This is a genomic window from uncultured Chloroflexus sp. (assembly GCF_937129525.1).
Lineage (GTDB): Bacteria > Chloroflexota > Chloroflexia > Chloroflexales > Chloroflexaceae > Chloroflexus.
Window position 1 is genome coordinate 1 of sequence record NZ_CAKZNK010000145.1, and the last position, 54,621, is coordinate 54,621.

The following is a 54,621-nucleotide window of genomic DNA, read 5'->3' on the forward strand; positions in this document are numbered from 1 at the left end:
GTTGCCGTGGCGCGGAAGACCCCTGCGCTCAGTATTGAGGCACGAGGCGGGGCAGGATCCTTCGGTTGGCCGCTCTCCTGTTGTTCTCCAATTGTTCAGCAAATGCCGCAGCGCGGTGGCCGATGGCGCGGGAGATGCGCAGTCGTCGCGCGCAGCGGGACGATTGATGTGGCGCGAAAATTGGTCTTTGCCCAACGTGCTGGGGCACTGTCCGGTTATGTGCGCAGCTCTGTCATCACTCGCTTCAGCAGATGTTCGACGAGTTACCTGCCAGAATCGCGCGCACATAATACCGGCAGCGAGAAGGTAACGGATACAGCGCCGATCGGCTCATCCACCAATCGCCTGCCCAACCCAATAGGTGTAGCGACCCACTGTTGACATCCCGCGCACAGTGATTCCTTCAAACGGCGCAACTTCAGCTTCGTTCACGAGGACGAGGGATGGTTGCACGCCGGGAAAGCGCGCTTTGTAAGCGGCAATGGCGGCAGCAATTTTTTGCTGTACCGGCGTTTTTGGATTATCGTCGTACCACATAAGGAAGGGAGGTTGGCGACGAGCGAAGCTTTCTCCTTGCTGATTTGGGACGCTGTTGGAAGTAGCGACGGTTGTGCTGGCAGTTGTCGTGGTTGCTGGATGTTGCGCTTTGCGAGCCATAGCCGGTCTCTCTTTCCCTATTCAAGGGCGCCGCGTGTCTGATATGGTAACAGTTCGTTGTCAATCGCGCGCGGCGCAACGTTGTCTGAAGTTTCTGTCGATGCGCTGATGTCTGACGGCGTTGTAACGAGACAGCCAGGCCCGACTATGCGACCCAGGGATTGACAGGCTGATGGTGGGATCCGCTCAGCGTTCGGTCGTGGTCGTCAACTGGCCGGATTGACAGATGCGCAACAGATTGCGCTTCCTGATGAGCTGCTGTCGATTGGACTGCTGTCTGCCCCAATTGTCCTCGCGTCCAGCTTCAGGCGCGTAGCCTCTCACGCTGCATATACCAGATATTGGCTTCCAGATCGTGGATCAGAGTACGTTCGTTACCGTCAGCACAAAGGACGCGATAGTGGCGCTGCGCGCCGTCGCGACGACAAAGATCGCGAATCCAGCGAATGCCGGTTACGCGATGCAGGCGATCACGGTGACGAAAGGTGGCCGGCAGAAAGCTGAAACGCAATTCAATCAATGTAATCCGGTCGCACCGTGGGAGATGACGTAATGTGACCGATGACGGACGACGCGGTAACGTCTGTAGCATTCTCCAGCTTAACATCGGCGTTTCTCCCAACTGGTGCAATGACCCTGGGGAAAGTATATCAGAACATATGTTCAATGTCAAGCCGGATCTTCGCGTTGCCAATCGCCGCTCCGTCCGCCTCGCTTGGCAATCAGGCGAATGGCGTCAATCTGCATCGTTTTGTCAACCGCTTTGCACATGTCATAGATGGTTAATGCAGCAATACTCACTGCGGTCAGCGCTTCCATCTCCACCCCGGTTTGTCCGGCGCAGCGCACCGTTGCTTCAATCTCAAGCGCATTGCCCGCAGGATCGGGTGAAAAGTTGACGCTGGCATGACTCAAGTTGAGCAGATGACAAAGCGGAATGAGTTCGGCAGTGCGCTTGGCGGCCATAATGCCGGCCACTCGCGCCACTGCCAGTACGTCACCCTTCGGCATTCCGCCGCTGAGAATGAGTTCAAGTGTTTTCGCCTGCATGATTACCCGGCCACGCGCAATTGCTTCGCGTTGGGTAACCGCCTTGTCGCCAACATCGACCATACGCGCCCGTCCATCGGCATCGAGATGATTTAATTCGCTCATTTGTTCTTCCTTTAGCGTGATTTGACTGACTTTATACGCTCAAATATTCTACTCGATCCATTTGTATTGCTGCAATTAATGGAATTGTTATGTTTTTAGATGCTGCACTGCCTTGAAACGGTGGTACAGGTCGGCTATAATGTGGCGAGAGGTGGGGAAAAGTGGGGGAAAGTGGGTCTTTCTCCCTAACTGTGCGGAGATTATCGTTGTGTTTCTGGGGACGCACGAACATGCCATCGACGAGAAAGGGCGTCTGGCTATTCCGGCGCGCTTTCGCGCCGAGCTTGCCGGTGGCATGGTGCTGACCCGCGGTTTCGATCGCTGCCTGCTCATCTTTCCGCTCCCCTTCTGGAGTGAATTGACGCGCCGGGTAAGTGCGCTTTCACTGGTCGATGAAGATGCGCGGATGCTGCGCCGATTGTTATTTGCCAGCGCTTCCGAGCAAGAGATGGATCGCCAGGGGCGGATCCTCTTGCCGCAGAGTCTGCGTGAGGTTGCCAGTCTGACCGAGCAGGCCGTGCTGGTCGGTCTGGATACCTATATCGAGGTATGGTCGCCTGAGCGCTGGCGCGAGGTGGAAGACCGCCTGGCCAGCCAGGGGCCGCGATTTGACGAACAGATGCGGAAGTTGGGGATTTGATGACGGTGACATTCCAGCATACGCCGGTATTGTTGGCTGAGGTGGTAGCGGCGCTGGCTCCGCGGCCTGGTGGTTGTTATCTCGACGCAACCGTGGGTGGCGGTGGTCACGCGCTGGCAGTGTTGCAGGCTGCTCAGCCCGGCGGGATGCTGTTGGGAATTGATGCCGATCCGGCGGCGCTGGCAGCCACTGCCGACCGTCTGGCTGAGGCCGGGTTGCGTGAGCAGGCGGTATTGCGTCACGGTTCATTCGCCGATCTGACCAGGCTGGCAACGGAGGCGGGTTTTACGGCTTTTGACGGTATTTTGTTCGATCTGGGCGTGTCATCATATCAGCTCGATACGCCCGAACGCGGCTTTTCCTTTGCGGCTGATGGGCCGCTCGATATGCGGCTCGATCCGACTCAGGGGTTCACTGCTGCCGATCTGGTGAACAGGTTGAGCGAGCGTGAGCTGGCCGACATCATTTTTCAATACGGTGAAGAACCGGCAGCTCGTCGCATTGCTCGCGCAATTGTTGAACGACGCCGCGCGCAGTCCTTCCAGCGCACTGCTGATCTGGCGGCGCTGATTGCCCGTGTTGTGGGTGGTCGTCATGGCCGGATTCATCCGGCTACGCGCACCTTTCAGGCGCTGCGGATCGCGGTCAATCGTGAGCTTGACCGGTTGGCTGCGGCGTTGCCGCAAGCGGTGGCGTTGCTCGCGCCGGCTGGTCGCCTGGCAGTGATCAGTTTTCATTCACTCGAGGATCGGATTGTCAAACAGTTTCTGCGTGCCGAAGCGTCTGGCGAAACGCCGCGCCTGATGATCATGACCAAAAAGCCGGTGGTGGCAACGGATGAAGAAGTCGCAGTTAATCCGCGCGCGCGCAGCGCCAAACTGCGAGTCGCGGCCCGGCTTGCTTGAGAGGCCTTTTTGCCAGCAGAAGGGAGTGCTATGGCAGTCAGAAGTGAACAGATACCAGCCCAGGTCGGTCGAGTGCAGTTGCGCCGGATTGATCTCTCGCGCTATCTCAAGCTCGATGGCGCGCGCTATATGCTGCTGTTAGCGCTCATTTTCTGTCTGCTTAGCCTGGTCACACTGGTACAGACTGGATTGGTGGCGCGCATGAATTATGAACTGGTGGAGTTGCGGCAGCAGCAGGTGCAGCTTAACCGGCACTATTCACATCTGCACGAGCAATTAGCGCGCGCGCAATCGTTTGAGATGCGGCTCAAGCGAGCCACTGAACTTGGGTTTCGCCAGCCTTCACCTGATCAGATTCGTTACGTGCGCATTCCAGATTTGCCGGATATTGAAGAGTAATCTTGTATGGGTGCTACGACACGCCGCGCAACTTCTACCCCGGCTCCGGCTGTTACGACGCCGCCAGTTGGGCGTCTGGCCCGCTGGCGGCTTCAGGCGTTGCTGATCGTGTGTTTCATTATCACCCTGATCGTCATTATGCGACTCGTCGATCTCCAGGTGGTGCGCAGTTTCGATCTGGCGCGCAAAGCGCGGTTGGAGATTGAAACCCCGGTCTTGCTGGCGCCACGTCGCGGCCAGATTACCGATGCGCGCGGGACAGTGCTGGCGATGGATGTTGAACGGCAGAGCCTTTTCGCCGTTCCGCCACAGGTGCCGGCTGCGCGGAAAGCAGAGATTGCCCTGATGATTGCCGGTATTACCGGTGCGCCTGCCGAACCGATTCTATCGGCGCTGCGTTCTGATCGCCAATGGGTGCGATTGGCGCGCTGGCTCGAACCAGAGCAGGCCGAACAGATTGCTCAACTCGACCTGCCCGGTCTCTGGCTGGTTTATGAGCCGATGCGGTTTTACCCACAAGCGACGACAGCGGGGCAAGTGGTGGGAGCGCTTAACCTCAATGGCGAAGGGATTAGCGGGATTGAGGCCTATTATGATGCGTTGCTGCGCGGCACTGAGGGGCGGGTTGAGGGCGAATTTGATCCGGATCGCAATCCGATTGCAACTTCATTGTCACGGACTTTGCCTCCGCAAGATGGCGCCGATTTGCAATTAACTATCGATCCTTTCATTCAGCAGTTGGCCGAACGCGAGCTGAAACAAGCGGTTGAAGAGCAAAACGCTGACGGTGGCACAATCATCGTTCTCGACCCGCGCACCGGCGCTATTCTGGCGATGGCAAGCTGGCCGTTTTTTGATCCAAACCGCTGGCAAGAGTATCCACCGGAGGTATACGGGCGCAATCCGGCAATCGGTACAGTCTACGAGCCGGGGAGTACGTTCAAGATGTTCACTGCTGCGGCTGCGCTCAGTTCGGGTGCCGTCACTACGGCCACGACGGTGGATGATCCGGGCTGGGTGGTGCGTTTCGGTCGCACTCTGCGCAATTTCGATGGCGCGCCGCATGGCCCACTGACGCTGGCCGGGATGATTTACTATTCGAGCAATGTGGCTGCGCTGCAATTTAACGAACTCACCGGCCCAGAAGCGTTCTACCGCGCGATAACCCGTTTTGGTTTTGGTCAACCGACAGGAGTTGATCTGTCCGGCGAAGAGAGCGGGATCGTCAATTTCTACGGCGGTGTTGGCTACAATCCGCTAACCTTTCTGGTCAATGCTTATGGTCAGGCTATTTCGGTGACCCCCTTGCAACTCGTGCAGGCAGCGGCAGCCATTGCCAACGACGGCGTCATGATGCAGCCTTACGTCGTGCAGCAGATCTGTCGCGCTCAAGAGTGTGAGCGCGTTCAGCCGCGCGAAGTGGGCAGGCCGATCACTCCAGACGTGGCGCGCGCTGTGCGGGAAATGCTGGTGGAGGCAGCCAATCACTATGCGCCTGTGGTTTGGGGGCCGCGCACCGGCAACTGGAGTGATCAATGGCTCGTTCCCGGTTATCGGGTTGGCGCGAAAACCGGCACTGCTTCAATCCCCTTGCCGGGTGGCGGCTACGATCCGGCCTATACGATTGGTTCGGTGTTAGGTATCGCGCCCGTTGATAATCCGCGCTTCGTGGTGCTGGTCAAGATTGATCGACCTAAAAAGGATACGCTCGGAGTGTTGACTGCGATCCCGGTCTATTACAACGTCGTTGATCAGTTGTTTCGCTATGCCCATCTACCGCCGGATCGCGCGCTGGTGAGTCCGGGACAGCCATAGGGAGGATGCATTGGCAGGCCAATTTGCGCTCTCAGCTTCATATCAGTTGTCGTGGCCGCAGTTGCGCCGAAGGCGACTGGGGGGAAATGCTATAATGGCCTTCGCGCAGCGCTGGATCCATGACAGGGCTCGGGGAGGGCGCATTGATCAGACTCGACAATCTCTTGTATGGGGTGCAACCGCGATCAACGCGACAGGCGGTTATCGTGCCGTCTCCGTGGGCCGATACAATGATTGGCCCGGTCGTGACCGACTCGCGCGAGGTAACGCCGGGATCGCTCTTTGTCGCGCTGGCCGGCGAACGCACCGATGGCCATCGCTTTTTACCCGATGTGGTGGCGCGTGGCGCCGCAGCGGCCTTGGTGTCGGCTGCGACACTGGAACGGTTGGCTCCCGATCTGAACGCTGTGGCGCGACCATGGCGGTTGATCGAGCCGACACAGGCCACAATGCTGGCAACCGTTGCTCCAGAAACGTGCCTCCTCATCGCTGTAGACGACCCACTCTGCGCCTTGCAGCGAGTGGCCGTCTACCATCGACAGATGTTCACGCCGACGGTGATCGGAATCACCGGTAGCGTGGGCAAGACCTCGACCAAAGAGGTCGTCGCGGCTGTCATAAGTCAGCGATTGAGAACCTTAAAAAGTCAACGCAGTTTTAACAGCGAGGTGTCTTTGCCGGCAACCTTGCTCGGGCTGACTGCCGACCATCAAGTGGCAGTGCTCGAGATGGGGATGTGGGCGGCGGGCGAGATTCGCTTTCTGGCAGCCCTTGCCCGCCCCCACATTGGGATTGTCACCAATGTCGGCCCTTCGCATCTGGAACGTTTGGGCAGTATTGAAGCCATTGCTAATGCCAAGGCAGAGTTGCCCGAATCGTTGCCGGCAGATGGATGGTGCATCCTCAATGCTGATGATCCACGGGTAGCGGCGATGGTGGATCGCACCCGGGCGCGGGTGATGACGTATGGTTATGCGTCACAGGCCGATGTGCGCGCGCTAGACGTGGTCAGTCATGGTCTGCGCGGGATCGAGCTGACGGTGCAGTATCAGGGTGGACAGTACCATTTGTCTACCCCCTTGATCGGGAAACACCATGCATATACGGCGCTGGCGGCGATTGCCGCCGGTCTGGTGCTCGGTCTTGATTGGGAAGCAATTGCCGCCGGTCTGCGCGAACCCGGTGAACAGTTACGGTTGCGAGTCGTTCGCGGTCAGAACGGTATCACCATCATTGATGATACCTACAACGCTGCGCCACTCTCAACCATCGCTGCGCTTCAGGTTTTGGCCGAAACCAGAGGACGACGGATTGCAGTGCTGGGCGAAATGCTCGAACTCGGCGCTGCAACGGAAGAGGGCCATCGCCAGGTCGGTGTAGCCGCTGCAACAACCGCCGATTGGCTAGTTGCGGTTGGACGACAGGCGAAGACGGTAGCCGCAGCGGCGCTGTCTGCCGGTATGTCTCCTGAGCGAGTGGTTGTGTGTGATGATAATGATGCGGCCATCGATCTGCTTCGACGCATGGTCGAACCTGGCGACTGCTTACTGATCAAAGGGTCGCGGGGTGTGCAGATGGAAACAATCGTTACTGCGCTCCAGATGTGAGCACTGTTCCATGACCACAGGAGAAGTTGCGTGAGTGTGCTTCGTGCAGTGCTGGTTCAGGATATGGCGCGCGCGCTGTTGCTCGCCGCAGCAGCGTTCGTGTTGACGTTAGTAGTTGGCGCATGGTGGATCCGATTCGCCCGTAAGCACAAGCTGGGCAAGCGTATCCGTCCGGATGGCCCGGAGAGTCATCTGGTGAAGATGGGAACGCCAACTATGGGTGGAATTATGATCGTGAGCACAGTAGTGGTGCTCACCGTTCTTTTCAATCTAGTTGATCGCTGGTCGATGCTGCTCCCGTTGGGGGTCATGGTGAGCTTCGCCGTATTGGGCGCCATTGACGATTGGCTTTCGCTGACCGGCTCGCGTTCGAAGACGTATGGTTTTACGGTGCGGTTTAAATTTTGGATTATGACGGCAGTGGCTCTGGTTGCCAGCCTGGCGCTCTATCTGCCGCAGCCGTATGGTCTGGAGCACGAAGGGTTAGCGCAGATACCCTTCGTGGGCGAAGTGAACATCGGCCTCTGGTTCATTCCCATTGCTGTCCTGATTATCGTCTTCATCTCGAACGCGGTTAACATCACCGACGGTCTCGATAGTCTGGCTGGCTGGAATCTGACCCTGGCCTTTGGAGCATATGGCGTTATCACCTTCCTGGCCGAGCCTCGTCTCACCAACCTGATGGCGTTCTGTTTTACCGTGGTTGGCGCATGCGCAGCTTTTCTCTGGTATAACGCCTATCCAGCTCAAGTCTTTATGGGGGATCTCGGCGCTCTGGCTCTGGGGGCAACCCTGGCGGTCGTCGCTTTACAGTCGCAGCAATGGCTGCTCTTGCCAGTGATTGGAATTGTGTTTGTGGTGGAAGCACTCTCGACAATGATCCAGACCGGCTATTTCAAGTGGACGAAATGGCGTTACGGCGCGGGGCGGCGCGTGTTCAAGATGGCGCCGCTTCATCACCATTTCGAATTGCTGGGATGGAGTCAGCCGCAAGTGACGCAGCGGTTTGTCTTGATCGGCACAGTCGCCGCAATGGTGGGAATTTCCCTGGCTCTGATCTTTGGGCCACCGCAGGTGGGAGGACAGGTTGAACAGCCGGTTATGATGCTGATCGAGCAGAGTAAGTAGCATTGTCTGCCGGGAAAGCAGGAATTCGCTCATCAAGCTGGCAAACAAGTGGTCGATAGACGCCGGTATTGACCGAGAGATGTGCAGCAGGAACTAATGATGACACCATTGGCTGGCAAGCGAGTCGTGGTCATGGGGCTGGGTGTACACGGTGGCGGGTTAGGAGTGGCTCGCTGGCTGTTGCGTCAGGGCGCCGAGGTGACTGTGACTGATCTGGCTTCGGCTGAGGTGTTGGCCGAGTCGATTGCCCGGCTTGATGCGTTCGCTGCCGAACTCGGCGCGCGTGTGCAGTACACATTGGGTGAACACCGTGCCGAAGATATTGCCATTGCCGATATGCTGGTGGTGAACCCGGCGGTGCGACCCGATTCGCCGTGGCTGGCGCTGGCTCGTTCGCATGGAGTGCCGATTGAGACAGAGATGACCCTCTTTTTCCGGGCCTGTCCGGGGCCGATCCTCGGTGTGACCGGCACGAAAGGCAAGACCACGACAACGCTCTTGCTGGCGGCTATGATCCGGCAACGCTATCCCGATACCGTTGCGGCGGGCAATCTGCGAGTTTCGGCATTAGAAGCGCTTGATCAGATCGGGCCGCAAACGCCAGTTGTGCTGGAATTGAGCAGTTTTCAGCTTGAGCGGCTCGGCGAGGTCGGGCTTAGCCCTGCATTCGCGCTGCTGACTAATCTGGGGATCGATCATCTCAACTGGCACGGTTCCCTGGCAGCGTATGCTAATGCCAAACGCCAGATCATGGCTCATCAGGGGCCAGACGGGATCGCGGTCTTGCCGCCAGAGCAGGCGCGAGACTGGGGAAATGGCCGGCAAGGGGTGATCTGTTTCAGTCTTTCCGATCCGAACGCCGATGCGACAGTCGCTACCGATGGCACATTTCGTTATCGTGATGTCATCCTGTTTCGCCGCTCAGATCTTCGGCTACCGGGTGAACACAATGCAGCAAATGCGCTGGCTGCGGCAACGCTGGCCTATCGGTTTGGGATTGATCCTGACGCGATTGCGACAGCGCTGCGCAGCATAACCGGTGTTGAGCATCGGTTGGAGCTGGTGGCAACGATTGATGGTGTTGCCTACATTAATGATACTACGGCCACCAATCCGGCGGCAACGGCAGCGGCGCTGGCAACTGTGCCGGGGCCAATCGTGTTGCTGACCGGCGGAGCTGACAAGGATCTCGATCTGCCAGCGCTGGCCGCTGCCATTGCGCGCGGCGCAGCGGCGGTTGTGCTCTTACAGGGTAGCGCAACACCCAGGTTGCAGTCGCTCTTACAGGTGCAGGCGCCCGCTTTGCCGGTGTTTGGGCCGTTTGATGATCTAAAGACGGCGGTGCAAACGGCCCGTTCTCTGGCTCAACCTGGCGGCGCAGTCTTGCTCTCGCCTGGCTGCGCAAGCTTCGGCATGTTTCGGAATGAATTTCATCGCGGTGAAGCTTTTCGCCGCGTCGTAAGCGAGCTGGCCGCCGTTCGCGTCGGGGAGCAAGATCATGACACGTCCGCCTGATGAGCCTGATGAGATTGAAGAGTTTCTACGCCGGGCCGAACGCGAATTCGGTCGCCGTCCTGATCTGCCCGAAGAGCCGCCGCGTTCGTCGCCACCTCCTGCGCCGCCGCGTCCGGTCGTGACCTACAGTATGCTCTGGGTTATTGGGATCATCTACCTGCTGAGCTGCGTGCTCAGCGGTTCGTTCTTCCAGCCGGACTTCCCGGTATTACTTGCATTAGGCGCAAAGGTCAATGAGCGGATTGCCAATGGTGAAGTCTGGCGGTTGGTGACGGCCATCTTTCTGCACGCGAACCTGATCCACATCTTCTTTAATGGTTACGCGCTCTCGGTGCTGGGGCCGGAAACCGAACGCTTCTACGGTCATGGCCGGTTTCTGACCCTTTATCTGCTGAGCGGTTTGGGCGGCAGCATTGCTTCGTATACCTTCTCGCCGGCGCCGGCAGTGGGTGCAAGTGGCGCTATCTTTGGTGTGATCGGGGGGCTGGGAATCTTCTACTACCTCAACCGGCAGGCGTTGGGTGATTTTGGACGCAATCAGGTGCGGGGAATTGTTGCCATTGCCTTTATCAACCTGCTGATCGGCTTTGCAGCCCAGGGAATAATCGATAACTGGGGACATTTGGGTGGTCTGGTGAGTGGTGTCTTGATCGGAACAGCGCTTTCGCCGCGACTGGTTGTCGATTGGCGCTTTTTTCCGCCAATGCTCATTCGCCGTTTTCTCCCCCAAGGCTGGTTATGGACAATGGCGATCGCGTTGATGATGATGGTGCTGTTCGGTCTGGTGGCGCCGGCATAAGATTGCGACGGCAACGGGTGTCTGTCTTCTGACGCGCTATCTGTTCTGGTTGGAAATAGGGAAACTATGGGTAATCGTGACCATTCAGGCGTTGCTGCAATTCCGATCTTTGACCGAACGTCACGTCCGCCGGATCGGGTGCTGCTGGCGACAGTGATCGGCCTGACCGCTTTCGGGTTGGTGATGGTCTACAGCGCCAGTTTCGTCGAAGCAACGGTGCTCTACGGCAACCCATTCTATTATCTGTTGCGTCAGGCAACTGGCGCGTTGATCGGGATCGGCGCGTTGCTGGTCATCCAGCGGATCGATTACCGGGTCTGGCAACGATATTCAATCTATCTCATGGTTGGCGCGTTGATTCTGCTGATTGCTGTACTGATCTTGCCGGCGAGTTTGACCGAGGTCAACGGCGCGCGATCGTGGATCCGTTTTGGTGAAGGCTGGCTGGGTGTGTTCAGTATTCAGCCGTCAGAATTTGCCAAACTGGCCATGATTATCTACTTCGCCCACTGGTTTTCGCGCCGGAGTCATCGGCTGGGCAATGTGACGTATGGATTGGCGCCGTTTGCTACCATACTGGGTATCATTTGCGGTCTGGTCATGTTACAGCCCGATTTAGGGACAACCATCATTATGGTGCTGATCGGCGGGGTCATCTTCTTTGCCGCTGGCGCAAATCTGTTGCACGTGGGGGGCGCGGCGCTGTTGGGCGTGACCGCATTTTGGGGCCTGATTGTGACGGTACGGAGCGGGCGCTGGGAAGCATTTCTCGATCCGTGGTCACGGGCCAGTGCGGAAGGGTATCAGATTATCCATTCCCTGTACGCGCTGGCAAGTGGTGGTGTGTTGGGTCAGGGCGTCGGTATGAGTCGCCAAAAGTATATGTGGCTGCCGCAGCCGCACACCGATACCATCTACGCCATCATCGGCGAGGAGTGGGGGCTGGCGGGAACGGTGGGGATTTTACTCGTGTTTCTCATCATCGCTGCGCGTGGCTATCGAATTGCCGCTCGCGCGCCAACACCATTCGCTGCGCTGGTGGCGGTAGGTATCACGACCTGGATCGTGTTTCAGGCCTTTGTCAACATTGCGGTGACGGTGGCGCTAATCCCGTTTACTGGCCTGACATTGCCGTTTCTGTCTTACGGCAGTTCATCGCTCATTAGTTGTCTGATAGCAGTTGGGATTTTGTTAAACATTTCACGCCATGTCGATCAGTCTCATGCAGGCATCACAATCGCAGAGCGCGACCACACCGGTGAACGCGCTGCGCCTTATTCTTTCAGGGGGCGGAACTGGCGGTCACGTCTACCCGGCGCTGGCAGTCGCTCAGGCACTCGCTGATCAGGCGCAGGTCGTCTACGTCGGCAGTATCGGTGGTATGGAAGAGCGGATCGTTGCCCGTGAGAGTGGGTTGCCCTTCCGCGCGCTGCCGGCAGCGGCGATCCGTGGTCGCGGGCCGGCACAGATGGCGCAGTCGCTGGTGACGTTGCTGCGCGGCGTCGTTGCGGCAATGAAGCTGCTTGAGCGTGAACGTCCGGCTGCTATTCTGGGCACTGGTGGTTATGTCTGTGTGCCACTCTTTATTGCAGCCAGGTTGCGGCGCATTCCAACGATGATCTATCTGCCTGATGTCGTGCCCGGTCTGGCAGTGCGCTTGCTCAGCCGTATTGCCAGTATGACTGCAGTTAATGTCAGTGATTCACTGTCCCATCTGGGCCTGCATGCAGATCGGCGACGGGCTATTGTGACCGGTTACCCGGTGCGGGTGGAATTGTTTACCACTGATCGAGCGACGGCTCGGACCAGCTTCGGGATTGCAGCCGATCAGCTTGTCTTACTGGTGTATGGTGGTAGTCGAGGCGCGCGGAGTGTCAATCGAGCGATTGCGGCGCTATTGCCAACCTTGCTACCGCTTTGTACAATCATTCACGTCTGTGGCCGCGAGGGCGATGAGGTCTGGCTGGAAGAAGCGGCAGCTCGCCTCGATCCGGCGCTGCGATCGCGTTACCTGCTCTTCCCCTACCTGGAAAGTGGTGGTGCGCAGAGTATGGTCGCGGCGCTAACCGCGGCTGATGTGGCCGTCTGCCGCAGCGGCGCTTCGACCCTGGCTGAGTTACCGGCGGCTGGCTTGCCGGCAGTGCTGGTGCCATACCCGTATGTGCATCAAGATGAAAATGCCGATTATCTGGCGCAACGGGGCGCGGCACTGAAGGTAGCCGACCACGCCATGCTTGGCGATGGCGATCCGGCTGATGGGCCGCTCGCGCGCGCAGTGCGGCAGTTACTGGTGGATGGGGGGATGCGGAAGCAAATGGCGCTGCGTAGTCGCGAGCTGGCTCGCCCTGATGCGGCGCAGGCGTTGGCAGCAGCGCTGGTAAACCTCGCGCAGAGGAGTTCGGCATGATTGAACAGTGGATGGTGATCCCCCTCGGGCAGGCAGTGATTACCGTTAACCTGAACGGGATTGCGCTGTTGCTCATTCTGATGGCGTTGGGTGGGTATGCCGGGTATCAGCAGGGTTTGCGTAATCTGCTGACAGTCGCAATCTGGACGGTCATTGCATACGTGACGTGCGTACAGGGTGGAACATTCGTGGTTGATGTGATCAACCGGCTATGGGTTAATGCGCCGCGCTTTGTGGCCTTCCTGATCGGAAACGATCCCACATTAGCGCCGCCGCTTGATCCATTGATCACGCCGGGCTTTCAGGTGCCGCTCTTCTTTCGGGCAATGGCTTTTATCACGCTGATCCTACTGGGCATGTTTTTTGATAGCAAGGCAGCGTGGAAGGGACCGCCGAAAGAGAAGCTGGCGCGACCGTTGGGTTTGTTTGTAGGCGCTTTGATTGCGCTGTTGTGGACAAATGCAACGGTTGTGTTCTGGCGCGAATTTGTTGCCGGCGGTGGCACGTTTGAAGGGCCGATTGCTACGTTCCTCAATACGTTGCCGGATGTCAGTATTTTGCTGCCGTCGTTGATTGCAATATTTTTTATGATTTTAGGTCTGCTGATACTGTTCAACTTTCCAAAGGTCTGGAAGCCGTGAGTCACTATCACATTATCGGGATTGCCGGCGCTGGCATGAGTGCAATCGCACATCTGTTGCTCGATCAGGGTCATACGGTCAGCGGTTCTGACCTGACCGCTAATCGGGCAACGGCAGCATTAGCGGCGCGTGGAGCGCGTATCTGGCAAGGTCACGATGCGGCCTACGTTCGCGGCGCTGATGTGGTACTGGCGACTGCGGCCATTCGGGGCTCGAATCCCGAACTTGACGCCGCAGCCGCGCAGGGTATTCCCTGTCTGAGCCGGGCCGATTTGTGGCGTGAATGGTCGGCGCAACGTCCGGTTATTGCTGTTGCCGGCACTCACGGCAAAACGACTACCAGCGCGATGACGGCGCTGGCCTTGCGCGCTGGTGGTGTGCCATGCGGATTTCTGATCGGGGCCGATGTTCCGGCGCTGGGAGGTAGCGCTCAGTGGGGTGATCCCACCGCGCCGCTGGTCATCGAAGCTGATGAATATGCCCGGGTGTTTCTCGCTCTGACGCCGGCGCTGGCAATCGTGACGAACGTTGAATGGGATCATCCCGATCTGTATCCCACCGTTGATGAGTACATTGCCGCTTTTGCCGCTTTTGCCGGGCAGGTGCGCGATCGGCGCCGGCTGCTGCTCTGCGCCGACGATGCCGGCGCGCTGGCGCTCGATCAGGATGGTCAGGCCCGACTGTACGGGATCGATGAGCAGATTGCCTGTGATCCTGTCTCGTGCCGCCTGGCCCCACTTGACTGGACGGCAAGCCGCTTAACGGCAACGGCTGCGGGTCAGCAGTTTGATCTCTGGTATTACGACCGGCGTACCTTTGCCCGTCGGCTGGCCGTGACGGTGACACTGGCTGTGCCCGGCAACCACAATGTTCGTAATGCAACTGCGGCGCTGGCGGCGGCAGCGTTGTGGGGAGCCGATCTCACGGCGGCGGCAGCCGCGCTGGCCGATTATCGCGGCAGCAGTCGGCGCTTTGAACTGCGCGGCGAAGTAGCCGGAGTGACGGTGATTGATGACTATGCCCATCACCCTACCGAGATACGGGCAACGATCGCGGCAGCGCAGCAGCGTTATCCGGGGCGGCGCGTGATCGTCTATATCCAACCGCACACCTTTAGCCGGGTGCGCAACCTGTGGGAACAGTGGCCTGATGCCTGTCGGGAGGCAGCAATAGTGCTGATCGGCGATGTTTATCCGGCGCGCGAAGTGGGCGATCCGGTCGCACTGGCTGATGAACTGGCTGCCTTTATCGCCGCGAATGGCATCACGGCGAAGTATGTCGGCGCGCCGGCATCGGCAGTGGCAGCGCTGGAAACGATGGCTCAGCCTGGTGATGTCGTTTTGACGCTGGGGGCCGGTGATAGCGATCAGGTGGCGGCAATGCTCATTGAACGGTTGCGCGCAAAGGCGATGGAGCAGAGCTATGAATGACACATTACCGATCACGCTCCGCGTTGATGAACCAATGGCGCGCCATACCTCATGGCGGGTGGGCGGTCCGGCACGGTACTATGCTGAACCGGCTACTCCTGATGAAGCGATTGCTCTGGCAGCCTGGGCGAGTGCGCAGGATCTGCCACTGATCTGGGTGGGACGAGGCACAAATCTGCTGGTGCGTGACGAAGGCTTTGCCGGCGTGATTGCAGCCTATCGTGGTCAGCGCTGGTCGCTGCGCGAGGATGGCGATCAGGCAGAGTTGTGGGTCGAAGCTGGTGCGCCCATGGCCGGCACTGCTCGTCGGCTGGCAGCGATGGGTTGGGCCGGACTGGAATGGGCCGAAGGACTACCCGGCGCAATCGGCGGCGCCATTGTCGGTAACGCCGGTTGCTATGGCGGCGATACCGCTGGCGTGTTGGTAGCCGCAGAACTGTTGCTCAACGGTCGCGAGCGGGTTGAATGGCCGGTGACGGCACTGGCTTACGCTTACCGCGAGAGTGTGTTGAAGCAGTCAATGACTGATAACATTCCACCGCTAGTACTGGCCGGGCGTTTTCGGTTCCGGCGCGCCGATCCGACGGCGCTGGCAGCGCGAATGGCAGCGATTGCTGCCGAACGCAAACGGAAAACGCCGGCTGGGAGTTCTTGCGGAAGCGTATTCAAAAACCCTCCTGGCGATAGCGCTGGTCGTCTGATTGAAGCTGCCGGGCTAAAGGGCACTCGTATCGGCGATGCCGAGATCAGCTCAATTCACGCCAATTATATTGTCAATCGCGGGCGGGCCTGCGCCGCCGATATTCTGGCTTTGATCGAGCTGGCTCGGGCTACGGTCGCTGAACGATTTGGCGTAACGTTACAGTTGGAAGTGCGGGTGATCTGAGGGAAGCTGAATAGTGTTAAAAGTCCGTGGGATGAGCAAGTGGAATGAGCAGAGAATATCAAAAAGAGACGTTTTCAGCGGCAAAAAATGATCGCCATGAACGAAAATTTGTCCAAATTTTGTTTGTCTCTTTCGTTTATTCCAATAACGATCAGTTTAATGATCGATAAAACACGTCCGGGAGGCAGTTGATGAGCAGGCCGATCACGATTGCAGTCATCTTTGGTGGGCAAAGCGGTGAACACGAGGTCTCGCTGGTTTCGGCGCATGCCGTCATGAGCAACCTCGATCCGGCTCGTTACCAGATCGAACCAATCGGAATCGGCAAAGATGGGCGCTGGTGGCATGGCCCGGGCGCGTTGGCCGCGCTCATGGAGTCTGCCGATCCGGATCGGTTGCCGACCAGCGCCACTATGGCCACACCCGGCCCGGTGCGTGAGCTAGGACGGGTTGGCACGCCCGGATGGATGCTGCCGCCGGTTGATGTCATCTTTCCGGTGCTGCACGGCCCGTATGGTGAAGACGGCGCAATCCAGGGTTTGTTTGAACTGGCCGGAATACCCTATGTTGGCTGTGGTGTTGCGGCGAGCGCTGTGGGAATGGACAAAGGTTTGATGAAAGCGGCCTTTGCTGCCGCCGGTTTGCCGGTATTGCCCTGGTTGTTGGTGCGACGCCACGAATTGGCGGCGGTTGAGACGGTCTGTGAATGGATCGAAGCAACCTTGCATTTTCCGATCTTCGTCAAGCCGGCCAATCTTGGCAGTAGCGTCGGGGTTAGCAAAGCGCGTGATCGGGCTGAATTGATTGCCGGTCTGCGCGAAGCGGCCCGCTACGATCGCCGAATCATCGTCGAGCAAGGCATTCCGGCCCGCGAGATCGAGATTTCGGTGCTGGGTAACGATCAGATCGCAGTCAGCCTGCCCGGTGAAATCATTCCTGCCGGTGAATGGTATGACTATCACGCCAAATATATCGATGGCGGCTCACAGGCAGTCGTGCCGGCAGCGCTCTCATCAGAACAGGTTGCTCAGGTACAGGCGCTGGCTGCGCAGGCATTCCAGGCGATTGATGGCGCCGGCCTGGCGCGCGTCGATTTTCTGCTTGACCGTGACCAGGGAACGCTCTGGCTGAACGAGGTAAATACAATGCCCGGTTTTACCCCGATCAGCATGTACGCCAAAATGTGGGCTGCCAGCGGGTTGGCTTATCCGCAGTTGCTCGACCGGCTGGTTGAACTGGCCCTGGAGCGAGCGACGCATGGCTGGGGAAATAAGGGATAAGAGCGCCTATGGAATACAATCCGCCCAATACACGCGAACGGATAGCCGCGCGACGGCAACGGTTGCGCCGACCATCGGTAGAAGCGACCGCGCCGGGATGGCGCCGACGGCTGATTGAGGCCTGGCGAAGTGGTCGCGTTGTCAGTGGCGCACTCTTCGCAGTCAGTTGTTTTGCCTTGTTTTACGCGCTCTTCAGTCACCGGTTTCGCGTGCAGACGGTTGAAGTGGTCGGAGCCGAGCTGTTAAGTCCAGAGCGAATTGTAGCGGCCATTCCGCTTCGCGGTGTCCCGATCTGGCTGATTGACGAAGAGCGAACGGTTGCGCCGTTGCTGACCAGTCCGTTTGTGGAACATGCCCGTTTGAGCCTGATCTTGCCCGATCGGGCGCGGATTGTGATTGTCGAGCGGCAGCCAGCGACCTACTGGCGTAGCGGTGGCATTGATTATCTGGTCGATCGGCAGGGGTATGTGATTGAACCGGCAGCAGCGCCGCCACCCGAAGATGCGCTGGTGATAGTGGATACTTCCAATCGTCCGGTTGAACCATCGATGCAGCTCGATAGTGATGCTCTGGCGCTGGCGCGTGAACTGGCGCTACGCTTGCCGGATGAACCTGGTTGGCGTCCGGTTCAGTTTAGCTGGAATCCCGAACAAGGCATCGTTATTCGCACCGGGCAAGATCAGGTCATCGTGTTTGGCGATCACGATCGGCTGGAACGAAAGTTAACCATCCTGGCTTATCTGCTTGCCGATGGCACACCGTTTACCTATCTCGATCTACGACCAATCAATCCGTATTACCAGAACCGTCCCGGTAGTGGCCCATGACGCCGTGGCGGTAACAGTCTGTGAGGATACTATGGCACGTACCATGGCACGCACCATTGTCGGCATAGATGTTGGCACAAGCAAAATCTGCACCATCGTCGGCCAGGTCGGTGATGGGCGGCGGCTCAATATTCTCGGAGTGGGGATGGTGCCCAGCCGTGGGATTGACAAGGGCGTGGTGGTCAATATCGATGATGCGGCGACGGCAATCGAAGCCAGTCTGGAAAAGGCCGAGCGCGCGAGTGGCCTGCGTATCAACCATGCTTTTGTCGGTGTTGCCGGGCGACATGTTTCATCACTCAACAGCCGGGGAGTGGCGGCAGTGCAGAACTCTGATGGGATTACGCGGCAAGATGTGGCGCGCGCCATTGAAGCTGCCCAGGCCGTCACGTTGCCGACTCAACGTGAAATCATTCATATCATTCCACGCGCTTATATCATCGATGGGAATGATGGCATTCGTGACCCGATTGGCATGAGTGGCACGCGCCTTGAAGTCGAGACGCACATCATTACCGGCGAGACGATGGCGATACAGAACCTGATCCGTAGCGTCGAGCGGGCAGGCGTGCAGATCGATGACCTGGTGTTGCAGCCGCTGGCTGCGGCGGAAGCCGTGCTCAGCGATGACGACAAAGAGCGGGGAGTCATGCTGATCGACATCGGCGGCGCGACGACCGATCTGGCCATCTTTGCTCAGGGCGGTGTGTGGCATACCGGGGTCATTCCGGTAGGAGGACAACATTTTACCAACGATATTGTCTACGTGTTGCATACGCCACACAACACTGCCGAATACCTGAAATTGCGCTACGGCAGCGCACTAGCCGGCAATCCACCCGCTCCTGGTGATGAGAGCGATCTGATCGATGCCGAGACGCTAACGGTGGGTGAAAAGCAGCAGATCAGCGCCTACCTGCTCAAACAGGTCTTGCAAGCCCGCGCCGAGGAGTTGATCGAGCTGATCGTTGCTGAAGCGCGGCGCAGCGGCTATGAAGGTATGCTGCCGGCAGGCATTGTGTTAACTGGCGGTGGCGCACAGTTGAGCCGGTTTGACGATCTGTTGCGCGAGGATTTGGGATTGCCGGTGCGGATTGGCATTCCGGGTGGATTGGGTGGATTAACCGATGCGCTCGACTCACCGGCATACGCAACTGCTGTTGGGCTTTTACGATGGGGAATGCGCTATGGTGGGCGGCCACCTGAGCAGTCTTCATCTCAAGATACTGGTTCAATATACGAGCGCTTCCGCCGCTGGTTGCGCGAGCTTTTGCCATAAACTCACCACTAAGGAGGTTTACCGATGGTTGACCGAAGCAGCAACGGCTTCTCACTCGAAGACTTCGCTCAGATCAAAGTTGTTGGCGTTGGCGGCGGCGGCAGCAATGCAGTGGATCGCATGATTGCCGCCGGTGTGCAGGGGGTAGAGTTTATCACAGTTAATACCGACGTGCAGGCGCTGATGCATTCATTGGCTCCGGTGCGCATCCGGATCGGCGATAAGCTCACGCGCGGTCTCGGCAGCGGTGGCAATCCGGTGATTGGACAGAAGGCAGCAGAAGAGAACCAGGAAGACATCTACGAGCAGTTGAAAGGCGCCGATATGGTCTTCGTGGCTGCCGGTATGGGCGGCGGCACCGGCACCGGCGCTTCGCCGATCATCGCCGGAATTGCGCACGATCTTGGCGCGCTTACCGTTGGTGTTGTTACCCGACCCTTCACCTTTGAAGGCAATCATCGCCGCAAAGTCGCCGAAGCCGGGATTGAACAGTTGCGTCCGGTCGTCGATACGCTCATTGTGATTCCCAACGACCGCCTGTTGCAAACTGCCAGCAAGAATACCACCTTTCAACAAGCTTTCCAGATGGCCGATGATGTGTTGCGCCAGGGCATTCAGGGCATTTCAGATTTGATCACCCAGCGCGGCTTGATCAACGTTGACTTCGCCGATGTGAAGACGATCATGGCGCAGCAGGGTTCGGCGTTGATGGCGGTTGGGTATGGGAAAGGCGATACGCGCGCGCTCGATGCTGTCAATCAGGCGATTGCCAGTCCGTTGCTTGAAGTGAGCATCGATGGCGCGAAAGGCGTGCTCTTCAATATTACCGGCGGTGAAGATTTGGGAATTATGGAGGTGTACGAGGCGGCTGATATTGTCGCCAAGCAGGTTGATCCCGATGCAAACATTATTATTGGCGCCGTGATTGACCCCAATTTCCCCCCTGGTGAGATCAAGATCACGCTGATCGCGACCGGCTTTGATGTGAACCGAAATTCGAATGTGCAGCGCACCCGCTCATACCCGACGGCGGCAACGAGCACCGGCCAGGCGACCGGGCAGATTGGTGGGCAGACCCAGCGGCCCCGACCGGCCACCCCGTCGCCATCACAGCCGCCAGTGCAGCCGGTGCGGCCATCGATTTCCGGCGATGATCTCGATATTCCACCCTTCTTGCGCGGGCGCAATCGTCAGCGCTAATCCTGATTGTCAACCGGTGGAAGCGAGGGGTAGTAACGCGCGGGCAGGTGAGGAACCTGCCCGCTTGTCGTGTTGTCACGAGGAAGGTAGCGCGTTGTCGCTCAGTGTGAAGCCAAACATCAGGGCCAGATCACGCATACTCTCCTGGGCTGCGCTAACATTACGCCCTTCGGTGGCAGCTTCGCAGATTGTATTGGCCATCGCGTGCAACGTCGCCAGTGCTGCCGGGGTGTCAAGATCGTCATCCATTGCTGTGATCACATCCTGCCGGCCCCGACTGAGATCGAGAGGACTATGCTCGCCGCCAGTGACGGTTAACGCTCGCCGTAAATCGGCGGCGTACTGTTCATAGCGGGTGAGAGCATCGCGACGATAATCAAACTCTTCGCGATAGTGTTCGCTGAGCAGATACCAGCGGATCGCGTCCGGATGGTGCTGACGCAACGCATCGCGCGCGAAGACCAGATTGCCGAGCGATTTACTCATTTTCTCGCCGTCGAGCCAGACCAGGCCGACATGCATCCAGTAACGCGCGAAAGGTTTCTTCCCGGTTGCGGCCTCGCTCTGAGCGATTTCACACGAATGATGGGGGAAGATCAGGTCGGCTCCACCGCCGTGGATATCAATCTGATCGCCGAGGTAACGCTTTGACATCGCGCTACACTCGATATGCCAGCCCGGTCGCCCCAATCCCCAAGGACTCTCCCATTTTGGTTCATCGGGGTTGCCACGCTGCCAGAGCACGAAATCGAGCGGATCGCGCTTGTTGGGATCATTGGGATTGTTTCCGCGCTGATTGGCGATTGCCAGTAATTCGGCATAACCCATGCGCGCCATTCGACCGAAATCGGGATCGGTTTGAATGCTGAAATAGACATTTCCATCGACGACATAGGCGAAACCGAGTTCGATCAGACGCTCGATAATCGGGATCATCGTGCCGATCTCTTCGCTCACCCGCGGGAAGAAGGTGGGTGGCAGAATATTCAGGCCGGCACAATCGGCGCGTAACTGGGCAATCTGTCGTTCGGCCAGCTCATACCAGTTGACTCCGTCGCGCCGGGCGCGCTCAAAGAGCGGATCGTCAACGTCGGTCACATTTTGACAATAGCGCACCGTCGCGCCGTGCCATTGCAGGTAGCGCACCAGTACGTCGAAGACGATAAACGTGCGCGCGTGCCCCATGTGGGTGGTGTCATAGGGGGTCACCCCACAGACGTAGAGTGTCACCGGACGATCGGTTGGAATGGTAAACGGTTCCCGGATCCGTGACAGCGTATTAAAGAGCTGCATGGAATGCATTCCTTTACTGATGCCATCATATGGTGGCCAGAGCGACTCTTTACTGTTATGGTATCACTAATTGGGAGATTGGTACACGATCACAGGAGTGAGGGGTGGCATTGCCACCCCTAATTGTTTATGGCGTCGCCACCGGCACCAGAGCGGCGATTTCGGGCGCAACGTCGAGCACTGCTGCTGACATCCAGCCGGTTTGTCCATCAGAGAGACGAACGATATACCAGTTGGCGCGTTGCCCTTCCAGCACAACTTCGGTATCGGATGGAACAACGGTGATGACAGCGAAGTCGGTACCGGGACCGCTGCGCAGGTTGGCGGTGACGTTGACCCGTCCGGTCAGGCGGGCAGTGGTTGGGGTAGCGGTAGCCGGTGGCGCGAGAATGATCGTTACCGGCGACCGGGCTGGCTGGGGTGTTACCGGCGTAACGGTTGGCAGTGGCGCTAACGTGGGAAAGGGACTGGGTGTAGGCGGGAGCGCTGCTGCCAGATCGATACAGCCTGTAAGCAGCAGTAAACAACTTATCCAGAGAATGGGAAAGCGCAATTGCATAACGGTGTTCCGTAACCGGTTAGTACTCTCGCAGGTATTATAGCAGGTGAGGTTGCTTCTCTGAAAGAGAAAAAACCTGAGGATCTGGCAGGGCGTATCGGTGCTAAAGCGGATGTAACGTGTTGCCGGCAGAGAGAATATCCCTTTCCTCGCCGCAAGGAAAGGTGCGTGCAGGCGTAGCTTCTCTCTGACAGAAAAAAGCGTCTGTGACATTGCACAGACGCTTCAACGCAATGGTCGGGGCGAGTGGATTTGAACCACCGACCTCCGCGACCCGAACGCGGCGCTCTACCAGGCTGAGCCACGCCCCGCGACCCCTGAATTGTAGTCGCACCGTGGTGCCGAAGGTGGGACTTGAACCCACACGGGGGTTGATCCCCAGCGGTTTTTGAGACCGCCGCGTCTGCCATTCCGCCACTTCGGCGCGACAACGCAGATTATATCAGCCATCGCCTCGTTCGTCAAGGCGCTAGCGGCTGGTGTGGCAGTGGAATGACCGCCTGGACATGCCCGAAACGACCGCTGTCGGCTGACGAGAGTCGGCTCTCACAGGGATAAAGCAAGCCATTGGAGCAATGCGCTGCCACGCACAGTGGTATAATTGCTCTAGCGCATAGGGCGATGAAGTAGCGCGCGATGTTTGCACACGAACGGCTTGCAGACAATCTGACCGTGCGGGGCAGCAACGACTCCTATACCATCCTCAACATCATCGGGCGAGGAGGAATGGGGGCGGTCTATCGTGTGCGTCGCGTCAGCGATGGCAGTATCTGGGCGCTCAAAGAGATGCGGCCTGTTGATCCGTTGAGCGCCGAGGAAGTGAATGAAGCGCGCCAGCTCTTCTTGCAAGAGGCTGAGTTGTTGGGATCGCTGTCTTTCCCGAATCTGCCGGTTGTCATCGATCTGTTCGAGTATGAAGGTCGTCCAACGTTGGTGATGGAGTTTGTTCCCGGCAAGACGCTGGAAGCACTCATCCATGAAGCTAACGCGCCGATGCTCGAACAACAGGTAATCGGTTACGGTATCCAGCTCTGCCGGGTATTGCACTACCTCCACACTCGCCAGCCGCCGATCATCTATCGTGATTTGAAGCCGTCGAATGTGATTCTAACGCCTGAGGGTGTATTGAAACTGATCGATTTCGGCGTGGCCCGCAAGCACAAGTTCGGGCAAAAGAAAGATACTGTTGCGATGGGATCGGCAGGGTATGCGCCGCCAGAACAGTATGGCAAGGAGCAGACCGATGCGCGCTCAGATATCTATGCGCTTGGCGCAACGCTGCTGCATTTGCTGACGGCGATTCCGCCGATGCCGTTGCAACCGCCGCGCAAAGGTGAAATCACCCGGATCAATCGCTCGGTGACACCGGCAACTGAAGCGATCATCATTCGAGCGATGAACCTTGATCGCAAGCAGCGCTTTGCCAGTTGCGCCGAGCTTGAGCAGGCGCTGCATAAATGTCTGAAGGCCCCCTTTGTTGACCCGACCCTCCGTATGGCGCCGCTGCCTCCGGCGAAATCGTCGGTTGCGACGCCGCCACCGATAGTTCCGCAACCATCCGCTATGCCGGCACAAGGTGTGGTATGCGAGCAGTGTGGGCGCTTGAACAAGCCACAGGCGCGTTTCTGCGCCGGTTGCGGCACTGCGCTGTCACACGGGGCGCCGGTTGCAGTAGCTCAGCCGGCATTGCCGCCGGCTCGCCTGATTGTGCGCTCTCCCTACCGCAAGTGGGAGATGACACTCAATCACGTACCGGTGCGGATTGGGCGGCGCGATCCGCGTCGTTCCCATTTCCCTGAATTAGATCTGGCCGAACACGACCGCGGGATCGCTTCGCGGCTGCATGCTATCATCGAGCGGCGTGGCGATCACTATACGCTCACCGATCAGAACAGCACTAACGGCACGCGGATAAACGGTAAACCAATTCCGCCCCATGTGCCGCAACGTCTTAAATCGGGTGATCTGATTTCGATTGGTGAGGTGGAGATGGAGTTCCAGTGGAACTGAAAGCGCTCATTTTACGTGCTCCTGGCATCAATCGTGACGCTGATGCAGCGCTGGCCTGCGAGTTAGCCGGCGCTCGTCCCGAACGGATTCACGTCAATCGTCTGGCCGAAGGATCGGTTCGCCTGTCCGACTATGCCTTACTGGTGATCCCAGGCGGTTTTTCCTACGGCGATCACCTGGGCGCCGGTCGCTTGCTCGCAGTTGATTTGATCCATCGCCTCGGCGAAGAACTCGAACGATTCGTCGCTGATGGTCGTCCCGTGATCGGGATTTGCAACGGGTTTCAGGTACTGGTGAAGGCCGGTTTGCTCCCCGGCCCATTGCGTCAACCGCCGCGGGTGACGTTGACGAACAATGAGTCGGGTCAGTTTGAGTGTCGCTGGGTGCAACTGGAAGCAGTCTCGAATAGCCGTTGTCACTTCACTCGCGCGATCGAACGGCCCATCGAGGTGCCGGTCGCGCACGGCGAGGGGCGGATCGCCGCCCGCGATGAGGCCACGCTGGCCGAGCTGGAGGAGCAGGGTTTGATTGCGTTGCGGTATGTGGGTGAGGGCTATCCGGCTAATCCTAATGGTTCGCCATACAATATCGCCGGGCTGTGTAATGCCCAGGGTAACGTACTGGGTCTGATGCCGCATCCTGAAAACGCAGTATTGCCGTATCAGCATCCGCGCTGGACGCGCGAACCGGCTCGATCTGAGGGTGACGGTTTGCAGATCTTCCGTAATGCGGTGCGGTATGCGGCTTCGCTGTAGTGTCAGCCGAGATAATTGCGTCCATTCATCTATCAGACAATTCTGCCTGTTGCGGCGGCTGTTTGCGCGTCGTACCCTTTGGCGCGGTCGCATACACTCACCGTGACAACAACCGATTGGCATAACTATGGTGCTCTATCCACCTGACGATCCGTTCTTGATCAGCTTTACGCTGTTCGGTTTTCCGATTGTGGTGCGCTGGTACGGCGCAATCATCATGACCGGCGCGCTGATCGCGGCGCTCCTGGCTTCACGGCGGGCAGTTGCTCGTGGCTACCATCCCGATCACGTCTGGAATCAGTTGATGCTGGGGCTGATTCTGGGCATTGCCGGCGCTCGTATCTACTATGTGATCTTCGAGTGGGAACGCTTTGCGCCGAACCCCTGGAGCGCGTTCAATCTCACCACCGGCGGGATTGCCATTCACGGCGCGATTATCGGCGCGCTGCTCTCGACCGTCATCTATACGCGCTACGCAAAATTACCTTACTGGGACTGGCTCGATGTCTGCGTGCCCGGTTTCTTGCTGGCCCAGAGCATCGGTCGTTGGGGCAATTTTTTCAACCAGGAGGCCTACGGTCGCCCAACCGATTTGCCGTTTGGTTTGCGGATCGATCCCGAATATCGATTGCCGCCGTACAATGATCTGACCACCTACCCGATTACGACCCTCTTCCATCCAACGTTTCTCTACGAATCGGTCTGGAATGCAGTCGGAGTTGCCATTTTGCTCTGGCTTGACCATCGATTTGGTCGGCTGGCGCCGCCGGAGCGTCGGCGGCTCAATCCGGGCGACCTGCTCTTCTTGTATGGGATTATCTATTCGAGCGGTCGCTGGTGGATCGAAGGCTTGCGCACCGATAGCCTCTGCGCAAACGGGATTGGTGGTTCGTGCGAGGAGAGTATTCGGGTTGCCCAACTGGTGAGTGTGCTGGCGATTGTGATCTGCGCGATCTTGCTCTTTATCAATCATCGCCGGCCATTTTCCACTATGCTGAACAAATCGGTGAGCGAAGCTCCGGTAGACTGACATCACGCAGGATCGTTGCCGGTTACCTGCATGTATTAGTGGCTGGTTGCAGCAGTCGTTTTGGCGCCTGGGGTGTGATAGACGCATTTCACCCCAGGCTTTTTGTGCTGGTTGTACGCTGGCGTAACGCTGTACATCCCGCGATCTGTGGGTAAACCGGTTTTACCCTTCGCGTCCCAACAGGCGGTAGTATAAATCGCGGAAGCCTTCACCAAGCGGCCCGTAACCGAATTGAGCGACTACTTTCGCTCGACCGTGCTCGCCAAACTGTCGACGCAACGCCGCATCTTCGCCAAGAATGCGCACCTTTTCGGCGTAGCCGGCCACGTCATCGCGCGCAACCAGAAAGCCATTCAAGCCGTCATCAACCACCTCCGGCAGCGCGGCGACATTGGTTGTCACCACCGGACGACCGCAAGCCAGCGCCTCGGCGGGCGCAATGCCGAACCCTTCCAGCCGCGAAGGGAAAAGCAGGATGTCGCAACTCTGGTAGGCTGCGACCAGACCGGCCCGATCGGGCGAGCCAATCGGGATCATGCGCGGGTGAGGCGGGCCGGCGTCGCGGCCTTGAAAGCCGCCAGTGTAGTAGAGGATGTAGTCGGCAGGCAGGCGATCCATAATCTTTGGCAGCAGATCGAAGCCTTTGCGTCGGGTGCGATTGCCGACAAACAACAGGCGAATCCGCGCATCCGATGGCGGCAGACCATCGTCGCGGCGCGACAGACCTGGTGGCGGCACGAAGACATCGGTGTCGATACCGTCATAGATCAGCACAGTGTCTCGGCGGCCATAGGTTGCGGTTACCATGCGCTGTGTGAAGCGGCTGACACAAACAACTGCATCAGCGTAAGCAATCGACAGACCGTCGTAGCGCGACTCAACCAGGCGGTAAAAGAGACGTTGGGCAAACGAACTGTACGGTTGCAGATCGGGATCGGTCGTAAGATGGTGAACGGTCGTAACCACTGGCCGGTCGTAGCCACGCAGGCTGAAGGCCACCCGCGAGCGGCCTTGCACGATGTCGAAGCGTCGCACCACGTCGGCAGGCAACGCGCGCGGGATGAGCATCGGCGCGAAGTTGTACAGTTCTGGGAGTCGCACCAGCTCAGGCGCAAGACCGGCGCGTTTGACGGCACGAGTAATGTTCTGAATGCCGAAATCGACACCACCGCGACCGAGCGGCGAGATGTAGAGTGGACGAAGCGTCATAGTCTGTTCCAGATGCTTGATGATCAAAGGGAGCCGGCTCTGACTGCGTGAGCCGGCATGCATGCCATACCTTCCACAATATTGATCCATCCTGATATACCTACCGCTGTCAGGCTGGCATCGCGCGTTGGGGCAGGTCGGGTTGTCCGGTCACCGAAATGTGCTGGCGCAGCCATGGTCATTGCTTGCCAACTGGAAAGAGTCTGGGCACGACGCTCAGAAAGACAATCATGCCACAAAGCTCAACCAGCGATTGAAAAACGATCACAACTACTGCCAGCTCGTAAGACGATGGGAGAGCAAGCGCTAGTGGCAAGACCATAAATGAATTGCGAGTGCCAAAACTGAAGGCGAGCACCCGACCCTCTGATGGCAATAAAAGGAAGACGCTGGTCAGGAGGCGCGCTAACGCCAGAGCGCAGATGAGAAATCCACCGAACACAAGTGAGAGCTGACCAAGGATTGCCAGCGATGCTGTGATGAGATTGACCTGAGTCACCGTGATCAGAAACACGACCAGCGCCAGCAATGGCACCGGCAACCAGGCCAGTCGTTCGGGCAGGCGCTGCCAGCGTGGAACACGCTGAGCGACCGCTTCGGTGACAAACGCGGCCAGCAAGGGGAGGGCGATAGTGCCACCGAATGCCAGCAGGATGTCTGCGCTAGCGAACGTCATTTGCACCGTCTGACCGGAGATGAGCCACAGATACAATGGCAACAACCCGATTTGCAACAGAAGGCTGACAGGCGCGAACGCAATCGCATAGGCGGTTTTGCCACCGCCCAGATGGGTAAAGGTAATAAACCAGTCAGTGCAGGGCACAAGCAGCACCAGCAGCACACCAAGCCGGATTGCCGGATCGTCAGGCAGGATGCGAAGCGTTCCCCAAAGCAGGACCGGAATGATGACAAAATTGCCGATGATTGCCGCCTGCAAAAAACGTCGGTCGGTAAAGGCGTCGCGCGTGTGCAAGAGAGGGATTTGCGTGAAAACGGTGTATAACAGCAACGCCAGCAATGGCCAGAGCAAGAACTCCAGCGCGCGCAGGGGAAACAGCGCGCGCCAACCGATCAGCAGCCCACTCCCAATTGCCGCCAGGTAAATCAGCGCCTGATGTCGTTCGAGGCTCGTCCGGCTCATAACAGGCGTGCCATCTACCAGTAATCACCGCAGAACGGTGGCAGGCCGGCGAGGGCCTGTTCGAGCAGGCCGAGCGCGCGCCGTTCAGTTACCGCCAGCAAACCGAATGCGGCAGCCGCGCGCGAGGTGAGGTAGCGACTGAGCAACTGGCTGAGTGTTGCGCTTGTGCAGGCCAGGTCTGCTTCGCCGGGGTCAAGACGGGTAACGGATATCTGCCCGTTGTCCCATTCAAGCTGGTAACGGCCAGTATTGTCGGCAATCCAGTCATCGGCGATCTGAAGAGTGAGGCGACCGGTTGCCGGCGCAAAGGGATAGAGGGTGAGCAGCCGGCTTACATCGAGCGCGCGCTGCATAAAGAGGGGGACAACCGTTACCGAAGCCGGTTCGGGCAGCAACGCATTGAGGGGCGCATCAATTGGGGTGGGAATGACGGCTTCATCAATCTGGTCGGCGTGACGGGCAATAAAGACGAAGAGTTGCGCGCGCGCAACCGGATCGAGCGCCACAATATCGCGACAGACAAGGCTGGCGCGGTTTGTCGAGCGCTCGATCCGATAAATCAGGTACGAACGTCCTCGGCCTTGCTCATCGCGCCAGATGAAGGCGTGATACGGTTCGCCACTCCAGGTTTGCAAGACATCGATCCGCCACCAGGTCGGCTCGCGCACCAGCGGGCCATAGCGACCACGGAGCGCGCCGCGATAGATGACATCGAGTTCGGCAATCTGTTCCGTTCCCGCCGGTATGTAATGACCGGGAACTGGGGTAAAGGCTTGCAAGTGTTGCGGTGTTAGTTTCACCAATCGTCGTTCGCCGGCCAGCGCCCACCCCAGCCGATGGTAAAAGGCGTGATGGAAGGGATGGAGCAAAGCGAGCACCGCGCCGTGTTCGCGCAATTCGGCGCACGCAGCGCGCAAGAGCTGTTCGGCATAGCCGCGCCGCCGGTACTGTGGCCAGGTCGCAACGCTGCCGATGGCGCCAACCGGCAGTGTCCCCGCGCCGGCCTGCATTGCAAAGGGCATGATCTGCAACTGAGCGACGTGATGGCCATCGACAAACAAGCCGCGCAACTGAGCGATCACCTCCGGGGTATAGCGTCCGCGGTGATACTGACGGGCGAAAGCGTAGCTATCCAGCGCCCAAAACTGCTCAAATTCGTCTTCCGCGATTGGCCGATACTCAATCATTGTCTTGGCTTTTCAACCAGAATAAAGTAACTGCCGCAGCGCATCCACCCAAACAGCCAGAGATCCAATTCCATCAACAACGTAACTGCGAGCAGCGCATAGTAGACCGGGCCTTTGGCGCGCAGGTGCGCGCGCATACGCTGACGGGCGCGAATCTCGCGAGCCGCGCCGGCGCTGACTCTGGTGGGGACATCACCGGCTGGTTTGCGTCCGCGGGTTCGTCCGATGATGGACTCGCCGAGTTTCATCAGCACATGCTCGACAAAGGTTGTGAAGAGACTATTCCAGAACACCACCTTTACCGGTCGCAGGCCGGCGCGCTCGAACGCGGCCACAACATCCTCCCACCGCTCGAGCGCCTTCACGTGGTCAGACTTGCGCAGCTTTTCGCGTTCAAAATCGTAGATTCCCGCTTTGACGAACAGGCGACCGATATGGCGACTGATGTCAATCAACGGCTGGATCGGCGAACGTTCACGGGTATTGGAAAAGGCCAGCATGCGCCCGCCAGGTCGGAGAACGCGGGCCGACTCGGCCAGGTATGCATCGATCACCGGTAGCGGGAAGTGTTCCAGAATGTCGATAGCGAAGACCTTATCAAAACTATTGTCGGCGAAGGGCAACAGGCGCGAATCGGCCTTAGTCAGTGTCACGGTACGCGCGGCTTCATCGGCGAAGAGCGTCGCCGGGTCGGTACCCACCATCATTTTGACATACTTCGCATTCCAGACAGCGTGCTTGGCCGTGCCGCAGCCATTATCGAGCGCCACATCGTTCTTGCTCCAGCGCATCAGGCGGCGCAGCATACGGTCGCGCACGCCGGCAGCGAGCAGTGGTGGAGCCAGTTCACGATAATCAAGTTCGGCAGCCAGTTGCTCTTCATCGCTGACGTACTTCGAGACGTAATCAAACTCAGCGCCACGCGGCATCAGATCGATGTAGCCATCGCAGAAAGGGTAGAGTGTCTGGCAGCGTGGGCAACGAACGCCACCGGTCTCGACAATCAGCGGACGCACCCGACAGGTCGGGCACTGCAAGAGTGGAAAGATATGGTGATTGATCATGGTGATGGCGGCACCCAACGCCGGTTAATTTCAGCGGCGAGAATGCTATCAAACAGCAAAAGAAAGAGACCCTGTACCAAAATGCCGAACCCCATGCCGCGTCGGTCAGGTCGATCGCCTGCGGCGCGCAACAGCCAGAGGCCGGCGCCAATGTAGAGCAGATCGAGGCCGGCATTGATCAACAAGATGTTACGGAACCGTTCTGCTGCGGCGTGCGCTGCCGACTCGTCGAGATCGCCCGCGACCAGATCTTCGGCCTTGAGCAGAGCCTGACGACGACCGGCCATTGCCAGCAGCCAGTCAATTGCGCCCCAACTGATCGCCTGCAAGCCGACGTGGCGCCAGAAACCGGGCAACAACGTCAACAAAGCGCCACCGATCACATTCCCGGCTCCCCAGTGTTGGAGCGGTTTCAGGGCATGGTATTGAAAAGCAAAGAAATTATTGTTCATCACGTTCGTTCCATCCAACCAATGCTCTACGCATAGCGCATGATACCTCGCAGGGGGATTATAGCAAAGATTGCCATGCGTGGAGCGACTGATTGTATTGGCGACAACTGTTAGAACAAAAACTGCCAGGCAAAGAGCGCCATCCCAATCAGCACCAGGATAATCCCCTGAGGTAGCCAGAGCACCCATGCCCAACCGAAGCGACCCTGTTTGATCAGCCAGGCCGAACCGGCCAGACCGATCGGCATCAGCCATGCCAGTACACCGATATCTGATGTTTGCATCAGATAGAACGAGACAGGCAAAGCCAGAATTGCGCCACCGATAACCGGTTCCATCCGCCGTCGCCATAACCCAAAGATACTGATAATCACCGAGATGAGAAAGAGCGGCAAGGCAATTGTGGCAAAGTCTGACATAGGTGAAACTCCTGGCTGCAGGATGAATTGTTCTTAATTATACGCCACCTTCCCTGAAAGCAGGATAGCGCGCGGTAACGGCGTTGCGCGGAACCGGCAGCGGTATGGTTGCATACGACTGTTGACATGTCGCTAACTTGCCCACATGCGCACAAGAGAGCATAACTCCCGATGATGCCGGACTTCTGTTTGCAGTCGCGGCGCGGTGCTAATCAATGGTATCAGATAATGCAATCGTCGCTTGACTCGTGTTGATCCTCTCTTGACCTGGTGTCTGGCAGGTTATACAATTTTAATACACTCTTTCATAACGATCAGGAATAAGCCACGTTCCACAGTTGAGACATTGCCCGGCGTGAAGGCACTACCTGTTTCACATACAGGTGGTATCAGGAGGCGATGACGATCTGTCTGAAAATGTTGACTTTTTGAATTTGTAAACTTATTATTTGGAAAGAGGGGACGTGGTGCGGGCGGGTTTGCGCGCTCGCCAGCATAGAGAGGTCAAGGAGGTGTCACCGTGTCTATCTGGCGTCCAGATCCGACGTTTTATCCATCGCCGCGCATGGCCACTAAAGCTCCCCCGGAGACACTGGCCTACGTGGTGCGGTTGAATCCGAACGGCAATGGTCAGGCCGATGCCATGTGCGTGGTCGATGTCGATCCGCAATCTTCCACCTATAGCAAGGTTGTTGGCGTCACCGAAATGCCCTACACCGGCGGCGAACTACACCATTTCGGCTGGAATGCATGTAGTTCGATGCTCTGCCCCAATGCGCCACATCCGCACGTCGAACGGCGCTACCTCGTGGTGCCTGACATTCGCAGTTCGCACATCACCATTCTCGACATCAAATCTGATCCGACCAAACCGGCAGTGGTCAAAGTGATTGAACCGGATGAGTTGTTTGAGCGTACCGGTTATGCGCGACCGCATACGGTGCATTGCGGGCCAGACGGCATCTACATTTCGGCGTTGGGAAATCCCGATGGTGAAGGGCCAGGTGGAATTTTCATTCTCGACCACGACACCTTTGAAGTTCTGGGGCGCTGGGAGATCGATCGCGGCGATCAGTATCTCCACTATGATTTTTGGTGGCATCTCGGCTACGACACGCTGATCACCAGCGAGTGGGGGACGCCGCGGATGGTTGAGCATGGCGTGTTGGGCGAGGAATTGCTGGCCGGCAAGTACGGGCATCGGATTCATCTCTGGGATTTGCACCGTCGTCGCCACGTGCAGACGCTTGACCTCGGCGCCGAACATCAGATGGCGCTGGAATTGCGTCCGGCCCATGATCCGACGAAAGCGTATGGCTTTCTCAATAGTGTTGTCAGCTTGAAAGACCTGTCGGCCTCGATCTGGCTCTGGTATCGCCAGAACGGTTCGTGGAAGCTGCAAAAGGTGATCGAGATTCCTGCCGAACCGGCCAGTGAAGATCAGCTTCCCGACATTTTGAAGCCATTCAAGGCCGTGCCGCCACTGGTCACCGACATCAATTTGACGGTTGATGACCGCTTCCTGTACGTTTCGTGTTGGGGAACCGGTGAGTTGCGCCAGTACGACGTGACCGATCCCTTTAACCCCAGGCTGACCGGCACGTTGCAAATTGGCGGCATTGTGCGGCGAGCAGGGCATCCGGCGGCGAGCGGGCCGCTCAACGGCGGGCCGCAGATGGTCGAGGTGAGTCGCGATGGCCGGCGCATCTACTTTACCAATTCACTCTACCTGCCGTGGGATGCGCAGTTTTACCCTGATGGCATTCGGAGCTGGATGGTGAAAGTGGATGCCGATCCACAGGGTGGCATGCGCTTCGATCCCAACTTCTTTGTTGACTTTGGCGACCAGCGCGCGCACCAGATTCGGTTGCAAGGCGGTGATGCTTCCAGCGACTCGTACTGCTTCCCGTGATGCGGGTGAGATGCGGTTGGTGACAGGAGTTGTCGTTTCCTACAGGTAGTCAACGGAGGCAGGTTGTGGATCCGATCGGCGGGTGGCTCTGGTTGTCGCTCTTCGGCCTTGGCTTGTTTCATGGCCTTAATCCGGCAATGGGCTGGCTTTTTGCCGTAGGCCTTGGTTTGCAGGAAGGGCGCGCGGGCGCAGTGGTTTCGGCAATGTGGCCGATTACCATTGGGCATGCGGCGGCAATTGCGGTTGCGGCTTTCGTTACCATCCTGCTCGGCTACATCTTGCCTACCGATATGCTCCTGGCGCTTACCGGTATTGCGCTATTGCTATTTAGCGGGTGGCGATGGTTGAGCCGCTTTCGCCACCCCAGGACACGGTTTCGGGCCAGCCCGTGGGAACTGGCCTGGTGGTCGTTTCTTATGGCGACTGCGCATGGAGCTGGTATGATGGTGACGCCATTGTTGACGGTGATGGCGCCAGCGGCGCATGCGATGCACGGCGATCACCATCACCACGCGCCGGCCCTCACCGATTCGATGCTCGAAGCGACGCTGGCGGTCGTTGTGCATACTGCCGGCATGCTGGCGGCGATGGCGGGTATTGCGCTGGTCGTGTACTGGCTGGTGGGGTTAGAGATTCTGCGCCAGGCCTGGATCAACACCGATCTCATCTGGGTGGCTGTGCTCGCGATGACGGGCGCAATTGCGCTCGGATTGGGGGTATGGAATATGGTGTCAGGATCCCTGATCTGAAACGTCTGAGTCGGGGTTGCGACTCGTAGTCTGAGGCCAGCGCTGACCGTGATTGCAAGCGGTTGGCGCGTGTGAAGATCGCTGAATCGTCTCTGTTTAAGTGGCTGGTTAATCTTACCGGACCCGCTGCAAGTCACCGCGCTTCGGCGGGTTTATCGCTGTTGTTCGCCCGCGCGCCATCATTCAATATGACAATATGAAAATCACAATACCGCAATCAACGATAGCGTAAGCTCGTCGGTGAGCGGGTTGCCCTATGAAGCTGCCAGGTTATAACCCGCGCGGAGTGTCACCGGTAGCAATTGCCGTTATTGTCTCAGCCGTGGCAAAACATTTACCATCGCCTCATTGACATACCAGCTCCGCCACAGGCGCGCAATAAGACCGGCCACTTCCCACAGTCGGCGCCAGCGTAGTTGCACCTGACGCTGTGGTGTCGCTACCCGGCTCTCGAGCTGATCGAGATGCAGCGCCAGCAACGCGCGCAGCAGGCGGTGATGGCCGCGGGTAGCAGGTGGAATGTGGCGGGTTGCCCAATCAAGCAGATCGGCAAGGCTGGCGCGAGCATTGGCAATCGCCTGTTGCTGGCGGGCGCGGGGAGCGCGGCGCGCCTGCATCACTGTCGCTTCCTGGCGAGCAGCGAAGAAGCGGAGTAGCAACGCGCCGGCATTCCATTCGGCGATCTCTGCGCTCAGGGCAGCTTGCTCAACCAGGGCAGTTCGTCGGGCGCTGTCCAGCGCCGCATCGCCGGCTGGCAGTATATCGAGCGCTTCGTGAAGCGCAGCCAGGCGCCGTTCGCAATGAGGTGGCGGCGCGTCATAGCCATCGAGGATGTCGCGTGGCGGACGCGCGATCGGGTCACGCCAGCCTGCCGCTTGTTGCCGCGCTAGCTCGGCGGGAGTGATGTCGAGCGCATGGCGCCACGCAGCGGTCAGGGTCGCGTAGGCCGTATCGAGCAGCGCCGCCGTAGTTGGCGCGCGGACGGCAACGTATTGTCTGCGCAACGTTGTCGGGTCGCGCTGCGGATTCCAGGCGAGCGCGGCGAAGCTGTGTGGATTGGGTCCGACTGCCAGCCATGGTCGGTCACCGGTAAGCAAGACTGCGACACCATCAAGCCCCCAATGGTGGTAGGCGCGCAGGTCGGCGGCGATAATATCGCCTAACGGCGGTAAAGCCGATTTGAACAGAATGCCATCGAGGTAGTATTCGAACGCGCTGGCGCCAGCCGGAAAGGCGTTGCGCATGGCAGTGATGCGTTCGGCAAGCGGCCCATTGATCGGGTGACCGCTCTCGCCGACGCTGGCGGCATACGAGCGCTGGCGGGGCGCAATCACAACTTCGACATTCGCCGCCGGTGTGACATGCTGGGGTGGGGTGAAGGTATCATGGTAGGCAAGACAGGCAATCCGGGCAGCAGGATTGATGTCGGTCAGCGCTGCCGCCATCGCGTTGACCAGCAGCAGCGATTGATCCATCGGCGAGAGTGGGGCGCAGTGGCGACAAGCGCACCAGCCGCCGTTGAGCCGGTCAACCGGCCAGAGGTGATAAACGCTGGCCGCTGGTTCATTTGCAAAGAATGCGCTGGCCCACTCGCGCGCCAGCCGCTGCGTCATCGGATTGGTCGGGCAAGGGTTGCCGTCGGCTACGCGACGCCGACCATTGTGGCGGAAGAGGTCAGGCTGGTTGCGGAAGAGGCGACGGGGCAGCGCATCGGCGAGATGGTGCCCCCCGATTTCAAGTCGCAGACTGCGTTCCTGGATTGCCGGCAAGAGACGGGCGCGCAGTCGTTGCCAGGACTGCCACCGGCATGCGCCGAGCGGTAATCCACTTTTGCCAATTGTGTGAATAAAGATGGTATTGAGACGCGCCCGCGCTGCCCATTCGATCCATGCTTCGGCCTGGGCCAGGAAGAGATCGTGCCCGATCACCAGACCGCGGCGACTCAAGGCCGGCTGTTCAGCGACAGTTGCCGCGGGCAGAATGATAGACGCGCAACGGGGTACGTGTTCATCGGCGGGGCTTGGGCCAACCCATCGCCATCCCAGCGCTACGAGCAAATCATAGACCGCGTAGAGCAAGCCACGCGGCCCTTCACCGATCAAAACCAGACCGCGCTCATCGGTCAGACGCGCGAAGCCCTCACCGCCGTCACCATGGCGGAGAGCGATGCGCTGATTGGGAGCGTTCCCGACGATTGGCAGCGCCGGCCCTCCCATACGCTGAAAGGCGCGGCGTAGCTCGCGCGCGGCCAGGTGCGCCGTGGGATGGTCACTTTGCAGTTCAACAACCCAGTGTTCGGTGAGGAGGTGGTTCATGCAACATTCAAGCGCCCAAGGATAGCGATTGGCAGTCTAACAACGCGGCTATTATAGCAGCACCGCGCGGTGGCTCACGATCACACAGCCTTGCGCGATGACAAATAAAATTAGTTGCATAGTGGACAAATTCATCATCAGCGGCTACAATGCACATAAGCCGCCGTTCCTTGCTTGTTCAGCCGAGATCAGCCAGTGAGTGGCGGGATATGCGTAAATCTTGTTATCATACCGGTATAGCCGGTTGGTCAGCCATCAAATAATGATGTGAGGAAATCATGCTGCGGTTCGAACACGAGATCCTGTTCACTCCTTGTCCCGAACGGATTGCTCGTCTCCGTGAACTCGCCTACAACCTCTGGTGGACGTGGCATCCCGAAGCGCAAGACCTCTACCGTTCGATCGATCCAGAGCTATGGGAGCTGGTCTACCACAATCCAGTCGATTTTCTGCGTGATGTCCGCCAGCGCAAGCTCGAGGCTGCCGCGAACGATCCAGCCTATTTAAAGCGGTACGACGCGGTACTCAAGAGCTTCGACAGCTACATGAGCGCAAAGAAGACGTGGTTTAGCAAACACTACCCTGACGCAAAAGATACGCTGATCGCCTACTTCAGCGCCGAATTCGGTCTGCACGAAAGCCTGCCAATCTATTCAGGCGGTTTGGGCATCCTGTCGGGCGATCACATCAAAGAGGCCAGTGACATGGGCATTCCGCTGGTGGGAGTTGGCTTCATCTACCCGCAGGGCTACTTCCGACAGCGGCTTGATCCGAGCGGCTGGCAACACGCCGAGTATAACAAGCTAAACTTCGCCGATGTGCCGGCGCTGCCGGCGCTCGATCCGGAAGGGCGTGAGGTGGTGGTTGAGGTGGAATTGCCTGGACGCACCATTTACGCCAAGGTTTACAAATTTCAAGTCGGGCGCAACGAGCTACTGCTGATGGATACCGACATTCACCCGAACAGTCCTCAGGATCGTGAACTGTCGGCCCGGCTTTACGGCGGCGATCAAGAGATGCGCATCTCGCAAGAGCTGGTGCTCGGTGTAGGTGGTGTCCGCGCGTTACGCCGGCTCGGCTACAAACCAACCGTCTGGCATATGAACGAGGGGCATTCAGCGTTTCTCGTGCTCGAATTGTGTCGCGAACTGGTCGCGCAAGGGTACAGTTTCGAGGAAGCAATGGAGCAGGTCAAGGCGCATTGCGTCTTCACCACGCACACACCGGTTCCTGCCGGCAACGATGCCTTCCCGTTGCCGATGATCGAAAAGTTCTTCTGGAGCTTCTGGCCACAACTCAATCTCACTCGCGATGAATTTATGAGTCTGGCGCTGCAAGAGCAGCAATGGGGGCCGACTTTTGCAATGACTGCGCTGGCGCTGCGTTTCTCGGCCTATCGCAACGGCGTCAGCAAGTTGCACGGCCACGTCGCCCGCGGGATGTGGCAATGGCTCTACCCCGGTCGCGCCCAGGATGAAGTGCCGATCACATCGATTACCAACGGCGTTCATACAGCGACCTGGCTGGCGCCTGAGATCCGCACGCTCTACAATTCGTATTTGGGCAAAAATTGGGAAGAACACCTTGACGATCCACAGTTGTGGCAGAAGGTTTATCAGATTCCCGATGAGACGCTCTGGCAGACCCGCCAGAAGCTGAAGCGCGATCTGATCGCATTTAGCCGCCAGCGTTTGCAGCAACACTACATCCGGCTTGGCATTCCGGTGCCGGTCTGGCCCGTGCTGGAAGAGGATATCCTTACCATCGGCTTTGCCCGTCGGTTTGCGACCTATAAGCGGGCGACGCTGTTGTTCAAGGATATTGAGCGGCTGAAGCACATTCTCAACCGGCCCGGCAAACCGATCCAGATCATTTTTGCCGGCAAAGCGCATCCCAAAGATGATCCGGGCAAGCAGTTCATTCAGGATGTCTACCGGCTGGCGATGCAGCCGGGTCTGGCTGGTCGGATTGTCTTTCTCGAAGAATACGACATTGCCGTAGGACGAGCGCTGGTGCAGGGGGTTGATGTGTGGCTCAACAATCCGCGCCGTCCATACGAAGCCAGTGGCACCAGTGGCATGAAGGCCAGTCTTAACGGCGCGCCTAATTGTTCGGTGCTCGATGGGTGGTGGCCGGAGGCGTATAACGGGCGCAACGGATGGGCAATCGGCGATGAGCGCGAGTATGCCAGCCAGGAAGAGCAGGATTGGAATGACGCTCTATCACTTTACCACCTGCTCGAGCACGAAATTGCGCCCCGTTTCTACGATAACCGCGATGCTAACGGCATTCCGGTGGCGTGGGTACAGATCTGCAAAGAAGCGATTGCTACCGTCGCGCCAATCTTCAGCACGCGCCGGATGCTGGCAGAATATCTGCGTGACATGTATATGCCGGTAGCAGTTCAGGGAGCGATGCCACTGGCCTAGAAAGGCTCGCTCGTCAGGTGTAAGCTGTTTGATGGGGGGAAGCAATCGATGGATGTCACATCCCCCCATCATTATGTCCCTCCCCGCTCGACGATTATGCATCAGATTGAGCCTGATCACACGCTGGCATTTGCGCGCCTTGACGCGCTCGCTATCTATCGCCGACTGGTTGCCCACTTCGGCTTATTGTGTGGGCCGGAGGCGGCTAGTCCCTGGTGGCCGATCATCAGCGCCAACCCTCAGCTCGAAATGGTGATCGGAGCAGTGCTGGTGCAGCAGACGCGCTGGGAAATGGTTGAAGACGCGATCGCGCGACTCCATGCCGCCGGTTTGATCGATCTGGCGGAACTGGCCCAGGCGGATGCGGAGCATCTGGCAACGTTGATCTACCCTTGCGCGTTTTACCGGCAGAAGGCGCAGGGCTTGATCGCGCTGGCGCAGGCCATTCAACAACGCTATGGCGATCTGGCAGCGATGTTCAGGCTTCCAACCACGGTATTGCGGGCCGAACTGTTACAATTACCGCGGATCGGCCCGGAAACGGCGGATGTCGTCATGCTGTATGCCGGTCAGCATCCGGTATTCGTCGTTGATGCATACACGCGCCGGATCTTTGCCCGTCTCGTTCCCGACCGGCTGTCCTGGGAACGGGCAAGTTATATGCAGGTGCAACAGGTCATTGCTGCCGGGTTGCCAGCCGATCCGTTGTTGATGGCTGACTTTCACGCGCAACTGAATGAACTGGCCGTGCGTTACTGTTTGGTTCGCCCACGTTGCGATGGCCCCCCTTCCCGGCGGGTCTACTCGCGTCAGCCGGGTCGCAACAGCTTTCTCGATCGTCACGATGGTTGTCCATTGCGTTCGATATGCGCGTGGTACCGCGCATCAAGGGGGTAAGGCAGGCATGCATCTTTCTCTGCTTACGATCTTTCTCGCCTTTCTACGGCTAGGCTTAACGTCGTTTGGCGGGCCGGTGGCGCATCTCGGATATTTTCGCGCCGATCTGATCGAACGGCGTCGCTGGCTTGATGAAGCAACCTACGCCGATCTGATCGCGTTGTGCCAATTTCTACCTGGCCCGGCCAGCAGTCAGGTCGGGATCGCCATCGGCACGATTCGAGCCGGACTGGCAGGAGGTCTGGCGGCCTGGTTGGGTTTTACGTTACCATCGGCGTTGTTAATGATTGGCTTCGCTTACGGAGTGGCGCTGTTGGGTGATCCGGCCAGCGGCTGGCTACACGGGTTAAAGGTGGTTGTTGTGGCGGTGGTTGCGCAGGCAGTCTGGCAGATGGCGCAACGGCTCTGCCCGGATCGCTTGCGCGCCAGCATGGCAGTTGGCGCAGCGATCATCTTGCTCATCTGGCCTGACGCGCTGGCGCAATTGCTGGTAATCGGGCTGGGTGGGCTGGTCGGCTGGCGCTGGTTGCGTGGTCAAACCGGTAACGGCGTCACTGTGCCATCGCCGGTTAGCCCGCGCGTCGGCATCGTCTTCGCGACCCTCTTTGCCGCGCTGCTCGCCGGATCGTTTCTGGCCTCATTTATTGCCGATCCCACGCTGGCATTCCTGACCGGAATGTTTCGCGCCGGCTCGCTCGTGTTTGGTGGCGGCCACGTCGTGTTACCGTTACTCGAACCGGTTGTAGTGGGAACAGGTTTCCTCAACGCCGACCGATTCATTGCCGGCTACGGCGCAGCGCAGGCAGTGCCGGGTCCGTTGTTCACCTTCAGCGCCTACCTGGGCGCGGCAGTCACTGTGCCTCCCGGCGGCTGGATCGGCGGCATGCTTGCCTTAATTGCCATCTTCCTGCCCTCATTCTTGCTGGTGTGGGCAGCGTTACCGCTTTGGTCTGCCTTGCGCGCGCAGCCGACAGCGCAGGCAACGCTGGCCGGCATCAATGCAGCGGTGGTCGGCATCTTGCTCGCTGCGCTCTATCAACCAGTGATCACCAGCGCGATCCAACATCCACTTGATGTCGCGCTGGCACTGAGCGCATTCATGGCGTTGCAATTCTGGCGGATACCGCCGTGGGCGGTCGTAGTGGCCTGCGCCGTGATCGGCGGAACGCTGTCGTAACTCAATCCGCCCATCGCATCACTTCAGCCACATCGGTCTGGCCGACCGGTTGTTGCAACCGCTCAATAGCTGCGTGCAGGCGCTCAAGCCGGTCAGCGGCTGGCATAGCGGCCTGGCGCGCCAGCCACAGGTTAATCGCTTCGACATAAAGCGCCGTGAGATCGGTTGGTTCGGTGACCAGTTGGTTCAACTCAACCAGAGTGGCTTGAATCCGGTTGCGCGCTGCCGGCCAATCGATCACCTCAGGCATCGCCCGCATCGCATCGAGCAAGCGTCCGGCGCGGGCGCAAATGGCGTGCCGCTCATCGGCAAATGATGGCGACGGAGGAGGCGCCGGCGCCTGAGTCGGCGGCGGTTCGGCAGTGACCGATACCGCGTTCCCGCCGAGCAGGGCAACAATCCGTTCAAACCCTGCTTGCAACAACTGCTCCATTTCACGGGCATAGTGCAGCCATGCGCCGATCTGCATCCCTGCCGGATCGGGAATATCGCGTGCGCGACCGGCCAGTTCGCCGAGCGAGGCAATAGGAGCCTGAGGATAACGACTGCGCAATACCCGGGCGATCCCGCTATCAACTGCAATCAACAGATCAGCAGTCGCCGCCAGCTCATCGGTAAGTGAGCGCGCAACGTGATCATCGCGGCTAAGACCCAGCACGGCCAGCGCATCGCGGGCCATCGGCTGCAACGGATCGTCGTCATGGCCGACCACGCCGGCAGAGGCGATTGACCAGACAAAACCGCGTTCGCCGGCTATCCGGCGGAGCAGGGCTACCGCGATAGGAGCGCGACCGGTGTCGGCGGCGCCGATGATGAGGAGGGTGGCGGTTGGTGTAGTCATAGTCTGTGATTCAGAGCATCCAGTTGATCGCATAGGGGTATTATACGAGAGTTTGGGTATGACAGGGAGTGGACAGGAGGATGGGACTGAGCAGCAATAAATGAGTGTTAGACATCGTATATCGAATGGTCATTGTCTGGTCGAGGTTGTATTGCAACATCTCGATGATCCCACTGACCCTACGGCTCGTATATTACCGCTGTGCCGATTCATTTGTCCCCATGATCCGCTCACACAAGTAGTGGTATCGTGCTAATACACCCAAAACAAACACGACGATTCTGGCTAGCGGCACGTTTCTACGACCATATCATCTGCGACCAAGATGAACTCAACTGCATCAGTCATCACATTAATCTCGCGCGCTGGAACGTCGTCGACACAATCCTGCAACTAATAACTGCATGTTTTAGCCACGAGGACTGGAAATAGTGGCATTTGTTCACACCAGTGGCGAAACCGGTTTGATCGGCAATTTGAAATGAAACACAGGCGCGATGTGCCGAAATTGAGTAGACGCCGCATCGCCGAGAGCAATAGAATCCGAAACAAACCGGTTTGACGTGTCCGTCATCGCACAACTAGGCCTGCGCTACAAGCAAGATACCGACGGCAGTTTCTGTCGCGTCGAAATAGACGATGAACCATTTTGACCCAATCGTAATCGACGGCACCTTTGACGAACTGATCAAACATAGCGACGCGCTTTTGCAAAACCGCCGCACCTGTCAAGTATCAGCCAAAGCCCGGTCTGGTCGGTCGGATGCCCCTTCTCAGACTGGATTCACAGCTTGCAGAAGTACATGTTGTTGGCTATACTAACTGACAAAGGCACAATGTGGGATCCTGCTACGAAATTATTCATGGTGATAACCTCAGCGAAGTTGTATCCGACCTGCGTGCTCAGCCAGGTGGATACATCTTTATCTACGGCAGCGTCAGGCTGGTTCGATCATTGCTCGTTGCTAACTTGATCGATAATGTGGTTGCTAACCATCATGCTCCTCGGTGGTGGAAAAACGATATTTCCTGGCTGCGGGATCGCCGTACCGTTCATGTGGGAACTCCAGTAGCGGGCTGCAAATTTGTCGATATATACGGGTGCGGTCACTCTTTTCAAGCGCTGGCTAACAATGGGTTGCCGCCGACACGCGCCGTGTGCAGCTGAACCGTAAACTATCACGTAGCGGCTGCACAATCACATAAGGAAAAATATGAAACCACCTGAGTACGAATATAAAGGTTTAGTGGCAGAAGCTTGGGATGTGTTGCGTGGGGACACATCGAATTGGGTAGATCGCCATTTTTATCTTAAAATCATCCAAACATATGGAGAACCTGTTCTTGATGTAGGATGTGGTACTGGGCGATTATTAATAGATTACTTACAGCAAGGAATTGATATTGATGGGATGGATAACTCGCCAGAGATGTTGGCAATATGTCAGCATAAAGCAGAAAAGTTGCGATTAAAACCCACATTATACGAGCAATACCTGGAGAATCTGGAACTTCCCCGCAGGTATCGGGTAATCCTGGTTCCATCAAGCACATTGCAATTAATCTGTGAGGTGAAAGCAATAGTGAAAGCCATGAAACGGCTATATGAACACCTATTACCAAATGGCATATTAGTCGCATCGATGATGACATTATGGAAGGAAGGTGAACCGCTTTATTCGGAATGGGAGAAGACGGCATTTCGTGAAACAGATGGTATAAAGTTTCGTAGAGTGGCTCGCTCTTGGTTCGATCCGGTGAGCGAATGTGAACGGACAGAAGATTTATATCAAAAAATAGTGCATGATAACGTTATAATGGAAGAATTTCATCAACGTTCACCGGCAACGCGCTCTTATAGTCATTCGCAAGCAAGGGATTTATTTGCAAAAGCTGGTTTTCAAAATATAAGGTTGTTTAGTGGTTTTACCTTTGATCAAGTTAAACCTGAAGACAGGTTGTTTACAGTTATTGGACATAAGTTGTCTAGCTGCGAAAGGTGACCTGATATCGTTTGTGGCAGATTCACAAGTGAAGTTTATTGCAACATAATGTGAAGGACTTACTATCCAATTCAGTAGTCTTACTAGTGTTAGCAGGCTCTCGAAGGGGCAAAGGAAGTCACTAACCGGCAGGAATAGTGCTGGGCAAAATATTCTTTCACGTGAGGGAAACGGCTACATTCGCTGTCGCACCGAACCTTTTGTTGGCAGATAGTGTTGCAATATTAGTTTCCTAATGTTCCTGTCTGATAGTGTGGCTACGCTGATTAATCTGGTTATTGGGTATTGTTTCACATTAAGAAGATAATTTAGTAAAAAATGACCTGTGTTGAGATTATTAGTTTCTAAAGAATTGAACTCAATCACAAGAAATTATCAAGTAGTGAGAGTCGCAGCTCCTGCTGCGTTGTATGCGTTCCTGAAAGGTAGATGAGGATGAAGGGTAAGACTAATCTATGACGAGTCGCAGCTCCTGCTGCGTTGTATGCGTTCCTGAAAGCGTATAGGTAAATGAAGAGTTGACATTTTTGCACAGTGAACTTAGAGATAGTAACATTTTTTGTTACTTATGATCGAGTTAAGCGGCTTTGTTGATTTGGGAAGAAGTGGCAAGGCAGATAATATGGTACGACATCGCCTTTTGTGTCTCATACCCAGGATGACTTCGGCTTATCATCTCGTTTTAAAGCAATGCTGTCTGGTATCATCTCTATCGCGAGGGATAGATTATCTCTTCGGCGAAAGATACTTGTGTGTGGCTCAGGCAGAGATCCACAGGTAGCATGACCGCAATCGCCAATACAGTCAATGACTACTCTCTGGCGCGAGAGTGTGCTCTTTCGACACTAGAGCCGACTCATTCCTCGTGTCCAGTTTATGTGGCAACCCTGCTGTGATGTTAGACACAGCATGTACACGGTAGGTGAACAGCGTGATCAAAAGTTTTCTGCTTGACTGGCCGCTGCCCGATCTGAATTCATCCTGCTTGATGATTTAAGGCTTAGCAACGATCGGAAAGCGGCAGGCACACAGCGAGTTGCTGAGAGTCTGTAACGGATCAGACTACTTCTGTCTGGATAGTGATTGCGTGTCTTACGTGGCTCACCACACGATCCAGCCGTATTTCGAGCCCGTACAATTACAGTTGGTCACCGTCTCCCAAAGGACATCAGCGCATTCTGCGATGGATTGCATAGTTGATCCCGCTGGCTGTAATGGTCTGTGGTGTGGCGATGATAGGCGCCGGGCTGTTCTACGATCTGGCGTTTGCCGGTCTCCCGTTCCAGGATCCGCCGCCGGAACTATGGCAATCATTTGCAGCGAATAACGAAGAGTTATTCGCTACCGACTTCTCGCCCGATATGCAACCTTTACCCGCGTGTTATTGAGTGGTTTGCTGACAGCGCTCTGTGGCAAATGGGTAAGTAGCTGGCAGCTATTCGTGAGCAGATCAATATCCGTTCACCACAGTTGCGCTATCGCTATTGTCAGGGTTGTGATCGCGTCACTCTAGCATTCCCGCTGTTCTCACCAGATACCCTTCACTCTACTCACTGCTGTGCGTTGCCCAATAGTCGTTGATCGTATCCGAAAACATCATCAACCCGTGCGCAGATGATGTCACCTGACGTGACTCATGAGCTGACACATGCCTGGAAGGCGTCGAATATTTCGAACGGCTGCCGTTGAATTGGTTTTCGGCGGAGCGATAGAGGTAGAAGTGCCCTTCAGTGCGCCCCGTTCCCAACTTTGGAAGGTGTTTGCTGGTTCCTTTTCACCGAGCATATAGCTCCTCTCATTCATGTGCGTTATCGATTTGGCTGTCACGAACAGATGTCCATATTTGACCATTTGCCAAACCCATGGTATCTTGCCGCCGTTGCCATATCAGTGCCGATAGCGGCAATATACTGTCATATACCTCGTCGTATATGGCACAGCGTTTCCGCAACAGGACCACGCTCGTCCTGTTCCATCGTCGCGCCCTGGCGCGACGACGTGATTCCGCGTTGAATGGCGCGCATTCCCCTGAGGAACGCGCCCGGAGGAAATCTGCATGCCAATGCATTCGATGCGCCGCTTTGGCGCTCTGTATGCACTGCTCTGGCTCGTCGCGCTTGTCATCTTTCCCCGGCCTGTCGAAGCTGCTCCGACGCTCGTTCTCCCCACTCCTCCCGGTGAACAATGGCGCATCATTCAGGGCTATGCCTGTGGTACCCATAACGGCTGGGATCGTTATTCGCTCGATCTGGCCCAGGTCGATGGCCCAACCTACAACGCGCCGATCCGCGCCGCTGCTGCCGGTTCGCTCTGGCATTGGGAAGCGCGTAGCGGCACCATCATTCTCCATCACGGTGGTAACTTCTTCACGATGTATACCCATCTCAGCCGACCGGTAACAACCGAGCGCGGCTTTTATTTCGCCGTTGGCCAGGTGTTGGGCTACGCTGGCGATCGCGGCTCGCCGGGGATTCCTCATCTGCACTTTACGGCCTTTACTGCTGGCGCAAATGGCTGGAGTGGACGCCAGTCAGTGCCGTTGCGGTTTGCCGAGGGGTACGATCTGCCCGAAATTGGTGGGTGTAATCAGCACGGCGGCAAGGTGCTGACGGCGATGTCGGCGCAAGACCCGCAGATCACTTTTACCAGCGCCGCTTTGCCAGCGGGATGGTACAACATCGATCATCAGATCGATTTCAGCATTGCCTGGGGTGGCGGTGGTTTGAGCCAGGCCTGGAATGCGGAACCGCCGGCTGATGAGCCAATGTTTCCCGGCGCGTTTGATGGTTATGCCCGGCTGGCCGATATGGGTGAGGGCTGGCATACGCTTTATGTGCGGGCGTGGGGGCCAGATGGCCGGCAGACACTGGCCAGCTATGGGCCGGTTGGCTACGATGTGTCGCCACCAACCCTGGCGGTCGAGCCGGCGACGCTCACGATTGGTCAGTATCAGGCGGTAACAGTCTCCTGGTTGCCGGCAAGCGATCCGCTGTCCGGCGTATCTGGCTATCGCCTCTACCTTGGCTCCGATCCGGCGGGCGAGAGCGAATGGTTTGTGGATGAACCATCCGTGATCTTGCCGCCACTGGCGCCCGGCACATATCTGCTGCGGGTCAAGCCGATTGATAATGCTGGTAACGTGGGTACATGGCAGACCGTTATGACGGTAATCGTTGAATGACGAGGAGCGGCGCGAGCTGTTGACACTGCTAGCGCCGCACGATCACTGTCGTGCCGACCGGCGCCCAATCGTAGAGCCATGCGGCTGCTTTGAGCGGCAAGTTGACGCAGCCATGACTGCGACGAACGCCCGTGCCAAACTGGTTGTGCCAGTAGGTGCCGTGCAACGCTACACCGCCGACGATATACATTGCATGCGGCACCCGTGGCACCACCCAACATTCGTTGCCGGCGCAACCGCGCATCGTTTGTTCGCGGACTTTGGCGTAGATTGCGAACGTTCCGATTGGCGTATTGAAGCCGTCGCGTCCGGTGGAGACAGGGGCGTCGAAGATGATGCGATCGCCATCGAGCGCATAAAGCCACTGATCGCTCAGGTCAACGATGATCAGTTTATCGCTGCTACGCATCGCCGGCGGGGCCGGTCTGGCCGGCGGCGGTTTGGGAGTCGGCGTGGCTGTTGGCGAAATAGAAGGCGCTGGCCGCTGTTCGGGTGGCGGCGCGGCCTGTGGTTGCCCGTTGGCGTCAACCGGCACGGCGTTACCGGCAGCCACCGGACTTAGATCAACACCGCGCAAACGAGCTAGATCGCGACCGAGATTGCCGATCTGGATGGCGCGCGCAGGGTTGGCCGGACGCGGGTCAACTTCGAGGCGGGCGCGCTCAAAATACTGCACCTGCCGCAACATCCCGTCAACATATTCCCAACGTGGTTCACTGATGGGAAAACCAAAGACTTCCACTGCGCCGCGCTCTTCCCAGAAGGCGAGAAAGGGCGGACCGATTGTGTAGCCGGTTTCGGCAAAGAAGCGTCGTTCGGGCGACTCGCGCGCGGCGAGGGTCGGCGGCGGAAACGCGCGGCCCAGCGCAGTAGCGTATTCAGCGCCGACTCTGCCGCGCAAGACCGCATTGTTATAGGCCGGGTGCAGCTCAAGCCGACCCCGTTCAAAGTACTGCACGATCAGATCGCCGTCCCGGAAGGCGGGACTGATTGGTTGCCCCAGAGTTAGCGGCCCATCGCTCGACCGCCAGACACTGAGAAAGCCGTAAGCGTCATCGAGTCGCTGACCGGTGGCAACGAAGTAGAGCGCCGAACTTTGCGCTGCTGCCGGAACGGTGACCAATGCTATCCCGATTGCCAGAACCAGGGCCAGAAATTGTCGCATACCTGCGCCTTGTTCGTTTGCGCGGCCTCGCCTGAGATTGGATTGGCTTCATTGTAGCATTACCGCTGTGTCAGCGGTAGATAGATTCGCGTTTCAGATGGGATGACAGCCTGCAACAACGCCGCGCGCCATCGATTCTGGTTAATATCGTAAAGGCCAAATCCTGAACCAAACTCCCAGTACGCCCACGACATTCCTTGTCGCTCTGCTTCTGCGCGGATCATCCTTGTCCAGGCGATGCGAGATGCCAGATCGACTGGCCCGTTGCCAGAGGGATCGCCAGAATACGCGCCAAATTCCCCCAGATACACTTCTAGCCCGCGACTGCGCGCCCAGTCGGCAACCCATGCCATCGTGCTCCTTGCCCGTTCTGCGGCAGTAGTGAGGAGTGGGCGCTCCTTGCCGTCTTCGATCAGGGTCAGGTCGAGAAAAACCAGCGTTTGCGGTTGTGAACTCATAATGATAATGTCTCCCGCGTTGTGGCAGGCGACAGGGACGGTTAACAACCGCGCTTGATGGGCGATCAGGTCGAAGGACGACCCTACGAAAAAGGTATCGCCATCAGGCGATTTGCAATTTACTTCCATGCCCGTAGCATTGCGATCAGCCTTGACTCTGAGCAGCGCAGGGCCTTGAATGGGAAAACTGTGCATATAGAGGCCGGCGTAACCGTACTGATAGGTCACTTGCAAGCCGTTCGCAACCCATTGCAGCGTTGTGCCCCATGACCAGTTTTCGCCGTTGAGCGCTGGATCGTCAGGATGCCAGGTTTGCCCCAACGGGGGGCTGGGGTAGATCCAATGCGCATTCTGATGAGTAAACTCGATTGGGCCGTAGTAATGAAAAGTAATGATCAGGTTAGGATCGGAGGGAAGGCGCAGCAGAGGCAACGTATTCAAGTCGTAGCCATGCACTGAGCCGAGAATAACCTTTCTGGTAGGATTAGAAGCGCGGATAACCGACAGCGCTTCAGCGAGCAAGCTGTTCCAGGTTTCCGGATCGGCATTGAACGCTTCCTGCGGTTCGTTCAGCAACTCAAAGTACAGCCATGGCCCGCGATCGTGGTAACGCTCGGCAATCTGTCGCCAGATAGCAAGAAAGCGATTTTTTTCGCCAGCCGGATTGCTATTCAATGCATGGTAGTGATGAGCATCAATGACGACTTTCAAGCCGTTGCTGTGAGACTGCTCTAACACCCAATCGATGCGCTGAAAGAACGTTTCGTCGATCTGGTATGGAGGATGGTGATCGGTGTGATGCGACCAGGCAATTGGCACGCGCACATGATCAAAGCCGGCTGCTTTCACCAGTCTGAAATACTCTTCTTGCAGCGTAACTCCCCACCATCCTTCCTGTTCTGCTTCCAACGCATTGCCAAGGTTGATACCACGACCTAATCTATCGGCAGACGCCGTGGTGATGTCAGTCACGTTGGGGAGCAATCCACTGATCATCGTTGCCAGGATCAGGAAAAGTATGACATATCTGTGCATAAGACACCTTTTGACGGTAATTGCAGTGGCTCCTTCCGGCTGCCGGTTTGTGATGGTTGCGCGCAATCAGTTGTCGATAAACGTTAGCATCGAGCGGTGGCGCGCGACTCAGCGCTTTCCCGGCGACTCTAAAAGTTGCCGGGCTTCGATGCATAGTGCGACACTCCATAACTCCATACAGGCACATGTGTGGTCAGGTTGCCGGCAAGCGCCGTATGAGCCAGGCAGGAACGCTGCCCGTTATCGCCAATGCAATACGCGCGCTAATGATGCCAGCGCCTCTGGCAGTGGCGTTCAAACATGGTGTTACAGGCTTTCACTGAGAAACTACTATCTGTCATAGTATATCTGAGTTGCGTAACCGATTTGTTAGCGTTTGCAGCTCTGTTAAGGCCGGAAGTCATTTTGTTTGCCTTCCATGATTGTGAGGCGAAACAATCTCTCGACTTTGGCGAAGAGGGGGAAATGTGCGCCGTTCACCGATCTGGCTTTTGTTCCTGCGTGTGGTCAGGTATGGTACCATAGAAAAAGTGAAATGCGCTTAAACCATTGCGTATGGAGGTTCTCATGCTGGCAGAATTACGTGACGAGCTGGAAACGTTGCGCACCCGCTTTGCTGATTTGCGGGGGCATCTTTGACTTAGCCGCAAAGCAGGCTGAGATTGAACAACTCGAGACACGCGCCGCCGATCCCGATTTGTGGAACACTCCACGGATTGCGCAAGAGGTGATGCAGCGCCTGACTCGCCTGAAAGAAGAGGTTAATCTGTGGACAACGCTCGAACACCGCATGACCAGTCTGGCCGAATTGATCGAACTGGCCGAACTGGAAGGTGACGAGTCGCTGGGAGCCGATCTCGCAACGGAATTGCAGACGTTGCAGCGCGAGGTCGAACAGCGAGAACTCGAAGTGTTACTGAGCGGCCCGTATGATGACCGTGACGCTTTCCTGTCGATTCAGGCTGGAATGGGCGGCACCGACGCGCAAGATTGGGCGGCGATGCTGTTGCGGATGTATACCCGCTGGGCTGAACGTCGTGGTTACACGGTAAATCTGATTGATCTGAGCGAAGGTGAAGAGGCGGGAATCAAGAGCGCTACGATTGAGATCCGCGGCCCGTATGCCTATGGTTATGCTCGCGCTGAAGCCGGTATTCATCGCTTGATCCGACTCTCACCCTTCAATGCTGCGCACACTCGCCAGACCAGCTTTGCCCGCGTTGAGGTGATGCCTGAGGTGGATGATGCGCCGGAAGTTGAGATCAAACCGGAAGATTTACGCATCGATGTCTTCCGCAGCGGCGGTCACGGCGGCCAGGGAGTCAATACCACCGACTCGGCAGTGCGCATTACGCACCTGCCAACCGGTTTGGTCGTGACCTGTCAGAACGAGCGCTCGCAGATTCAAAATCGCGAGACGGCCCTGCGCGTTTTGCGCGCGCGATTGCTCGAGCGTGAATTGCAGCGGCAGGCTGAAGAGCGCGCTCGCCTGCGCGGCGAATATCGCGAAGCGGCATTTGGCAACCAGATGCGCACCTATTATCTGCACCCCTCAACGCTGGTCAAGGATCATCGCACCGATTACGAGACCAGCAATGTGCAGGCGGTGCTCGATGGCGAAATCGATCCGTTTATCGAGGCCTTTTTGCGGGCAAATGTGCGGGAGGCGTGATGGAGATCAAGTATACGCCGTGGCGCATGCGATATATCAAGCGAGGCGATACTGCTGACGGGGGATGCGTGTTTTGCGCGATAGCCGCCACTGATGGCGCTGATGACGCCGAACGACTGGTGCTCTATCGGGGGCAGCGCTGCTTTGTAGTGATGAATATTTATCCCTACAATACGGCTCATCTCATGGTAGTGCCGTATGCGCATGTGGCTGACCTGACGGCGTTGGATAGCGCAATTGCCGGCGAACTCTTCAGCCTCACGCAGCGCAGTGTAGCGATTCTACAGACAGAATACGCACCCCACGGCTTCAACCTTGGCATGAATCTGGGGCGCGTAGCGGGAGCCGGTATTGCTGATCATCTGCACATGCACATCGTGCCGCGATGGAACGGTGACACCAATTTTATGCCGGTGATAGGCGACACAAAACTCATCCCGGAAGCGTTGGAAGAGACCTATGCGCGTTTGCGTCCACACTTCGCCGCCCTCAGCTCAGCGTCCGATCAATCAGATCAACCAGGTGCTGAATCTCAAATGGCTTCTGAATAATGACAGCGCCTTCCGCTTCGAGATCGGCGAACCAGGGCTTGCGACTGAGCGCCGTCATCAGAATGATCGGAATGCCGTCGTCTTGGAGGCGCTCTTTGATGCGTTGAAAGGTTTCAACACCATCCATATTGGGCATCATAATATCGCTCAACACCAGGCTAGGCGAAAGGTGTTCAAGCATCCGCAGGCCCTCAATGCCATCGCGCGCCAGCACGACTTCGTAACCAGCGTTGCGCAGGGCAATCGACAGGATACTTTGGAGGCCGAGATCATCATCGATAATAAAGATTGTGCCTTTGCTTGCTGACATAATGGTTTCCTTGCCGATTATGTTCGATTGGGAAACAGGCGAGCAGGTCGGTTCACGTTACGCGCCATTATACCAGAGAGTAAACGGCATCGATGCGTCGTGTCACGCCGTTCATTAGCGATTGATATTCGCTGTTGTTCATTGAGGAGTAGATTCATGAAATCTCAGGTACCGGCAGCGCTGACCGAATACCCGTTTCATTATCCCATTGAAGTGCGCTTTCGCGATCTCGATGCGCTCGGACATGTGAACAATGCTGTCTATGCGACCTATCTCGAGTCGGCGCGAATTGCCTACTATCAGCGATTGACCGGTGGTTCGCTTGAGCGGTTGGGGATCATTCTGGCCGAACTGACCATCCGCTATAAGGCGCCAGCTCATTTTGGCGATCAGTTGCTGGTTGGAGTGCGGGTGAGCCGCATCGGCGGCAAGAGCTTTACTATGGATTATGCTATCGCCCGCCTCGGCGATGGCGCGTTGATTGCTACGGCGCAATCGGTGCTGGTGGCCTACGATTATGCTGCCGGACGAAGCGTTCCGGTGAGTGATGAGTTCCGCGCGCGAGTTGCCGAGTTGCAGGGGGAGCTGGAAGCGTAGCTCAGCCCCTGCACCTGACGCGGCGGTAGTTCGATCACTCAATGTCAATCTGCTTTACGCCGTCAATTCACGGTAGAGTTGCACGATCGGATCATCGCGCTTGCGTCGTGGGTTGATACCCGTGGCCGCGAGATAGCGGTGATACGCCCGTTGCATCTCTACCGGCAAACCCAACCGGTGGCTTGCGCGCAGGTGCCAGCCAACTACCGCAGTTGCGCATGGCTCGTGGGTCATAATACGCTCGCAGTATTGCAGGCATTCTTGATCGCGGCCTGCGGCGTATGCATGAGCTGCCAGTCGTTCGCCAGCGATAATCGTCTTGTTCAGCAGGCTCGCGCCGCGCTCCGTTGCCCACTGTTGCGCGCCAGCGATCCCTTCCATATATGGCCCATCGTACAGATCGAGCACATACTGGTAAAACGGCACTGCCGCGCCGATCCCTTCTCTCGTTTCGGTTTGGATGGCGAGCTTAAACGTTTGTTCGAGCAGATCGGCATCGCTGCGGTAGAGATCGGGGTTAAGCGCGCAGCGCTGGCGGTCGGTGTAGAGCAGGTTGGTTGCCAATTCATTGCCGCCGCAATGGTTCAGCACTTGCCGCAGCGCAGTCAGCGTGCGGGCAAGGCTGCTGGCGCTAGCGCCGTTGCTCCAGATCGCCGCGCCAATTTCGCTACGAGTAGCGCCGGCTTCACCACAATGCACCAGGTAGGCGAAGATGCCCTGTACCTTGCGCCCACCGGCGCGTCCACCCTCGCTTTGACCCCATTCTTCGGCCTGAACGGGTCGGCTATCGATAAAGACCTGGAAGTCACCCAGACAATGCACATAGACGCCGCGGAAAGGGCGCAATTCGATGCGCAGGCCGGTAATTTCACCGATACTGGTCAATGCGACACGCGCTTGCTCGCTCAGCTCAGGATCATCGAGGAGACGGCGCAGGTAGGTGAGCGCGCGATTGCCATAATGGGTAAGTAGAATTGTAGTTGCCTGCTGACGCACAGCAAGATCAGAGTGCGTCAGCAGCGGCAGGTAGAGCATAATTGGATTTGACATAATCTTTATTCGTACATATCACTCTCTTCAGCAGGAAGACGGCGAACAATGCTGACTGAAGGATCGATTCGCAGTTCACCATGTTCTTCAAACTCTACCAGCAGGATTTCACGGTCGTCACTGATCAGGCTAAGGCGCACGCGACCGGCGCCGTAGGGCATACAGATGATCCGATCACCCGGTTGAAAGCGCGGCTCTGCGGGCGAGGAGCTGGTGAGCGCTCCAGGCGAGGATTGTTCGACGGGGGGCGACTCAACGTGAGCGCGTCGCTGGCGCAGGCGGGCCAGAATCGCTTCGGCATCGGGAATTACTGGCTCTGCCGGTTGAGCCGATGGCGGATCAAGTTCACGCGATACGGGCGATGCCTGCTCAGAGATTCTGGATGGTGTTGTCCGATGTCCGGCCCGGTTGGGACGGGCGCGCAGATTGCCGGCTGCGCGGTTGGAGGTTGACTCTGGGGGGTTGCGCACCGGCACTGATGGTTCAGACAGACGAGCAGGCGGCTCGGCGCGGGCAGGCGGCTCGGCGCGGGCAGGCGGCTCGGCGCGGGCAGGCGGCTCGGCGCGGGCAGGCGGCTCGGCGCGGGCAGG

48 protein-coding genes, 2 tRNA genes and 1 pseudogene are annotated in these 54,621 nt (G+C 57.6%); 31 read left to right on the forward strand and 20 right to left on the reverse strand.

Going from position 1 to position 54,621, the window contains the following annotated elements; all coding sequences use genetic code 11:
* Positions 1-330: 330 nt before the first annotated feature.
* The 3 genes from Q0650_RS17755 to moaC form a co-directional block, all read right to left on the reverse strand.
* Positions 331-657, reverse strand: a complete 327-nt coding sequence (locus Q0650_RS17755) for a hypothetical protein (protein WP_298821435.1) — start codon at positions 655-657, stop codon at positions 331-333.
* A 304-nt stretch (positions 658-961) separates the two neighbouring features.
* Complete coding sequence (locus Q0650_RS17760) at positions 962-1,249, reverse strand: hypothetical protein (protein WP_298821438.1); 288 nt, start codon at positions 1,247-1,249, stop codon at positions 962-964.
* A gap of 77 nt (positions 1,250-1,326) precedes the next feature.
* Positions 1,327-1,812 (reverse strand): cyclic pyranopterin monophosphate synthase MoaC, encoded by a 486-nt coding sequence (gene moaC, locus Q0650_RS17765; protein ID WP_298821439.1) that lies wholly within the window; start codon positions 1,810-1,812, stop codon positions 1,327-1,329.
* Positions 1,813-2,020: 208 nt separating this feature from the next.
* On the opposite strand from moaC, the gene mraZ reads away from it, so the two are divergent.
* The 17 genes from mraZ to ftsZ all read left to right on the forward strand — a co-directional run bounded on the left by mraZ (position 2,021) and on the right by ftsZ (position 20,570).
* Complete coding sequence (mraZ, locus tag Q0650_RS17770; protein ID WP_298821441.1) at positions 2,021-2,452, forward strand: division/cell wall cluster transcriptional repressor MraZ; 432 nt, start codon at positions 2,021-2,023, stop codon at positions 2,450-2,452.
* Positions 2,452-3,357: a 16S rRNA (cytosine(1402)-N(4))-methyltransferase RsmH gene (gene rsmH, locus Q0650_RS17775; RefSeq protein WP_298821443.1), complete on the forward strand. Its 906-nt coding sequence runs from the start codon at positions 2,452-2,454 to the stop codon at positions 3,355-3,357. The genes mraZ and rsmH overlap by 1 nt, the downstream gene beginning before the upstream one ends.
* A 30-nt stretch (positions 3,358-3,387) precedes the next feature.
* On the forward strand, positions 3,388-3,756 hold the full coding sequence (locus Q0650_RS17780) for a hypothetical protein (protein WP_298821446.1): 369 nt from the start codon (positions 3,388-3,390) through the stop codon (positions 3,754-3,756).
* A gap of 6 nt (positions 3,757-3,762) precedes the next feature.
* Positions 3,763-5,571 (forward strand): penicillin-binding protein 2, encoded by a 1,809-nt coding sequence (locus tag Q0650_RS17785; RefSeq protein WP_298821449.1) that lies wholly within the window; start codon positions 3,763-3,765, stop codon positions 5,569-5,571.
* 119 nt (positions 5,572-5,690) lie between these two features.
* On the forward strand, positions 5,691-7,178 hold the full coding sequence (murF, locus tag Q0650_RS17790; RefSeq protein ID WP_298821451.1) for a UDP-N-acetylmuramoyl-tripeptide--D-alanyl-D-alanine ligase: 1,488 nt from the start codon (positions 5,691-5,693) through the stop codon (positions 7,176-7,178).
* A gap of 30 nt (positions 7,179-7,208) precedes the next feature.
* On the forward strand, positions 7,209-8,306 hold the full coding sequence (gene mraY / locus Q0650_RS17795) for a phospho-N-acetylmuramoyl-pentapeptide-transferase (RefSeq protein ID WP_298821455.1): 1,098 nt from the start codon (positions 7,209-7,211) through the stop codon (positions 8,304-8,306).
* A 99-nt stretch (positions 8,307-8,405) separates the two neighbouring features.
* The gene (murD, locus tag Q0650_RS17800; protein WP_333691657.1) at positions 8,406-9,821 is read left to right on the forward strand and encodes a UDP-N-acetylmuramoyl-L-alanine--D-glutamate ligase; all 1,416 of its coding nucleotides are present in this window, start codon (positions 8,406-8,408) and stop codon (positions 9,819-9,821) included.
* Entirely contained in the window at positions 9,805-10,620 is an 816-nt protein-coding gene (locus Q0650_RS17805) for a rhomboid family intramembrane serine protease (RefSeq protein WP_298821460.1), read from the forward strand. Before murD ends, Q0650_RS17805 begins: the two co-directional genes overlap by 17 nt.
* 66 nt (positions 10,621-10,686) lie before the next feature.
* A complete protein-coding gene (gene ftsW / locus Q0650_RS17810; RefSeq protein ID WP_298821463.1) occupies positions 10,687-11,964 on the forward strand; it encodes a putative lipid II flippase FtsW in 1,278 nt (425 codons plus the stop codon).
* Positions 11,879-13,027, forward strand: coding sequence for a glycosyltransferase (locus Q0650_RS17815; protein ID WP_298821465.1), 1,149 nt, complete (start codon positions 11,879-11,881; stop codon positions 13,025-13,027). Before ftsW ends, Q0650_RS17815 begins: the two co-directional genes overlap by 86 nt.
* Positions 13,024-13,668: a hypothetical protein gene (locus Q0650_RS17820; protein WP_298821467.1), complete on the forward strand. Its 645-nt coding sequence runs from the start codon at positions 13,024-13,026 to the stop codon at positions 13,666-13,668. Before Q0650_RS17815 ends, Q0650_RS17820 begins: the two co-directional genes overlap by 4 nt.
* Entirely contained in the window at positions 13,665-15,098 is a 1,434-nt protein-coding gene (murC, locus tag Q0650_RS17825; RefSeq protein ID WP_298821469.1) for a UDP-N-acetylmuramate--L-alanine ligase, read from the forward strand. Before Q0650_RS17820 ends, murC begins: the two co-directional genes overlap by 4 nt.
* Positions 15,091-15,984 (forward strand): UDP-N-acetylmuramate dehydrogenase, encoded by an 894-nt coding sequence (gene murB / locus Q0650_RS17830; RefSeq protein WP_298821471.1) that lies wholly within the window; start codon positions 15,091-15,093, stop codon positions 15,982-15,984. The genes murC and murB overlap by 8 nt, the downstream gene beginning before the upstream one ends.
* A gap of 191 nt (positions 15,985-16,175) precedes the next feature.
* Positions 16,176-17,264 (forward strand): D-alanine--D-alanine ligase family protein, encoded by a 1,089-nt coding sequence (locus tag Q0650_RS17835; protein ID WP_298821473.1) that lies wholly within the window; start codon positions 16,176-16,178, stop codon positions 17,262-17,264.
* 8 nt (positions 17,265-17,272) lie between these two features.
* Positions 17,273-18,091, forward strand: a complete 819-nt coding sequence (locus Q0650_RS17840; RefSeq protein WP_298821475.1) for a cell division protein FtsQ/DivIB — start codon at positions 17,273-17,275, stop codon at positions 18,089-18,091.
* A gap of 31 nt (positions 18,092-18,122) precedes the next feature.
* On the forward strand, positions 18,123-19,370 hold the full coding sequence (gene ftsA / locus Q0650_RS17845) for a cell division protein FtsA (protein ID WP_298821477.1): 1,248 nt from the start codon (positions 18,123-18,125) through the stop codon (positions 19,368-19,370).
* 24 nt (positions 19,371-19,394) lie between these two features.
* Positions 19,395-20,570 (forward strand): cell division protein FtsZ, encoded by a 1,176-nt coding sequence (gene ftsZ / locus Q0650_RS17850; protein ID WP_298821479.1) that lies wholly within the window; start codon positions 19,395-19,397, stop codon positions 20,568-20,570.
* Between the two features lie 75 nt (positions 20,571-20,645).
* Here ftsZ and cysS read toward each other — a convergent pair whose 3' ends face one another.
* From cysS to Q0650_RS17870, 4 genes are all read right to left on the reverse strand, one after another.
* Complete coding sequence (gene cysS / locus Q0650_RS17855; RefSeq protein WP_298821481.1) at positions 20,646-21,863, reverse strand: cysteine--tRNA ligase; 1,218 nt, start codon at positions 21,861-21,863, stop codon at positions 20,646-20,648.
* A gap of 127 nt (positions 21,864-21,990) precedes the next feature.
* A complete protein-coding gene (locus Q0650_RS17860) occupies positions 21,991-22,422 on the reverse strand; it encodes an SH3 domain-containing protein (protein WP_298821483.1) in 432 nt (143 codons plus the stop codon).
* 234 nt (positions 22,423-22,656) lie between these two features.
* Positions 22,657-22,733: transfer RNA gene (locus tag Q0650_RS17865), tRNA-Pro, on the reverse strand.
* Between the two features lie 25 nt (positions 22,734-22,758).
* Positions 22,759-22,846, reverse strand: a tRNA-Leu gene (locus Q0650_RS17870).
* A 212-nt stretch (positions 22,847-23,058) separates the two neighbouring features.
* Between Q0650_RS17870 and Q0650_RS17875 the strand changes: the two genes are divergently transcribed.
* The 3 genes from Q0650_RS17875 (at position 23,059) to lgt (ending at position 26,217) form a co-directional block, all read left to right on the forward strand.
* The gene (locus Q0650_RS17875; protein WP_298821486.1) at positions 23,059-24,432 is read left to right on the forward strand and encodes a protein kinase domain-containing protein; all 1,374 of its coding nucleotides are present in this window, start codon (positions 23,059-23,061) and stop codon (positions 24,430-24,432) included.
* Positions 24,423-25,187 carry a phosphoribosylformylglycinamidine synthase I gene (purQ, locus tag Q0650_RS17880; protein WP_298821489.1) on the forward strand — a complete coding sequence of 255 codons (765 nt, stop codon included), beginning with the start codon at positions 24,423-24,425 and terminating at the stop codon, positions 25,185-25,187. Before Q0650_RS17875 ends, purQ begins: the two co-directional genes overlap by 10 nt.
* Before the next feature lie 127 nt (positions 25,188-25,314).
* Entirely contained in the window at positions 25,315-26,217 is a 903-nt protein-coding gene (lgt, locus tag Q0650_RS17885; protein WP_298821491.1) for a prolipoprotein diacylglyceryl transferase, read from the forward strand.
* A 162-nt stretch (positions 26,218-26,379) separates the two neighbouring features.
* Here lgt and Q0650_RS17890 read toward each other — a convergent pair whose 3' ends face one another.
* The 6 genes from Q0650_RS17890 to Q0650_RS17915 form a co-directional block, all read right to left on the reverse strand.
* Positions 26,380-27,426, reverse strand: coding sequence for a glycosyltransferase family 4 protein (locus tag Q0650_RS17890; protein WP_298821493.1), 1,047 nt, complete (start codon positions 27,424-27,426; stop codon positions 26,380-26,382).
* A gap of 178 nt (positions 27,427-27,604) precedes the next feature.
* The gene (locus Q0650_RS17895; protein WP_298821495.1) at positions 27,605-28,567 is read right to left on the reverse strand and encodes an arsenic resistance protein; all 963 of its coding nucleotides are present in this window, start codon (positions 28,565-28,567) and stop codon (positions 27,605-27,607) included.
* A 14-nt stretch (positions 28,568-28,581) separates the two neighbouring features.
* The gene (eis, locus tag Q0650_RS17900; RefSeq protein WP_298821497.1) at positions 28,582-29,754 is read right to left on the reverse strand and encodes an enhanced intracellular survival protein Eis; all 1,173 of its coding nucleotides are present in this window, start codon (positions 29,752-29,754) and stop codon (positions 28,582-28,584) included.
* Complete coding sequence (locus Q0650_RS17905) at positions 29,751-30,818, reverse strand: class I SAM-dependent methyltransferase (RefSeq protein WP_298821499.1); 1,068 nt, start codon at positions 30,816-30,818, stop codon at positions 29,751-29,753. Before Q0650_RS17905 ends, eis begins: the two co-directional genes overlap by 4 nt.
* A complete protein-coding gene (locus Q0650_RS17910; RefSeq protein WP_298821501.1) occupies positions 30,815-31,270 on the reverse strand; it encodes a DUF6992 family protein in 456 nt (151 codons plus the stop codon). The genes Q0650_RS17905 and Q0650_RS17910 overlap by 4 nt, the downstream gene beginning before the upstream one ends.
* A gap of 110 nt (positions 31,271-31,380) precedes the next feature.
* The gene (locus Q0650_RS17915; RefSeq protein ID WP_298821503.1) at positions 31,381-31,689 is read right to left on the reverse strand and encodes a hypothetical protein; all 309 of its coding nucleotides are present in this window, start codon (positions 31,687-31,689) and stop codon (positions 31,381-31,383) included.
* A 520-nt stretch (positions 31,690-32,209) separates the two neighbouring features.
* On the opposite strand from Q0650_RS17915, the gene Q0650_RS17920 reads away from it, so the two are divergent.
* Both Q0650_RS17920 and Q0650_RS17925 read left to right on the forward strand, forming a co-directional pair.
* Positions 32,210-33,601 (forward strand): selenium-binding family protein, encoded by a 1,392-nt coding sequence (locus Q0650_RS17920; protein ID WP_298821505.1) that lies wholly within the window; start codon positions 32,210-32,212, stop codon positions 33,599-33,601.
* 65 nt (positions 33,602-33,666) lie between these two features.
* Complete coding sequence (locus Q0650_RS17925) at positions 33,667-34,350, forward strand: hypothetical protein (RefSeq protein ID WP_298821507.1); 684 nt, start codon at positions 33,667-33,669, stop codon at positions 34,348-34,350.
* 308 nt (positions 34,351-34,658) lie between these two features.
* Here Q0650_RS17925 and Q0650_RS17930 read toward each other — a convergent pair whose 3' ends face one another.
* Positions 34,659-36,665, reverse strand: coding sequence for a DUF4838 domain-containing protein (locus tag Q0650_RS17930; RefSeq protein WP_298821508.1), 2,007 nt, complete (start codon positions 36,663-36,665; stop codon positions 34,659-34,661).
* A gap of 278 nt (positions 36,666-36,943) precedes the next feature.
* Between Q0650_RS17930 and glgP the strand changes: the two genes are divergently transcribed.
* The 3 genes from glgP to chrA are packed head-to-tail and all read left to right on the forward strand — an operon-like array spanning position 36,944 to position 41,168.
* The gene (glgP, locus tag Q0650_RS17935; RefSeq protein WP_298821510.1) at positions 36,944-39,094 is read left to right on the forward strand and encodes an alpha-glucan family phosphorylase; all 2,151 of its coding nucleotides are present in this window, start codon (positions 36,944-36,946) and stop codon (positions 39,092-39,094) included.
* A 48-nt stretch (positions 39,095-39,142) separates the two neighbouring features.
* Entirely contained in the window at positions 39,143-39,991 is an 849-nt protein-coding gene (locus Q0650_RS17940) for an endonuclease III domain-containing protein (RefSeq protein ID WP_298821511.1), read from the forward strand.
* A 7-nt stretch (positions 39,992-39,998) separates the two neighbouring features.
* Entirely contained in the window at positions 39,999-41,168 is a 1,170-nt protein-coding gene (gene chrA, locus Q0650_RS17945) for a chromate efflux transporter (RefSeq protein ID WP_298821512.1), read from the forward strand.
* Position 41,169: 1 nt separating this feature from the next.
* Here chrA and Q0650_RS17950 read toward each other — a convergent pair whose 3' ends face one another.
* Positions 41,170-42,009 carry a low molecular weight phosphatase family protein gene (locus Q0650_RS17950; RefSeq protein WP_298821513.1) on the reverse strand — a complete coding sequence of 280 codons (840 nt, stop codon included), beginning with the start codon at positions 42,007-42,009 and terminating at the stop codon, positions 41,170-41,172.
* A gap of 1,214 nt (positions 42,010-43,223) precedes the next feature.
* Between Q0650_RS17950 and Q0650_RS17955 the strand changes: the two genes are divergently transcribed.
* The 3 genes from Q0650_RS17955 (at position 43,224) to Q0650_RS17965 (ending at position 47,193) form a co-directional block, all read left to right on the forward strand.
* A complete protein-coding gene (locus Q0650_RS17955; RefSeq protein ID WP_298821514.1) occupies positions 43,224-44,012 on the forward strand; it encodes a class I SAM-dependent methyltransferase in 789 nt (262 codons plus the stop codon).
* A gap of 1,196 nt (positions 44,013-45,208) precedes the next feature.
* Positions 45,209-45,400: a hypothetical protein gene (locus Q0650_RS17960; protein WP_298821515.1), complete on the forward strand. Its 192-nt coding sequence runs from the start codon at positions 45,209-45,211 to the stop codon at positions 45,398-45,400.
* A 668-nt stretch (positions 45,401-46,068) separates the two neighbouring features.
* On the forward strand, positions 46,069-47,193 hold the full coding sequence (locus tag Q0650_RS17965; protein WP_298821516.1) for a peptidoglycan DD-metalloendopeptidase family protein: 1,125 nt from the start codon (positions 46,069-46,071) through the stop codon (positions 47,191-47,193).
* Positions 47,194-47,221: 28 nt separating this feature from the next.
* Here the strand turns inward: Q0650_RS17965 and Q0650_RS17970 are convergent, their stop codons facing one another.
* Together Q0650_RS17970 and Q0650_RS17975 are read right to left on the reverse strand one after the other, a co-directional pair.
* The gene (locus Q0650_RS17970) at positions 47,222-48,358 is read right to left on the reverse strand and encodes a L,D-transpeptidase (RefSeq protein WP_298821517.1); all 1,137 of its coding nucleotides are present in this window, start codon (positions 48,356-48,358) and stop codon (positions 47,222-47,224) included.
* A 59-nt stretch (positions 48,359-48,417) separates the two neighbouring features.
* A complete protein-coding gene (locus tag Q0650_RS17975) occupies positions 48,418-49,851 on the reverse strand; it encodes a glycoside hydrolase family 5 protein (RefSeq protein ID WP_298821518.1) in 1,434 nt (477 codons plus the stop codon).
* 567 nt (positions 49,852-50,418) lie between these two features.
* On the opposite strand from Q0650_RS17975, the gene prfB reads away from it, so the two are divergent.
* Positions 50,419-51,523, forward strand: a protein-coding gene (gene prfB, locus Q0650_RS17980) for a peptide chain release factor 2 (protein WP_298821519.1) whose coding sequence is annotated in 2 segments (ribosomal slippage) — positions 50,419-50,487 and positions 50,489-51,523 — 1,104 coding nt in all. Because the reading frame shifts where the segments join, the coding sequence is not laid out codon by codon here.
* A complete protein-coding gene (locus Q0650_RS17985; RefSeq protein WP_298821521.1) occupies positions 51,523-52,074 on the forward strand; it encodes an HIT domain-containing protein in 552 nt (183 codons plus the stop codon). Before prfB ends, Q0650_RS17985 begins: the two co-directional genes overlap by 1 nt.
* Here Q0650_RS17985 and Q0650_RS17990 read toward each other — a convergent pair.
* Positions 52,013-52,384 (reverse strand): response regulator, encoded by a 372-nt coding sequence (locus Q0650_RS17990; protein WP_298821524.1) that lies wholly within the window; start codon positions 52,382-52,384, stop codon positions 52,013-52,015. The two genes, Q0650_RS17985 and Q0650_RS17990, sit on opposite strands and share 62 nt — an antisense overlap.
* A 156-nt stretch (positions 52,385-52,540) precedes the next feature.
* Here Q0650_RS17990 and Q0650_RS17995 point away from each other — a divergent pair, with 156 nt between their 5' ends.
* Positions 52,541-52,981 carry a thioesterase family protein gene (locus Q0650_RS17995; RefSeq protein ID WP_298821525.1) on the forward strand — a complete coding sequence of 147 codons (441 nt, stop codon included), beginning with the start codon at positions 52,541-52,543 and terminating at the stop codon, positions 52,979-52,981.
* Positions 52,982-53,035: 54 nt separating this feature from the next.
* Here the strand turns inward: Q0650_RS17995 and Q0650_RS18000 are convergent, their stop codons facing one another.
* Positions 53,036-54,031 (reverse strand): bacterial transcriptional activator domain-containing protein, encoded by a 996-nt coding sequence (locus Q0650_RS18000; RefSeq protein WP_298821527.1) that lies wholly within the window; start codon positions 54,029-54,031, stop codon positions 53,036-53,038.
* A gap of 5 nt (positions 54,032-54,036) precedes the next feature.
* Positions 54,037-54,621, reverse strand: a pseudogene (locus tag Q0650_RS18005) (helicase); the annotation flags it as partial.

Coding starts and splice junctions, on each gene's coding strand:
- Q0650_RS17940 (WP_298821511.1), top strand. CDS start 39,143: ATGGATGTCACATCCCCCCATCATTATGTCCCTCCCCGCTCGACGATT.
- chrA (WP_298821512.1), top strand. CDS start 39,999: ATGCATCTTTCTCTGCTTACGATCTTTCTCGCCTTTCTACGGCTAGGC.
- Q0650_RS17835 (WP_298821473.1), top strand. CDS start 16,176: ATGAGCAGGCCGATCACGATTGCAGTCATCTTTGGTGGGCAAAGCGGT.
- Q0650_RS17755 (WP_298821435.1), bottom strand. CDS start 657: ATGGCTCGCAAAGCGCAACATCCAGCAACCACGACAACTGCCAGCACA.
- Q0650_RS17805 (WP_298821460.1), top strand. CDS start 9,805: ATGACACGTCCGCCTGATGAGCCTGATGAGATTGAAGAGTTTCTACGC.
- lgt (WP_298821491.1), top strand. CDS start 25,315: ATGGTGCTCTATCCACCTGACGATCCGTTCTTGATCAGCTTTACGCTG.
- cysS (WP_298821481.1), bottom strand. CDS start 21,863: ATGCAGCTCTTTAATACGCTGTCACGGATCCGGGAACCGTTTACCATT.
- Q0650_RS17760 (WP_298821438.1), bottom strand. CDS start 1,249: ATGCTACAGACGTTACCGCGTCGTCCGTCATCGGTCACATTACGTCAT.
- Q0650_RS17895 (WP_298821495.1), bottom strand. CDS start 28,567: ATGAGCCGGACGAGCCTCGAACGACATCAGGCGCTGATTTACCTGGCG.
- eis (WP_298821497.1), bottom strand. CDS start 29,754: ATGATTGAGTATCGGCCAATCGCGGAAGACGAATTTGAGCAGTTTTGG.
- Q0650_RS17990 (WP_298821524.1), bottom strand. CDS start 52,384: ATGTCAGCAAGCAAAGGCACAATCTTTATTATCGATGATGATCTCGGC.
- ftsZ (WP_298821479.1), top strand. CDS start 19,395: ATGGTTGACCGAAGCAGCAACGGCTTCTCACTCGAAGACTTCGCTCAG.
- glgP (WP_298821510.1), top strand. CDS start 36,944: ATGCTGCGGTTCGAACACGAGATCCTGTTCACTCCTTGTCCCGAACGG.
- Q0650_RS17995 (WP_298821525.1), top strand. CDS start 52,541: ATGAAATCTCAGGTACCGGCAGCGCTGACCGAATACCCGTTTCATTAT.
- Q0650_RS17915 (WP_298821503.1), bottom strand. CDS start 31,689: ATGTCAGACTTTGCCACAATTGCCTTGCCGCTCTTTCTCATCTCGGTG.
- Q0650_RS17875 (WP_298821486.1), top strand. CDS start 23,059: ATGTTTGCACACGAACGGCTTGCAGACAATCTGACCGTGCGGGGCAGC.
- Q0650_RS17780 (WP_298821446.1), top strand. CDS start 3,388: ATGGCAGTCAGAAGTGAACAGATACCAGCCCAGGTCGGTCGAGTGCAG.
- Q0650_RS17910 (WP_298821501.1), bottom strand. CDS start 31,270: ATGAACAATAATTTCTTTGCTTTTCAATACCATGCCCTGAAACCGCTC.
- rsmH (WP_298821443.1), top strand. CDS start 2,452: ATGACGGTGACATTCCAGCATACGCCGGTATTGTTGGCTGAGGTGGTA.
- Q0650_RS17820 (WP_298821467.1), top strand. CDS start 13,024: ATGATTGAACAGTGGATGGTGATCCCCCTCGGGCAGGCAGTGATTACC.
- Q0650_RS17955 (WP_298821514.1), top strand. CDS start 43,224: ATGAAACCACCTGAGTACGAATATAAAGGTTTAGTGGCAGAAGCTTGG.
- Q0650_RS17965 (WP_298821516.1), top strand. CDS start 46,069: ATGCCAATGCATTCGATGCGCCGCTTTGGCGCTCTGTATGCACTGCTC.
- ftsA (WP_298821477.1), top strand. CDS start 18,123: ATGGCACGTACCATGGCACGCACCATTGTCGGCATAGATGTTGGCACA.
- Q0650_RS17840 (WP_298821475.1), top strand. CDS start 17,273: ATGGAATACAATCCGCCCAATACACGCGAACGGATAGCCGCGCGACGG.
- murF (WP_298821451.1), top strand. CDS start 5,691: ATGACAGGGCTCGGGGAGGGCGCATTGATCAGACTCGACAATCTCTTG.
- Q0650_RS17860 (WP_298821483.1), bottom strand. CDS start 22,422: ATGCAATTGCGCTTTCCCATTCTCTGGATAAGTTGTTTACTGCTGCTT.
- Q0650_RS17785 (WP_298821449.1), top strand. CDS start 3,763: ATGGGTGCTACGACACGCCGCGCAACTTCTACCCCGGCTCCGGCTGTT.
- Q0650_RS17930 (WP_298821508.1), bottom strand. CDS start 36,665: ATGAACCACCTCCTCACCGAACACTGGGTTGTTGAACTGCAAAGTGAC.
- Q0650_RS17950 (WP_298821513.1), bottom strand. CDS start 42,009: ATGACTACACCAACCGCCACCCTCCTCATCATCGGCGCCGCCGACACC.
- moaC (WP_298821439.1), bottom strand. CDS start 1,812: ATGAGCGAATTAAATCATCTCGATGCCGATGGACGGGCGCGTATGGTC.
- Q0650_RS17905 (WP_298821499.1), bottom strand. CDS start 30,818: ATGATCAATCACCATATCTTTCCACTCTTGCAGTGCCCGACCTGTCGG.
- Q0650_RS17890 (WP_298821493.1), bottom strand. CDS start 27,426: ATGACGCTTCGTCCACTCTACATCTCGCCGCTCGGTCGCGGTGGTGTC.
- Q0650_RS17975 (WP_298821518.1), bottom strand. CDS start 49,851: ATGCACAGATATGTCATACTTTTCCTGATCCTGGCAACGATGATCAGT.
- ftsW (WP_298821463.1), top strand. CDS start 10,687: ATGGGTAATCGTGACCATTCAGGCGTTGCTGCAATTCCGATCTTTGAC.
- Q0650_RS18000 (WP_298821527.1), bottom strand. CDS start 54,031: ATGTCAAATCCAATTATGCTCTACCTGCCGCTGCTGACGCACTCTGAT.
- Q0650_RS17985 (WP_298821521.1), top strand. CDS start 51,523: ATGGAGATCAAGTATACGCCGTGGCGCATGCGATATATCAAGCGAGGC.
- Q0650_RS17970 (WP_298821517.1), bottom strand. CDS start 48,358: ATGCGACAATTTCTGGCCCTGGTTCTGGCAATCGGGATAGCATTGGTC.
- murB (WP_298821471.1), top strand. CDS start 15,091: ATGAATGACACATTACCGATCACGCTCCGCGTTGATGAACCAATGGCG.
- murD (WP_333691657.1), top strand. CDS start 8,406: ATGACACCATTGGCTGGCAAGCGAGTCGTGGTCATGGGGCTGGGTGTA.